Below are 57371 nucleotides of genomic sequence, written 5' to 3'. Positions count from 1 at the left end.
GGCGCCGTCGAGTCGGGCGGAGGTCTCGTCCGCCTCCAGCCACCGGGTGAAGGTCGAGGTCTGCCCGGCCGTCGGCACGAGCGTCAGCGAGTAGGCGGTGACGGGACCCGCCGTGCTCCGACCCGGCGGCTGCCAGGCGAGCTCGATCACGGTGGGCCCGTCCCCCGTGGCCGTGAGGGCGGCGGGCGGCGGCGGCTCGTGGGCGGGCAGCAGCGTGCTCGCCGCCGCCCCTCCCCCGAGGACGAGGGCACCGACGACGACGGCGGTGACGGCGAGCGTGCGTCTCACGAGGTGGCCGTCGACCTAGCCGCGGACCTTCACGTCACGGGCCGCGCCGGCGAGGAGGAGCTTCGCGGCGCCTCCCGACCCGGCCACCGACCAGAGACCGGGCGAGGTCGCGGCGTCGGCGACGTAGACCGTGCCGGCGGTGTCGGCGTCGACGCTCGAGCCGGTCGGCGAGACGCGGAGGCCGCTGGCCGGGACGACCGTCGTCGTGCCGGCGGCGGGCGACGCCACGAGCTCGGTCAGGGTGTCGTCGGCGACGCAGGGGTTGACGGGCGAGTAGCCGAAGCAGATCTTCGCGGCCTGCAGCGAGTGGAAGACGCCGTCGTTGCCGTAGCCGCCGGCGTTCGTCGTGATGCGGGTCGAGAGGCTGGGCGAGGGCGTCGAGGGCGCGCCCGCGCCCGTCTGCAGCAGCCAGCTGACGAACCCGGTGCCGCCGCCGGCGTTGTCGTGCGTGTAGTAGATGCCCGTGGGGCCGGCGACCATGTCGTAGAAGCCGTAGCTGCGCGAGTAGGGGGTGTCGGCGGTGGGCGTCGACGACCCCGCCGGGTAGCTGCGTGCGGTCGTGTAGAACGAGGCGCCCGAGGCGGCGTAGAGGACGACGAGCCGGCCGTCGCTGCCGACCGAGAGCTGCTTGCCCTTCGACCCGAAGGGAGCGGCCAGCACGCTGCGCGCGCCCGTCGCGGTGATCTTCGCGATCCCCCCGTCGGCGGTGTTCACGAACGCCGTGCCCGACGCGTCGACGGTGAGCTCGGCGGCGCCGACGAGGCCCGTCGCGAGCGTGGTGGCCTTGTTCGCCAGGTCGTGGCGCACGAGCGTGCCCGCCGCGCTGTCGAGCACGGTCACGCCCTTCGCGTCGACGTCCCAGCCGCCCGAGGCGGGGGCCGCCGCGACGACCGTGGCGGCGCCTCCGGTCGAGGGGACGGAGACGATCTGGCCGCCCACGACGGCGAAGACGGTGGGGCTCGCGGGCGTCGTCGGCGTGGTGGGCACGGTGTAGCTGACGGTGACGGGCTTGCTGGCGACGTCGTGGTTCCACGCCTTGAGCTGGAGGCGGTACGTCACGCCGGGGGTCAGGTCGTCGTAGCGGAACGTCGTGGCGCTCGTCCACTCGGTGCTGATCGGCTGCTTCGCGGCGCCGACGAAGCCGTCGAGCGAGTAGCCGAGCAGGGAGCCGCTGCCGGAGGTCGCCGGGGCCTTCCACGAGATGACGGCACCGGTCGCGCCGGAGGCGACCACGGTGACGGAGCGAGGCACGGACGGCGCCGCCGTGGCGCGGGCGGCGGCGGGCGCCGCCGTGGTGCCGGACGAGGCGCTGCCGGTCGGCACGGTGCCGGCCGCCAGGGCCGGGGCCCCGCCGAGGCAGGCGAGGGCCGTCGCGAGCGCGACGACGACGGGCAGGGAACGCTTCATGGCGGACTCGATCCTCACGACGGTCTCGGGCCGACGCGATCTTCACGAGGTTCGGGCCTCGCGGTCTCCGCGCGGGCCGGGTGTGTCCCGCGCTCTCGGAGATTACCTCCCCGGCACCCGCCCCCCAACCGGGGGGACGGGTGACCCCTGGTCGTGGGCGGGTGATCCGCCGACCACCCCGTCGAGGAGCTCGGTGACCCGATCGTGCACGGCCTGCACGAATTCATCGGCTGTTCACGGTGCGCGTCGCGTGCCGGACGTAGCGTCGGCCTCGCACGGGACGCTCCGCCGTCGTCGCGGCCACGAGGCCGTCCCGAAGGGAGGAGCACCCGTGGACGTCCTCGTCACCGTGACGCTCGTGATCGTCGTCGCCCTCGTGTTCGACTTCACGAACGGGTTCCACGACACCGCCAACGCGATGGCCACCTCGGTCGCCACCGGCGCGTTGAAGCCCAAGGCGGCCGTCCTCATCTCGGCCGTCCTCAACCTCGTCGGGGCCTTCCTCTCGACCGAGGTCGCGAGCACCGTGTCGAACGGCATCATCCGCGAGGGCGACGGAGGGGTGCAGGTGACGCCGACGATGATCTTCGCCGGCCTCGTCGGCGCCGTCGTCTGGAACCTGGCGACCTGGTACCTGGGGCTGCCGTCCAGCTCGTCGCACGCCCTCTTCGGCGGCCTCATCGGCGCCGCGGTCATCGGGGCGGGCCTCGGCTCGGTCGACTTCGCGGTCGTCCTCTCCAAGGTCGTGCTGCCTGCCCTCATCAGCCCGCTCGTCGCCGGCGTCGTGGCGCTGGTCGCGACCTACGTCGCGTACCGCGTCACGCGGCAGGCGACCCTCCGCGGCTCGACGGCCGGCTTCCGCCACGGCCAGACGATCAGCGCCTCCCTCGTCTCCCTCGCCCACGGCACCAACGACGCCCAGAAGACGATGGGCGTCATCACCCTCACCCTCGTGGCGGCGGGCTACCAGGGCTCGGGCACTCCGCCGCAGCTGTGGGTGATCGTCGCCTGCGGCCTCGCGATCGCCCTCGGCACCTACCTCGGCGGCTGGCGCATCATGCGCACCGTGGGCAAGCGCATCACCGACGTGCAGGCGCCGCAGGGCTTCGCCGCCGAGACCAGCTCGGCCGCGACGATCCTCATCTCGTCGCACCTCGGCTTCGCCCTCTCGACGACGCAGGTCACGTCGGGCTCGATCGTCGGCGCCGGGCTCGGCAAGAGGCTCGCGACCGTGCACTGGGGCGTCGTCGGCCGCATCGCCTCGGCCTGGGTGGTGACGCTGCCCGCCGCCGCGCTCGTCGGCGGCGCCTCGGCCTGGCTCGCCAGCACGAGCACGGCCGGCCTCGTGGTCGTCGCCGTCCTGGCGCTCGGCGGCGGGGTCGCGTTCGGGGTGCTGGCCCGCCGGCACCCCGTGACGCACGAGACGGTCAACGACAGCGACGAGGCCCCGGCGGCGGCACAGCCCGCCGGCGCCGCGCGCGGACAGGGAGAGTGACGTGTTCCTCGGAGTGGACTGGGGCGCCTTCGTGGTCGTCTTCCTCGTGGCGCTCGTCGCCACCGCCGTCATCGTGACGGCCTTCGCCGCCGGCATCCGGCTGTTCGCCGACGGGGCGCTCGACCCCGTGCCGGACGGCCCGGGCGCCTCCTCGCCCGCCGCGGCGGCAGCCCCACGGGCCCGGCCCCTCGGCGCGACCGTCGCGGGCTCGGCCTGCTTCGCCGTGGGCGTCGCGGCCGTGCTCGCCGGGCTGTGGCTGATCATCCCGCAGTTCCACTGACGACGAGCACGGCACCCTCGGCCCGACGCCGGGAGGCGCGGAGCCCGCTGCCAGCATCCGGTCACCTCCCGTTCACGCCCCCGTCGTGTCGACGGCGCACCATCGGCTCATGATCGCGATGAGCGCCTCCGTCCGGCCGACCGACGGCATCCAGTCGGTGCGGCTGCTCGAGCAGGCCCTGCGCCGGCACTACGAGAACATCCCCGTGCGCGACCACCAGTACCTCGTGCGCTTCACCGACGGCCCCGTGCTCGTGACCGACGAGCTCGGGGCCCTCCGCGTCGACGTGGTCGTGTCGGACGAGCGCGCGGCGCGGCACTTCGAGGCGGCGTTCCGCTCCGAGGTCGACCTGCGGGTCGGCAGGCCGCTCGACCTGCACTGGTCGCGCCCCGACGTCGTGCCGCAGCCGCTCCGCTGACGGCCCCGCGCCTCCCCGTCGTCCTCGCCGACGCCCCCGCGGCGGCCGGCGGCACGACAGACTGAGCGCGTGACCGAGCCGACCGACGCCCCCGCCGACGTCTGGTCGTTCGGGCTCGACGACACCGCGGACGGCCTCGGCGCCGCGCTCGCCCTGTCGCTGCCGCCCGGCGACCCGGCCGGCTGGCTCGACGACGACGAGCGCGCCCGCGCCGCGTCGGCCCTCGACGCCACCGTCCGCCACCGACTGCTGCTGTCGCGCGTCGCGCTCCGCCTCGTCGTGGGCCGGGCCCTGGGCCGGCACCCCCGCGACGTGCGCCTCGGCCGCGAGCCGTGCCCGCGCTGCGGCGGGCCGCACGGCCGGCCCGTCGTCGTCGACGGCGACGACCTGCACCTCTCCCTCAGCAGGTCGGGCGGGGAGGCGCTCGTCGCCCTCCGTCGCGGGCTGCCGGTCGGCGTCGACGTCGAGCAGCACGTCGCCGGCCCCCGCCCCCTCCCCGGCCGTCCGGCGGGCCGGGGCGTCGTGGACGACCTGCCGCGCTGGGTGCGCGTCGAGGCGGCCCTCAAGGCCACCGGCGAGGGGCTCGCGCGCGACCCCGACGGCGTGCTGCTGCGGTCGGCGGGCGACGGCGTCGCCACGGCGGCCGAGGGCACGGCCGTCGCCGTCGACGTGCTCGACCTCCCGCTCGGCCCGCGGCTCGCGGCCGCCGTCGCGGGGGTCGGGCTCGCGGCCGCGGGGGCCCGCGTTCACCTGCCGGTCACCGACGCGACCTAGGTTCCCAGGCGACCTGCCCCCGCCCCGCGACCCGCCGCGGGGCCCGACGAGCCGCGGAGCCCCCATGCCGGAGACCCCCCTGCCGGACGCCGACCGGCCCCGCGCCGACCAGCCCGGGGCCGAGCTGCCCGGCGTCGTCGCCCGCTCGTCGGCGGCCGCCCCGCCGCGCACCCTCGTCGACGTGCTCGTCGCCACGACCGCCGCGCACCCCGAGGCCTCCGCCCTCGAGGACGACCGGGGCGCGGTGAGCTACCGCGAGCTGACCGCCCTCGTCGAGGCCGCCGCCTCGGCCCTCGCCGGGGCGGGAGTCCGCCGGGGCGACCGCGTGGGCGTGCGCATGCCCTCGGGCGACCGGCGCCTGTACGTCGCTGTCCTCGCCGTGCTGGCCGCCGGCGCGGCCTACGTGCCCGTCGACGCCGACGACCCCGAGGAGCGCGCCGCCCTCGTCTTCGGCGAGGCCCACGTCGCCGGCGTCGTTGCGGCCGGCGGCGTCTACCGGACCCCCGGCCAGGGCGAGCTGCAGGGCACGCCCCTGTTCTCCGCCCGGGCCCCGCACCCCCGCTCGGCCGGCGCCGGGGCCGCCGTCCAGCCGCCCCGACCGGAGGACGACGCCTGGGTCATCTTCACCTCGGGATCCACCGGCACCCCGAAGGGCGTGGCCGCGAGCCACCGGTCGGCCGCCGCGTTCGCCGACGCCGAGGCCCGGCTGTTCCTCGCCGGCGAGCCCAGCGGGCCTCTCGGCCCCCTCGGCCCGGGCGACCGCGTGCTCGCCGGGCTGTCGGTGGCCTTCGACGCCTCGTGCGAGGAGATGTGGCTGGCCTGGCGGAGCGGCGCGTGCCTGGTCCCCGCGCCCCGCAGCCTCGTCCGCACCGGGGCCGACCTCGGGCCGTGGCTCGTGACCCACGGCATCACCGTCGTCTCGACCGTGCCGACGCTCGCCGCGCTGTGGCCCCCCGAGGCGCTCGAGTCGGTCCGGCTGCTCGTCTTCGGCGGCGAGTCCTTCCCGCCCGAGCTCGTCGACCGGGTCTGCGGCGAGGGCCGCGAGGTCTGGAACACCTACGGGCCGACCGAGTCGACGGTCGTCGCGACGGGGGCCCTCGTGGTGCCCGGCGAGCCGATCCGCATCGGACTGCCGCTGCTCGGCTGGGACGTCGCGGTCGTCGACCCGGAGGGCCGGCCGGTCGGCGACGGCGAGGTCGGCGAGCTGATCATCGGCGGCGTCGGCCTCGCCCGCTACCTCGACCCGGCGAAGGACGCCGAGAAGTACGCGCCGCACCCGCAGCTCGGCTGGGCCCGCGCGTACCGCAGCGGCGACCTGGTGCGCTTCGACCCGGCCGGGCTGCTGTTCCAGGGCCGGGCCGACGACCAGGTCAAGGTCGGCGGGCGCCGCATCGAGCTCGGCGAGATCGAGGCGGCGCTGCAGGCCCTGCCCGGCGTCGCCGGCGCGGCGGCGGCGGTCCGCGAGACGGACGCCGGCAACCAGGTCATCGTCGGGTACCTCGCGCTGCGGGGCGACGGCGCACCGGGCGGCGCGGCCCCCGCCCTCGACCGCGCGGCGGCCCTGGCCCGGCTCCGGGACGAGCTGCCCGCGGCCCTCGTGCCCCTGCTGGCGGTCGTCGAGGGCGACCTGCCGACGAAGACCTCCGGCAAGATCGACCGCGGCGCCCTGCCCTGGCCGCTGCCCGACCAGGGCGCCGACGAGGGGGCGCTGACCCCCGACGAGCTCGAGCTCGCGGCGGACTGGCAGGCGGTCCTCGGCCTGCCCGTCGCCGACGCCTCGGCGAACTTCTTCGACCTCGGGGGCGGCTCGCTCGCGGCGGCCCAGCTCGTGGCACGGCTCCGCGACCGGGCGTCCGAGTACACCGTCGCCGACGCGTACTCCCACCCGCGCCTCGGGGCCATGGCCGAGTCCCTCGCGACCCGGACCGCCGAAGGCGCGTCGGGCACCGCGCACCCCTCCCGCACCGAGTTCCACCGTTCGCTCCCGACCCCGGCCCGCGCCCAGTGGCTGCAGACCCTGCTCGGCGTCCCCCTCCACCTCCTCTCCGGGCTGCGCTGGACGACGATCGCCCTGACCGCCTCGACGGCGGCGGCGACCTGGGGCGGCGTCGCGGTGCTGCCGCGGGTCGACGTCGCGTGGCTGGTCGTCGGCCTGCTGCTCTTCGTGGCGCCGCCCGGCCGCATGGCGATCTCGGTGGCGGCCTCGCGCCTCCTGCTGCACGGCGTCGCCGCGGGCGACCACCCACGGGGCGGCAGCGTCCACCTGCGCCTCTGGCTGGCCGAGCAGGTGCAGCTGCAGACCGCCGCGACCGGCCTCGCGGGGGCGCCCTGGATCAGCTACTACGCCCGGGCGCTCGGCGCCCGCGTCGCCCGCGACGTCGACCTGCACACCCTGCCGCCCGTGACGGGCCTGCTGCGCGTCGGCCGCGGCGCCTCGATCGAGCCCGAGGTCGACCTCTCCGGCCACTGGCTCGACGGCGACGTGCTGCGGCTCGGCGCCGTGCGAATCGGCGCGGGCAGCACCATCGGCATGCGCAGCACCCTGCTGCCCGGCACCCGCATCGGCAAGGGCGCGACGGTCGCGCCCGGCTCGGCCGTCTTCGGGCGCGTGCGTGCGGGGCAGGCCTGGTCGGGCTCCCCCGCCGCCCGCACCGGCAAGGCCCGCACGTGGTGGCCGGCCGAGCGGCCCGCCCGGGCGACGCGCTGGCTCGTCGCCTACGGCGTCTCGTCGCTGCTGATCAGCCTCCTCCCCGTGGCCTCGCTGGCGGCCGGCGGCCTCGTCGTCGCGCTCGGCGTCCGGGGCGCGGACACCCTGGCCGAGGCCGGCTGGCTGGCCCTCGCCTGGAGCGTGCCCGGCACGCTCGTCGCGGGAGTCGTCGCCGCGGTCGCCGTCGTCGTGCTCGTGCGGGTCGCCGCGACGGGGGTGACGGAGGGCACGTTCCCCGTCCGCAGCCGCGTCGGCTGGCAGGTGTGGAGCACCGAGCGGCTGCTCGACCTGGCGCGCTCGTACCTGTTCCCCCTGTACTCGAGCCTGTTCACGCCGGTCTGGCTGCGCCTGCTGGGCGCGCGGGTCGGCACGGACGTCGAGGCCTCGACCGTGCTGCTGCTGCCCTGCATGACGACGATCCGCGACGGGGCGTTCCTCGCCGACGACACCCTCGTCGCCTCGTACGAGCTCGGGGGCGGCTACCTCCGGGTGGCCCGTGCCGAGATCGGCCGGCGCGCCTTCCTCGGCAACTCGGGCATGGCCGGCCCCGGCCACACGGTGCCGGAGGACGGCCTCGTGGCCGTCCTGTCGGCGGCGCCCCGCTCGTCGAAGGCGGGGTCGTCGTGGCTGGGCTCGCCGCCGGTCCGGCTCCGTCGCACGGTGGCGGCCTCCGACGAGTCGCGCACGTTCCGGCCCCCGGCCCGCCTGCGCGCCGCCCGCGTCGCGTGGGAGCTCGGCCGGGTCGTCCCGGTCGTCGTCACCGTCTGGATCGGCCTCGGCCTCGTCGCCGCGCTGCTCGCCCTCGCCGCCGTCGGCGGCGTCGGGCTCGCCGCCCTGGCCAGCCCGGTCGTCATGCTCGCCGCCGGCGGGGTCGCCGCCGCCGTCAGCACGGCGGCGAAGTGGCTGCTCATCGGCCGGGTCGCCGCGTCCGAGAAGCCGCTCTGGTCGTCGTTCGTCTGGCGCAGCGAGGTCGCCGACGTCTTCACCGAGATGTGCGCCGCGCCCTGGTTCGCCCGGGCGGCCGCCGGCACGCCCGCGCTGGTCTGGTGGCTGCGCTCGCTCGGGGCCTCCATCGGCCGCGGCGTGTGGACCGACAGCTACTGGCTGCCCGAGGCCGACCTCGTCACGCTCGGCGACGGCAGCACGGTGAACCGCGGCTGCGTCGTGCAGACGCACCTGTTCCATGATCGAATCATGTCCATGGACACCGTCATCATCCGCGCCGGGGCGACCCTCGGCCCGCACGGGGTCGTGCTGCCCGCCGCCGTCGTCGGCGAGCACGCGACCGTCGGGCCCGCCTCGCTCGTCATGCGCGGCGAGGGCGTGCCCGCCGGCAGCCGGTGGAGCGGCAACCCCATCGGGCCGTGGCGCGAGGTCGCCTTCGCCGACTACCACGCCGTGTCGTCGTCGTGACGACCGGCCGCCCGCCCGCCTCCGGCCCCGCGACGCCCGACTACACGCCCGAGAGCGGCGACCCCGCCTGGTCGGTCGACCTGTACGACCTCGACCTGTCGTACCGCGTGGCCACCAACCGGCTCGACGGCACGGCGACGGTGACCGCGGTGGCGTCCACGCGCCTCCGGCGGCTCTCGTTCGACCTGGTGGGCCTGCGCGTCGACAAGGTGCGGGTCGACGGCGCCAAGACGCGGTTCCAGCAGACGGCGACGAAGCTCGTCGTGACCCTGCCCGGCGAGGTCGAGGCCGGCGTGCGGCTCGTCGTGCGCATCGACTACGGCGGGGCGCCCGCCCCCCGCCGCACGACGTGGGGAGAGCTCGGCTGGGAGGAGCTCGCCGACGGCGTCCTCGTCGCGTCGCAGCCGAACGGGGCCGCGACCTGGTTCCCGTGCAACGACCGCCCCGACGACAAGGCGAGCTACCGGGTCAGCGTCTCGGCCGAGCACGGCTACACCGTCGTCTGCAACGGCGAGCTCGTCGGCCGCCGCACCACGCCGGGCCGCGTCACCTGGACGTACGAGCAGCCCGAGCCGACCGCGACCTACCTCGCCACCGTGCAGATCGGCCGCTACGAGACGACGGCGACGGCGCTCGGCGACGCCGCCGCGCCGGTCGCGGGCCTGCTCGTCTCGCCGCCCGGGCTGCACGACCGCGCCGAGCACGACTTCGCCGACCTCGGCGACATGATGACGTGCTTCGTCGAGGCGTTCGGGCCGTACCCGTTCCCGAGCTACACCGTCGTCGTCACGGCCGACGAGCTCGAGATCCCGCTGGAGGCGCAGGGCATGGCCGTCTTCGGGGCCAACCACGTCGACGGGCAGTCGGGCACCGAGCGGCTCATCGCGCACGAGCTCGCTCACCAGTGGTTCGGCAACAGCGTCGGACTGGCGTCCTGGCGCGACATCTGGCTCAACGAGGGCTTCGCCTGCTACGCGGAGTGGCTCTGGGCCGAGCGCTCCGGCGGGCCGAGCGCCGCGACCCAGGCGGGCCGGACGCACCTGCGGCTCGTGCTCCCGCCGCACGACATCGTGGTCGGCGACCCCGGGCCGGCCCTCATGTTCGACGACCGCGTCTACAAGCGGGGCGCCCTCACGCTGCAGGCGCTCCGGGTGACCGTGGGCGACGCGGCGTTCTTCGACGTGCTGCGCTCGTGGACCGACGCGAACCGGCACGGCGTCGTCACCACCCGCGACTTCGTCGAGCACTGCGTGGCCGTCACCGGCGTCGACGACGGCTCGCTGCCGGCCCTCTTCGCGGCCTGGCTCGACGGCACCTCGCTGCCGTCGCTGCCCCGCGCCTCCTGACGCCGGCACCGGACACGAGGAGGCGCGGCGCGGCACCCCGCCCGCCTCACCCCTCCGCGGCGGCGATCAGCTTCGCCATGGTGCGGTGCAGCACGACCAGCTCGTCGTGGGTCACGTCGAGCCGCCGCGCCATGCGCTCGGGGATCGACTCGGCCTCGGCGCGGAGGGCGCGGCCGGCGGGCGTCAGCGCGACGGCGAGCACGCGCTCGTCGCGGGGGTCGCGGCCCCGCGTGACGAGGCCCTGCGCCTCGAGGCGCTTGACGAGCGGCGAGAGCGTGCCGGGGTCGAGCCGCAGCAGGCCGGCCAGGTCGCGGATCGACAGCGGGCAGCGCTCCCACAGGGCGAGCATGACGAGGTACTGCGGGTGCGTCAGGCCCAGCGGCTCGAGGACCGGACGGTAGGCGGCGACCACGCTGCGGGACGCGACCGACAGGGCGAAGCAGACCTGCGCCTCCAGCGCGAGGGGGTCGACGACGGCCGCCCGGCCCGCGCCGTCGGTCTCGGCCCCGGCCCCGGCCTCGGCCTCGGCGACGCCGGCGGCCCCGGCCCTGCGCACCGTCACGCCGCGTCCGTCGGGCAGTGCAGCATGGTGCGCGGGCCGGAGCGGTCGACGACGTGCTCGTCCATGGGCCGCCGACAGAGCGGGCACACCCCGCCGTGGTCGGGGGCGACGAGCGGTGCCTCGTTCTTCAGGCCGAGCTGCGCGCCGCCGATGTACGGCCGCAGCCGCGCGTTCATGCGCTCGACGAGGTCGCCGAGGCGACTGCCGTGCTCGTGCTCGACCGGGTCGCGGCGTCGTCTCGTCATCTGATGAGTGTACCAATGATTGGTGCACCATGCATCTGTCTCGTCACGGGGAGGCGCGGGGTACGACGCCGACCTCGCTCCCGGCCTCGGGGCGTACGACGGGACCATGACACGCGACCAGTACACGTTCGACGACCCCCGCCACCGCTACCCCGTGATCAGCCCCGAGGTGCAGCAGCAGCCCGAGCCGGGCCTCCAGTCGCGGATGACCCCGGTGCCCGACCTCGGCGAGGAGACCTACCGCGGCACCGGCCGGCTCACGGGTCGCAAGGCCCTCATCACGGGTGCCGACTCCGGCATCGGCGCCGCGGTCGCCATCGCCTTCGCTCGCGAGGGCGCCGACGTGACGCTGTCGTACCTGCCCGAGGAGGAGGACGACGCCCGCCACGTCGCCGCGATGATCGAGGCCGCGGGACAGAAGGCCGTGCGCGTCCCCGGCGACCTGACGAACGCCTCCTTCTGCCGCGACCTCGTGCAGCAGGCCGTCGACGGCATGGGCGGCCTCGACGCGATCGTCAACGTCGCCGGCGTGCAGGTCTGGCACGAGTCGATCGACGAGATCACCGACGAGCAGTTCGACCGCACCTTCAAGACGAACGTCTACGCGCCGTTCTGGATCGTCAAGGCCGCGCTGCCGCACCTGCAGCCCGGCTCGACGATCGTCAACACGGCGTCGCTCGAGGCCTACACGCCGGCCCCCGACCGCCTCGACTACGCGACGACGAAGGGCGCGATCAACAACTTCTCGAAGGGGCTCGCGCAGCAGCTGATCTCGAAGGGCATCCGCGTCAACGTCGTCGCGCCCGGGCCCACCTGGTCGGTGCTGCAGGTGACGGGCGGGGTCGACCCCGAGACGCTGCCGGAGTTCGGCTCGAGCGAGTCCCCGATCGGCCGCGCCGCCCAGCCGGCCGAGCAGGCCCCGGCGTACGTCTTCCTCACGAGCGCCGAGTCGAGCTTCGTCGCGGGCGAGACGCTCAACGTCAACGGCGGCATGGTCACGCCGTAGCCCGCGGCGGCGGCGGCTCGCCGCCCGGACGCGACGACGCCCGGCTCCCCTGGGGAGCCGGGCGTCGTGGCGTGGTGGGGCGGGATGCCGGTCAGGCGACCTTGCGGCCCGCGGAGAGCACCTGGTGCGCCCGGGCCGAGAGCTCGCTGCGCACGAGCACCTCGTAACGCCCGGCCTCCATGGTCTTGACCGACGAGAAGTCGCGACGACCGCGGGTCGCGGCGTGGCCGATGGCGCCCCACAGCGCGCCCCAGAGGGCACCGGCGCCGACGGCGACGAGCAGCACGCCGATGAAGGCGCCCGACGCGGCGAAGATGCCGAAGAGCAGGCCGAGCAGGAGGCCGAACCAGGCCCCGCCGCCGGCGCCGCGCGCGGCGGCCTTGCCGGTCGTGAGGCGACCGGCGACGTTCTCGACGGTGCGGATGTCGTGGCCCACGATCGACACGGCCTCGACGGGGAAGCCCTCGTCGCTCAGCAGGTCGACGGCGGCCTGCGCGTCCTCGTACTTCGTGAAGGTGGCGAGAGTCTGTGGGTGGCCGGAGCCGGCGAACGCGCCGATGCCGGCGGCGGCGGCCGCACCGCCCATGCCGCCCAGGAGGCCGGTCGAGCCGCCCACGGGTGCCTGCGTCGGCGCGGGCTGCTGGCCCTGCGCGGGCTGCTGGCCCTGGCCCTGGCCCGGCTGCTGCGTCGCCGTGGGCTCGCCGTAGACGTCGGTCTCGGGGCTGGCGGTGCCGGGCACGGGAGTCGGCGCGTACTCGCCGTAGGCCGGGCGGGGGCGCGCGTCGCGGTCGGGAGTGCCGGAGGCGCGGGGCGCCTCGCCGTCGGGGGTGCTGCTGAGGTCGGGCTGGTCGTTGCTCATGCGTCAGTTCTACCCGCCTGCCCGCCCGCGTGGAGCCTTCGCACAGTCGCCCCACAGCATGCACCAGGCCGACGCACGGCGAGCACCGGCCGGGCGCCGACGCGTTTCTCGATCACTCAGCCCCGGAAACGACAAAAGGCACCCGCGTCGCGGATGCCTTCTCTCGTTGGTGGATCTGAGGGGACTCGAACCCCTGACCCCCTGCATGCCATGCAGGTGCGCTACCAGCTGCGCCACAGACCCATGTTCACTTCTTCTGTTGCCCTTGCGAAGCAACTCGTCAACCCTACTACAGATCTCGAGCCGTCATGTCCACCTGCCGCGGACGCCGGGTCGGCCGGGACCTCGCCGTCGCACCGCGTCCCCCTGCACCGCGCCCCCTGCACCGCGCCCGGGCCTGCCTCGGCGCCGTGCGCGAGACGCGGCGCGGAGGCCGACGGCCCGCCGCCGCTCCCCCCGGACACGACGAGACCCCCGCCGCGGCGGGGGTCTCGTCGACGCTCGTGCAGCCGGGCCTACGCCTCGGTGGACGCGGCGACCGACGCCTCGGCGACGACGTCGAGCGGGATCGTGGGGCAGTCGCTCCACAGGCGCTCGAGCGAGTAGTACTGGCGGTCTTCGTCGTGGAAGACGTGGACGACGAGGTCGCCGAAGTCGAGGAGGATCCAGCGACCCTCGGCGCGACCCTCGCGGCGGAGCGTCTTGACGCCGGCCTCGAGCAGCTTGTCCTCGATCTCGCCGGCGATGGCGACGACGTTGCGCTCGCTGCGGCCGGAGGCCAGCAGGAAGACGTCGGTGAGGGGCAGCGGCTCGGAGACGTCGAGGGCGACGAGGTCGTCGGCCTGCTTGTCGTCGGCGGCGCGGGCGGCGATCTGCAGGATCTCGATGGCGCGAGGGGTGGCTGTCACGGATTCCTCTGGTTCAGGGGGTCGGGGAGGTCGAGCTGGTGGGGGCCGACGCTCGGTGGCGGACCGGCCCCGGACCGTGCCGCGTCGACGCTGCGACGGGACGATCACGGAGGATCAGGGGGTCAGCCGCCGAGGATGCCCGTGGCGAAACCGGTGATGACCACACCGATGATACCAAGCCCCACGACGCCGCCGACGATGCCGAGCACGAGGGGGATGCGGCTCGACGGCGGCTGCGACGCGGCGAGCACGACGGCACGGGTCGACGTGTGGGTGCTGATGGCCCGGCTGGCCCGCACCGGCGCGGCGTCCGTGTCGGCCCCCTCGGCGTCGCCCTGCTCGAGCAGGCGGTCGATGTCAGAGTTGTCGATGCGGGCCTGCGACCCCGTCGCGCCGAGGCTGCGGGGCAGGTCGATCGAGCCGGTGATGATGATCTCGCCGGTCGCGTTCAGCGCGCCCGTGACGTCGGCGACTTGCTGGTCGGTGAGGATCAGCGCGTTGGTCTGGCCGGTGTGCGTGCCGAGCGCGCGCCCGGGCAGGGTCTCTTCGTCGAGGTCGCCGTCGGACTGCGTCGACCAGTGGCCGACCGGTGGCACGAACCCGGTGGGCTCGGGCACCGAGGCCGGGGCCGCCTCGGCGGCGGGGGACGCACCGGAGGCGCGGGCCGCCGACGCGGGACCGCTCACGACGCCGTCGTCCTCCGACCCGCCGTCGTCGGGGGTGGCGGGTCGCAGCAGCGCCGGGCGGAGCGGCTGGACCGCCTCGGCGCCGGACGCGGGCGACGCCGGAGCGGCGGGCGACGTCGTGCGCGGCACCGTCGTCGGCGACGGCGTCGCCGGGTCGGGCGAGGAGGCAGGAGTCGTCGAGGCCGGCACCGCCGCGGCGGGTGACGCCGGGCGGAGCCCGGACGGTGACGCGGGGACGGGTCCGAGCGGGAAGACCGTCGGCGTCGACGTCGGTGCGACCCCGCCCCGGTCGGACGACGCCGGCTCGGGCGCGGACGGCGCGGAGGCCGGCACGACGGTCTCGGCGGCGGACGCCGCGGCGGGCGAGACCGGACGGGCCACCGACCGCGGCTCTCCCGGGTCGACGGCCTCGCCGGACGGCGACGACGCCGGCACGATGGTGATCGCCCCGGTCGCCGGGTCGGTGAGCTCGTCGGCGGTGCTCAGCGCCTCGGAGAGGGTGCGGCCCTGCTCGGGCACGGGCGGCTGCAACGGGACGGGGCCGGCGCGACGCGCCTCCTCCGCCTCGCGCAGCGCGCGCAGCTCACGGCGCGTCAGCTGACCCGGCTCGGCGACCGAGGCGGGCGGCGGCGTGGTCGCCGACGACGGGGCCGCCGGCAGGGGGGACGGCGAGGCCACGGACGACGGCGTCACGGCCGACGCCGGGGCCAGGGCCGAGGCGGGCGCGCTGCCGGGGGCGTCGTCGACGCTGCCCGACGTCTGTCGGGCGCGCTCGAGGTCGCGCATCTGACGCCTGGTGAGCGGCGGCTGGCCGTCGGTCGTGCTCATGCAACGCTCCTGTACAGATGATGCTTGGAGATGTACTGGACGACTCCGTCGGGGACCAGGTACCACACCGGGAAGTCTCGACCCACGCGGGCGCGGCAGTCGGTCGACGAGATCGCCAGGGCGGGCACCTCGAGCAAGCTTACGTCGCTCTCGGGCAGCCCGCTGACGCTGAGGTCGTGACCGGGGCGGGTGACGGCGACGAAGTGGGCGAGCTCCCACAGCTCGCTCGCGTCCTTCCAGTCGAGGATCTGGGCGACGGCGTCGGCGCCCGTGATGAAGAAGAGCTCGGCGTCGGGGTGCTGGGCGCGCACGTCGCGGAGGGTGTCGATCGTGAAGGTCGGCCCCTCACGGTCGATGTCGACGCGGCTGACGGAGAACCGGGGGTTCGACGCCGTGGCGATGACGGTCATGAGGTAGCGGTGCTCGCCGCTGCTGGCCGGGGTCTTCATGTAGGGCTGACCGGTCGGCACGAAGAGCACCTCGTCGAGGTCGAACGACTGCGCGACCTCGCTCGCGGCGACCAGGTGGCCGTGGTGGACGGGGTCGAACGTGCCGCCCATCACCCCGATGCGGGGACGTCGCCCCGTCTCGGCGGCGTCGGCGTGGGGATCGGCCGCGACCATGCTGTCAGACCGCCCGGTCAGTGCGACTCGGGGTGGCCGTACTCGTCGATCGGGCCGGCGTGGTGGGCCTGCGTCGAGGCCTTGCGGGGCGAGCGGTTGGCGACGTCGCGGTACGACCAGACGACGTAGCCGAGGAACAGGAACACCACGCCGAACACCAGCGAGATCACGATGGGGGGCGCGATCAGCGGCGCGAGTTCTTCGTGAGCGGCGGCGATGAGGGTGACGTCGAGCATGGGTTCTCCGTTCGGGGACGATCCGGGCCAGTCTAGCCGCGCACCTGGCCGGTGCCGCGCACGATCCACTTCGTGCTCGTCAGCTCGGGCAGGCCCATCGGGCCGCGGGCGTGCAGCTTCTGGGTGGAGATGCCGACCTCGGCCCCGAATCCGAACTGCGACCCGTCCGTGAACCGGGTCGAGGCGTTGACCATGACGACGGCGCTGTCGACCTCGGCCAGGAACCGCTCGGCGACCGCGTGGTCGTTCGTGACGATCGACTCGGTGTGGTGCGTCGACCACCGCGCGACGTGCTCGATCGCCTCGTCGACGTCGCGCACGACGGCGACGGCGAGGTCGAGGCTCAGGTACTCGGCGGCCCAGTCGTCGTCGGTGGCGGGCACGACGTCGTCGGCGACGGCCTGCACGCGGGCGTCGCCGTGCACCGTCACGCCGGAGGCGCGGAGGGCCGCCAGCACCGGCGGCAGCAGGCGGTCGGCCGCCCCCTCGTGCACGAGCAGCGTCTCGAGCGCGTTGCAGACGCTCGGTCGCCGCACCTTCGAGTCGACGACGACGTCGACCGCCGTGGCCTCGTCGGCGCTCTCGTCGAGGAAGACGTGCACGACGCCCGCCCCGGTCTCGATCACCGGCACGGTCGACCCGGTCACCACAGCCTCGATGAGCTGCGCGCTGCCGCGGGGCACGAGCACGTCGACCAGGCCGCGGGCCCGCATCAGCTCGGCGGCGCCCTCGCGGCCGTGCTCGTCGATCGTCACGACGGAGTCGGCGGGGAGGCCGGAGGCGACCAGCGCCTCCTGCATCACCTCGACGAGCACCGCGTTGGTGCGCCGCGCCGCGCTGCCGCCGCGGAGCACGGCCGCGTTGCCGCTCTTGAGCGCGAGGGCGGCGATGTCGACCGTGACGTTCGGGCGCGCCTCGTAGATCGCGCCGACGACGCCGAACGGCACGCGGACCTGGTCGAGGCGGAGGCCGTTCGGCAGGACCCGTCCGCGGACGCTGCCGCCGACCGGGTCGTCGAGCGAGACGACGAGCCGCACGGCCGTGGCGAGGCCGTCGAGCCGGTCGGCGTCGAGTCGGAGGCGGTCGCGGAGGGCCGGGCTCAGTCCCTCGCGCTCGCCGGCCTCGAGGTCGAGGGTGTTCGCGGCGAGGACGCGCTCGGACGCGTCGACGAGGGCCGAGGCCACCGCGAGCAGGGCGGCGTCCTTGCGGCTCGTCGTGAGCTGGGCGAGCACCCGCGAGGCGGCCTTCGCGGCCGCGAGGGTCTCGGCGACCGGCCGCGGGGCCGGGCGGGCCGTCCCGGCGGCGGTCGGGTCGGCGGCGGTCGGGGCGGCGGGCACGACGGACGTCATGCCGAGAGCCTACGACCGACCGCCGGCGGGCACGGGGCCGGCGACGAAGAACGTGCCGACGTCCTCGCCGCGGAGCGCCCGGGCGACGTTCGCCGTCGAGGTGACGAGCACCGGCGTGCCCGCGGCGGCGGCGTAGCGCGCGGCGGCGACCTTGGTGCCCGCTCCCCCGGTGCCGACGCCGGCGGCGCCCGCCGTGCCGAAGGTGACGCCCGCGAGGTCGTCGCCGAACGGCACGTCGACGAGGGCGACCGCGCCGGGCTCGCTCGGCGGGCGGGTGTAGAGCGCGTCGACGTCGCTGAGCAGGACGAGGGCGTCGGCCCCGACCAGCTCGGCCACGAGGGCGGCGAGCCGGTCGTTGTCGCCGAAGCGGATCTCCTGCGTCGCCACCGTGTCGTTCTCGTTGACGATCGGAAGGATGCGCAGGTCGAGGAGGCGCGACATGGCCCGCTGCGCGTTGCTGCGGTGCGTCGGGTCGGCGACGTCGCCCGCCGTCAGCAGCACCTGGCCGGCGACGATGTCGTAGCGTCGCAGGCTCTGCTGGTAGCGGTAGATGAGCACGTTCTGGCCGACCGCGGCGGCCGCCTGCTGCGTCGCGAGGTCGGTCGGGCGCGTGTCGAGGCGCAGGTGGGGCATGCCCGTCGCGATCGCGCCCGACGAGACGAGCACGACCTCGGCGCCGCGGCCGTAGGCCTCGGCCAGGGCGTCGACGAGCGGCTCGATCTGCCCGGCCTGGGCGCCGCTGATCGACGACGAGCCGACCTTGACGACGATGCGTCGGGCACGCCCGACGCCCGAGCGGTCGACGACCGGCTCGCCGGTGGGGCGCAGCGGGGTCTCGACGGGGCCCTCGACGCTCATCGCTCCTCGTCGCCCTCCTTGACGAGGAAGCCCTCGTCGTCGGTCCAGATGCCGGCGGCGCGCTCACGCTGCAGCTCGGCACGGGCCTCCGCCTTGGCGTCCATGCGGTCGAAGTGGTCCTCCCGGCGCTGGTTGCGCGTCGGGCGGTCGTTCTTGACGAGGCGCGGGTCGGTGCCGCGGGCCGAGGTCATGAGCTCGGCCGTCGAGGTGAGCGTGGGCTCCCAGTCGAAGACGATGCCGCCGCCCGGTCCGATGAGCACGGTCGAGCCGGCCTGCGCGCCCGCCTTGAAGAGGGCGTCCTCGATGCCGATGGCGTTGAGCCGGTCGGCGAGGTAGCCCACCGCCTCCTCGTTGTTGAAGTCGGTCTGCACGACCCAGCGCTCGGGCTTCTGGCCGAGGATGCGGTACACGTTGCCGTACGTGCCGCCCTCGACGCGGACGACGAACGGCTTCTCGTTGACCGCGCGCGGGCGCATGACCAGGCGGGGAGGCGCGGGCCGGGCCGCGATCTCGGCGCGGCTCTGCTCGACGACCTCGGCCAGCGCGAACGACAGGTTGCGCAGGCCCTCGTGGCTGACGGCCGAGATCTCGAAGACGCGGTAGCCGCGCGCCTCGAGCTCGGGCGTGACGAAGTCGGCGAGCTCACGGCCGTCGGGCACGTCGACCTTGTTGAGCGCGATCATCTGGGGTCGCTCGAGCAAGGGCAGCTGGCCCTCGGGCACCGGGTACGCCTCGAGCTCGCGGAGGATGACGTCGAGGTCGGTCAGCGGGTCGCGGCCGGGCTCGAGCGTGGCGCAGTCGAGCACGTGCAGCAGGGCCGAGCAGCGCTCGACGTGGCGGAGGAACTCGAGGCCGAGCCCCTTGCCCTCGCTGGCGCCCTCGATGAGGCCGGGCACGTCGGCCACGGTGTAGCGCGTCTCGCCCGACTCGACGACGCCGAGGTTCGGGTGCAGCGTCGTGAACGGGTAGTCCGCGATCTTCGGCTTCGCGGCCGAGAGCGCGGCGACGAGGCTCGACTTGCCGGCCGAGGGGTAGCCGACGAGCGCGACGTCGGCGACGACCTTGAGCTCGAGCAGCACGTCGCCCTGCCAGCCCGGCGTGCCGAGCAGCGCGAAGCCGGGGGCCTTGCGCTTCGTCGACGAGAGCGCCGCGTTGCCGAGCCCGCCGATGCCGGCCTCGGCGACGACGTACCGCGTGCCGTGCTCGGTCATGTCGATCAGCTCGTCGCCGTCGGTGGTCTTGACGACCGTGCCGAGGGGCACCGCGAGCTCGAGCTCCTGGCCCTGGGTGCCGCTGCGGTGGTCGCCCATTCCGGGGCCGCCGTTCTCGCTCGAGCGGTGCGGGGCGCGGTGGAAGCCGAGCAGCGTGGTGACGCCGGCGTCGGCGACGAGGACGATGTCGCCGCCGTTGCCGCCGTTGCCGCCGTCGGGGCCCGCGAGGGGCTTGAACTTCTCGCGCTTGACCGACACGCAGCCGTTTCCGCCGTTGCCGGCGCGGAGGTGGAGGGTCACGTGGTCGACGAAGGTGGCCATGGTGGGAGTCTCTTCTTGCTCAGGGTGCCGAGGGGTCGCGCCCCGGGTCGTGCACGACGGGGCGAGCACCGCTCGGCCCGTCGGTGGTCCGGCTGCGCCGGGAGGGCGAGGCGGACGACGGCCTCTCGGCCGACGTGGTGACGGACCCGACCGTGCGGGGGGCCGGTCGAGGGCGGACATCGTGTCGCCGCGACCTCGGGTCTGCGCGCACCAACGCACCAGACTACGGCGTGCCGGTCGGGCAGTCAACGCGTCCACTACCATCACCCCCGTGACGATCCTGATCGACGAGGCCATCTGGCCCGCCCACGGCACCGTGTGGGCCCACCTCGTCAGCGACGCGTCGTACGCCGAGCTGCACGCCTTCGCGGCCGTGCACGGCATCCCCCGTCGCGGCTTCGACCACGATCACTACGACGTGCCGGCCGACCGTCTCGACGACCTCGTCGCGGGCGGCGCCGAGCCCGTCACGGGCCTCGAGCTCGCCCGGCGCCTCGAGCGCAGCGGCCTCCGTGTGTCGCAGCGCGTCAAGCGCGGTCTCTGAGCCCGCCCCGGCCGACGACCGGCCCGCCTCGGATGGACGACCGACGTCGCCGCGGCCGACGCCCCGGGGGTCACCACTGCGGCGAGTGGCCCACGAAGCTCGCGACGACGGCCGCGCTCTCGATGTCGACGACGGTCGTCGTGACGTCCGTGGGCGTCGGGTCGATCGTGTACGTGTAGTCCGTCGGCGTGGTCGCGTCGGCGGTCTCGACGGCCAGGTACTGCCCGTTCGGCGAGACCGAGAAGCCCTCGATCTCGGAGGCCCGGCCCGACGGGCGGAACAGCACCCGCGCCTCCTGCTCGTCGTCCGAGACGATGAGGCTCGTGAAGCTGGCTCCGCCGTCGGCCGGCAGCGCCACCTGCTGCACGTACTCGGTCGCGGCGACGGCGACGAGGTCGCCGCGGTAGGGCGTCTGCCCCTCGACGGCCGAGAACGGGATCGGCGTCTGCTCGCCCGTGGCGAGGTCGACGCGGAACGCCTGCAGCGCCGTCGCCGCCACGAAGCCGGTGCCGTCGAGGGCGACGCCCTGCAGGGCCACGAAGGTGCCGAGAGGACGGGGAGGCGCGGTGCCGGTCAGGTCGATCAGCGTCACCTGCTCGTCGGTCGCCTGGGCCACCACGCTGTCGAGCCCGGGCACGAACTGCCAGTCGAGCACCGAGAGCGGCTCGCCCGAGATCGACGTCACCGGCGCGACGGTCCGCTCCCCCTGCAGCGGGAGGGTCCAGAGCGACGCCTGCTCGGTGCCGGCGGGCTGCCACGAGAAGGCGAGGGTCGTCGTCGCCCGGTCGGCGCCGAGCTGGGTCACGAGCCCGTCGCCGTCGCCCGGCAGGGGCAGCGTCTCGACCGCGACCCCGTCGAGCGAGACGAGGCTGAGCGTCGACCGCTCGCCGTCGTCGGTGACGACCGCCACGGCGCTGTCGAACACCTCGAAGGCCTGGATGCGCGGGGCGCTCCACACCGTCGTGCGGTCGACGCCGCCGCGGAGCCCGGCCCGCTCGATCGAGTCGTCCTGCCCGTCGGCGCCGTGGACGATGCGCCAGGCGACGGCCGGCTCGGTCGTGAACGACGTCGAGAAGGTCGAGCGCTGCTGCTGGTAGATGCTCGAGACGCCCTCGACGCGCACCTGGTACTCCGTGTCGTAGCGGAGCCGGTCGGTGAACTGCACCGCGACCACGTCGCCGGAGGCCTGCACCGTGAAGTCGGTCGCCGGCGTCACCTCGACCTGGTCGGCGTCGACCTGCGCGATCGCCTGGTTCGAGAAGAGGCGCAGCTGCTGGCCCGACCGCTCGACGACCGCCGAGGCGTCGACCTGCGTGTCGGTGAGCTTCGGGCCCTGGAGGTGCGTGAGGACGCCGAAGACCGCGCAGACGAGCGCGAGCACGGCGACGACCGCGACGAACCGGCGGCGCTGGCGGACGCGCAGGTCGGCGACGTCGAGCTCGTCCTCCCCCGACCGCGCGGCGCGGTCAGTAGAGGTACGGGTCACTCGGCTGACCGACCTTCTCGAGGCTGTCGGGCACGACGGCGACCGGGTCGCTCGACGTGCTGCTGGGGTTCGTGCGGAAGCCGCCGGAGACCGTCACCCACTCGTCGGGCTGGAGCTCGGAGCGCCAGTCGTCGAGCTGGACCGGCACGCCCACGGGCTGCGCGTCGACGGCGCAGCAGGTGATGACGAAGCGCGAGACGTAGAAGACGTCCTCCTCGTCGCCGGCCGGGACGACGAAGCCGGTCACGTCGGCGGTCTTGCCCTCGTAGAAGGCCAGGTCGCTCGTCTGGCGGAGCAGGCCCGCCCAGTCGAGCACCGAGAAGCTGGCGTACGCGTCGCTCGAGGCGGCCTCGGCGTCGACCACGCTCGTGCCCTTCAGCGCGGCCGTCGACGAGTTGACGTCGCGCTGCCCGGCGGTGGCGCTCGTGAGGGTGGCCGGGGGCAGCGCGACCAGGGCGACCGCGACGGCCACGGTGACCGTCGCGCCGGCGACGACGGCCGTGCCCCGCGCGGCGACCCGGCCGCGTCGGGTGCGGCGAGGGCGCAGGGAGGCGGCCCGCGCCTCCTCGTCGGGGTCGTCGTGGTCGTGCTCGTCGCGCATCGGCGCCAGCGCCAGGACGCCGAGCGAGAGGACCATGCCGATCGCGATCATCACCACCGTGAACACGACGTAGCGCGGGTGGATGTAGAGGATGAGCTGGCCCGTGGCCGCGAGCCAGAGCGTCGAGACGCCCACGACGAGCGTCAGGAGCACGCCCTGCCACCTCTCGGTCAGTCGACTAAGCAAGGAAGTTCACCACCAGTCCGATCGCGGCGCTGGTCAGCGCCACCACGAGGGTCAGCTGCGCGAGGACCCGGGGACGGTACGTCGTGCGCAGCAGGGCCAGCATCTTCACGTCGATGATGGGCCCGAACACGAGGAAGGCGGCGATGCCGCCGGGCATGAAGGTCGTCGCGAACGGCAGCACGAAGAACGCGTCGACGTTCGAGCAGAGGGAGATGACGAAGGCGAGCACCATCATGGCGAGCACCGACCAGACCGGGTTCGTGCCGAGCGTCACGAGCACCGAGCGGGGCACGGCGGTCTGGACGCCGCCCGCGATCGCCGCGCCGATGAACAGCGCCGGCATCATGGTCGCCACCTCGCGGCGGAAGAGCTCGACGCTCTCGCGCAGGCGGCCGCCGCCGTGCTCGTGGCCGGTCGGCAGGGCGCACTCGGCCGCGAACGACTTCGTGAGCAGGCTCTCGGGGTCGGGGTGGCGGCTGTAGAGCCAGCCGATCAGGTTCGCGATGAGGAAGCCGCCGGCGAGCCGGGCGACGAGGATGCCGTCGCTCCAGCCGAACGCCTGGTGCGTCGTGATGATCGTGATCGGGTTGAGGATCGGCGCCGCGAGCAGGAACGTCATCGACTCGGAGACGGTGAAGCCCTTGAGCACGAGCCCCCGCGCCAGCGGCACGTTGCCGCACTCGCAGACGGGCAGGAACATGCCGAGGAACGAGATGACCGCCCGCCGCAGCAGCGGCTGCCGCGGCAGCCACGACGTGAAGAAGGCCTGCGGCAGCCAGACCTGCACGACGATCGAGAGCACGATGCCGAGCAGCACGAACGGCATCGACTCGACGATGACGCTGATCGTCAGGGTGACGAAGTCCTGCAGGGTGTCGGGCAGCAGGCCCGGGCCGATCGCCGGGGAGGCGAGCCGCACGGCGACGAGCACCGCGGCGACGAGGGCTCCCGCGACGAGCAGGGGGGCCCGTGACGGTCGGCGGCGGGCCGTGCCGTGGTCGTGCCGGTGGCCCGGGCCGCCGCCGGAGCCGGCCCCGCGGTCGTGCCCGCCGTGGTCGTCGCCGTGGCCGTGGTCGTGCGGCCGGTCGAGGTCGGCCGTGGCGCTGCCCCGGGGCAGCGGCGAGCTCACGCCTCGTCCTCGAGACGGTCGGGGCGGACCGGGCTCTCGGAGGGGGGCGCGTAGCGCGACCAGTCGTCGGCCGCGGGGGCCCGGCGGGCGCGCCTCGGGCCGTCGTCGACCGGCGTCGTCGCGACCTCGGCGTCGCTGCCGGCCCGGGGCACGGCCTCCGTCGGGCCCGACTGCAGCACCGGTCGCACCGGCCCGGACGACGGCGCCGGCTCGGCGGACGCCGCGGGCTCGGGGTGCCGCGCGGACTCGGCCGCGGCACCCGAGGGCGAGGCGGGCTGCTCGTCCGCAGCGTCTCCCCCCGCCGGAGGCGCGGTGACCGCGGCCTCGCCGGTCGCCGCGCCGGCCGGGGTCGCGGGGGCCCCGTCGTGGTGGGCCCAGACCCAGGCGAGCACGCAGCCCACGACGAGGAGGGCCGTGTCGACCACCCCGGCCGCGAGCGGGATCGTCGTCACGTAGAGCACGAGGTTGGCCCAGGTGTTGCCGCTCTGCGAGAGGAGCACGCCCGGCACGATGCCGACGACCGCCAGGGCGAGGGTGCCGGCCGCGCCCGCGACGACGGCGTGCCGCAGGACCCGGTCGAGCGGGGTCGCGGCGTCGATCGGACGCACGAGGAGGAGCACGAGGAAGGCGACGACGTAGAACGGGAAGGGGTAGAAGGCGAAGCCGCCGAGGAACTGGCCGACGGGCGTGGCGGTGAAGCCGCTCGGGAAGGCGGTCACCGAGAAGCCGATGGCGGAGCCGACCATGGCGAGCAGGCCGAGCACGAAGCGCGCCAGCAGCACGACGCCGACGGCCGAGGCCGCCGCGAGCAGCCGCGCCCGGCCGGTCGCGCCGCGGGGCACGACGACGGCAGCCCGGCCGGACGACTCGGGAGTCGTCGGGCCGGGCTGCGTCGAGGTCACGGCTGTCACCCTAGACGAGTCACAGTTCGTCGGAGCTGACCCCCACGCCGAGGATGAACGGACCCGAGTCGCCGGAGCCCGCGTCGCCGGAGGCCGGCGTCGTGGGCGCGGCGGGCGCGGTGCCCGCGCTGGAGGCGCGACGCGAGCGGCCACGCCCCTGGCCCGGCTGCTTGGGCTCGGGGAGCGCGCCGAGCACGGAGTCGAGCAGCTGCTCGGCGTCCTCGCTGCTCAGCTTGCGGGGCTCGCGACGGGTCGCCGCGACGGGGATGTCGAGGATCGCCACCGACGCGTCCGGCGTCGAGACGACCGCCGACGAACGACGCGACTCGGTGCTGCGCTCGGCCTTGGGCGTCGACGCGGCGGGGGCTGCGGGGGCCTCCTCCGTCGCGGTCGGCACGACGACGGGCTCGACCGTGGCGGACGCCGCGGCCACGCCTGACCGGTCGTCCGCCCGGTCACGGTCACGGTCGCTCGTCGGTCCGTCGTGCGAGGGCTGGCCCGCCGCGGGCCGGTCGCCCGTCTGCTGGTCGCCCGCCTGCTGGTCGCCCGCCTGCTGGTCACCGGCCTGCTGGTCCGCCTCACGGCCGGAGCGCGAGGCCCGGCGGCTCTTGCGCCCGCGGCCGCGGCGTCCCTCGCCCTGCTGCTCGTCCTGGCCGGCGTCGCTCGACGAGCCGGTCGACGACGAGCTCGACGACTCCGTGCCCGTGGCCTGCGCCGCCGCGGCGTCGATGGCCGCCTCGACGGCAGCCGCGGCCTCGGCCGCGCTGTCGCCGGGGCGCTCGCCGTCCTCCGCATGGGCGATGGTCGACGCCGCGATGCGCGAGAGGGCGTTCTTCACGTCCTCCGTGATGGCGTGGGTGCCGGTCGTCGGGTGCGCCGGGCTGGTCGGGGCGGACGAGCCGGCCCGGCCCGGGCCCTGCGGCGCGGAGCCGCCCGACTTCGGGCCGGCCTGGGCGCCGCCGCGACGGCGCTGCTCCTGCTGGCCGCCCTTGCGGGGCTGCTGCTCCTGCACGCGGGCCGCGCTGCCGGCCTCGGCGAACGACTCGGCGAGGCCGAGCCCGAGCTTCTTGCGGGTCATCTGCACGAGGCCGAGCGAGGTGACCTCGGCGACCTGGTGCTTGGTCCGGTCGCGGCTCAGGCACTCGACGAGGCGGCGCAGCACGAGGTCGCGGTTCGACTCGAGCACCATGTCGATGAAGTCGACGACGATGATGCCGCCGATGTCGCGCAGGCGCAGCTGACGGACGATCTCCTCCGCCGCCTCGAGGTTGTTCTTGGTGACCGTCTCCTCGAGGTTGCCGCCCGAGCCGACGAACTTGCCGGTGTTGACGTCGACGACGGTCATGGCCTCGGTGCGGTCGATGACGAGCGAGCCGCCCGAGGGCAGCCAGACCTTGCGGTCGAGCGCCTTCTCGATCTGCTCGTTCAGGCGGTACTCGTCGAACGCGTCGCGGTCGCCCTCGTAGCGCTTGACGCGGTCGAGCAGGTCGGGGGCCACGGCCGAGAGGTACGACTGCAGCGTCTCGTGGGCGTCGTCGCCGTCGATGACCATCTCGTGGAAGTCCTCGTTGAAGACGTCGCGGACGATCTTGATGAGCAGGTCGGGCTCGGAGTGCAGCTGGGCAGGCGCGTTGCCGACCTCGACCTTCTTGGCGATGTCCGCCCACTGGTTCGTGAGGCGCTTGATGTCGAGGGTGAGCTGCTCCTCCGTGGCGCCCTCCGCCGCGGTGCGGACGATGACTCCCGCGTTCTCGGGCAGCGCCTCCTTCAGGATCTTCTTGAGGCGCGCGCGCTCGGTGTCGGGCAGCTTGCGGCTGATGCCGTTCATCGAGCCGTTGGGCACGTAGACGAGGTAGCGGCCGGGCAGCGAGACCTGGCTGGTGAGGCGGGCGCCCTTGTGGCCCACCGGGTCTTTCGTGACCTGGACGAGCACGCGGTCGCCGGGCTTGAGCGCCAGCTCGATGCGGCGGGGCTGGTTGCCGTTCGACAGCGAGTCCCAGTCGACCTCGCCGGAGTAGAGCACGGCGTTGCGGCCGCGTCCGATGTCGACGAAGGCGGCCTCCATGCTCGGCAGCACGTTCTGCACGCGGCCGAGGTAGACGTTGCCGATCAGGGAGACGTTCTGCGCCTTGGCGACGTAGTGCTCGGCGAGGGTGCCGTCCTCCATGACGCCGATCTCGATGCGGTCGCCCGACGAGCGGACGACCATCTTGCGGTCGACGCTCTCGCGGCGGGCGAGGAACTCGGCCTCGGTGATGACCGTGCGGCGACGGCCGGCGTCGCGGCCGTCGCGGCGGCGCTGCTTCTTCGCCTCGAGGCGCGTCGAGCCCTTGATGCGCTGCGGCTCGGTGATGAGCTCGACCTGGCGCTGGGGACGCTCGCGGGGCGCGCGGTCGCCGCCCTGCTGACGGGGCTCGGAGTCGCGCTCCTCGCGGTCTTGCGACCGGCCGCGGGAACGGCGGCGCGAGGTGCCGCGCGAGGGCTGGTCGTCGTCGTCGCGGTCGTCGTCGTCGCGGTCGTCGCGCTCGTCGCGGTAGTCGTCGCGGTAGTCGTCGTGGTCGTCGTCCTGGCGGCGTCGGCCGGGACGGGCCGGGAGGGGGGTGATGACGGGCGCGTGGAAGATCAGGCTCGTCGTCGTCAGCCGGGCGGGGATGGGCGACCCGCCCTCGGCCTCGGGCTCGGCCTCGACGGTCGGCGCGGCGGCCGGCTCGGCGTCCGCGATGTCGGCCTCGACGACGGCGGTGTCGACGACGGCGGGCGCGAGGCCCGTCCCGGCGTCGGGCGCCGACGCGTCGGGCGTCGCGGGGGTCTCGGGTGCGGTCGGGGTGCTGGGGACGGTCGGGGCGTCGCCCGCGACCTCGTTCTCGTGGGTCACGTGCTGTGCCTCCTGGGCGTCGATGGGTCGGGCGGTCCGGTCGGTGGGCGGTGCGCTGCTCGGCGCGGCGCCCGCGGGGGCGGTGCTCGCCTGGCGAGCCCGTCGTCCTCCGAACAGTCCCCTCCTCTTCTTCGGCTGGCCGTCGTTGTCGGTGTCGTCAACCACTGCTGGTGTGCTCCTCGCCCCGCCTCGGCTCTCGCCGTCGGCAGGTGGTCTCGTGTCGCGGCCGGGCGGCGCGGTGCACCTGTCCCCGGACCGCCGCGCCCTCTCACGACGCGCATGTGGGTCACGTGGCGTTCGGTCACGAGGTGCGCGGGGCCGGTGTGCTGGCCCTCGTCACCGCCGTGTCGTCAGCCGACGTGCGGTTCTTGCTCTTGCTCCGGAACTGGCCATCCGACGATGAGCGCCTGCGCTCTGGCCCGGATTCTGTCGCGCCCGCGCGGTGCCCCGTACGGCGCCGCCCTGGTGGGGCGGGCACCCGCGGGTCCCGCAGCGGGCCGGCACGGCCCGGAAAGTCATGATCTCGGGGCCTTCGCCCCGCGACTGTCCCCATCATCGCACGCCTGTCGACGGAGCACGATCCGCCCGGTGCGAGAATGACCCGTGTGACGGACGCCAGCGCACCCCAGACCACCCTCCCCACGGGCCGTGCTCCGGTCGTCGCGGCCGTGTTGATGATCGTCGCCGGGGTCGGCGGCCTCGTCGGCGCGTTCGAGCTCACGCTCGACAAGTTCCGCCTCCTGGGGAACCCCACGCAGGCCCTCGGCTGCGACGTCAACCCGTTCGTGGGCTGCACGAACGTCATCAACAGCTGGCAGGCGTCCCTCTTCGGCTTCCCCAACCCGATCCTCGGCCTGATCGGCTTCTCGGTGGTCGTCGCCGTCGCCGTCGGGCTGCTCGCCGGGGCCCGCTTCGCCCGGTGGTTCTGGGTGGGGCTCACCGTCGGCGTGCTGCTGGCCTGGGTCTTCATCACGTGGCTCTTCGTCCAGACGGTCTTCGTCATCGGCAGCCTCTGCCCCTGGTGCATGCTCGTGTGGTCGGTGACGATCCCCCTGTTCTGGATCTTCACGACGTGGGGCCTCGCCCGGGGCGTCACGGTGCGCCGCGGACGCGTGCAGCGCCTCGCCGCGCGGTTCCTCCCGTACTCGTGGGTCCTGCCCGTGCTGAACTACGTCGTGGTGGCCACGGTCGTCCTCGTCAAGTTCCCGCTCCTGCTGCCGCTGCTGCTCGGCTGAACGGCACTCAGGTGGCTCTTGGCCGAGGGCACGATGGTGGTCGCCGGGCGACGCGCCCCCACGACCGTCACGAGCACAGCGAGGACCCATGACGCCACCTGCCGGCACCGGAGACACCAAGCGCGAGCGCCGCGAGGCCGCCCGCGAGAAGGCCCGGGCCACCCGTGAGGCCGAGGCCCGGCGTCGCCGTCGGAACAGGTGGGCCCTGCAGGGCGGGCTCGTCGTGGGCGTGCTCGCGATCGCCGCGATCGTGGTGCTCGTCGTCACCCGCTCGATCGCCCCGGCCGGGCCGGGGCCCCTCAACATGGCCAGCGACGGCATCGTGCTCTCGGGCGACGGCACGAGCGTGTCGGCGACGACGACCGACGCGGTGCCGGCCGACGGCACCCCGACGGCGTCGGCGGCGGGCACGGCCGAGAAGCCGAGCATCGTCGTCTACCTCGACTACATGTGCCCGTACTGCGGCGACTTCGACACGACCAACGCCGAGCAGCTGGCCACGTGGACCAGCCAGGGGCTCGTCGACCTCGAGATCCACCCGCTGGGCTTCCTCGACAGCGCGTCGCAGGGGTCGAAGTACTCGACCCGGTCGGCCAACGCGCTGGCCTGCGTGGCGAACTACCAGCCCGACGTCGCCCTCGACGTGAACACGGCGCTCTTCGCCCAGCAGCCGGAGGAGAACACGCGGGGCCTGACCGACGAGCAGCTCGTGACCCTCGTCGAGGGCGCGGGCGTGACCGACGACCAGGTGGCCGGATGCATCACCGGGGGCGACTTCGACGACTGGGTGGCGTCCGCGACCGAGCGGGCCCTCAACGACCCGCTGCCGAACTCCGACCTCGAGAAGGTCACCGGCACCCCGACCGTGCTGGTCAACGGGCAGCAGTACCAGGGCTCCCTCACGGACGCCTCGGTCTTCGCCCAGTTCGTCGCGGAGGTGGCCGGCGGCCAGGCGACCGGCGACACGAGCACCGGCGAGGCCCCGGAGTCGACCCCGAGCCCGTCGGCGACCCCGTAGCGCGCCCTCCGCACCGGACGACGACGGGACGGTGTCCGCCAGCTCGGCGGACACCGTCGCGTCGTCGTGCTCCGGCCGTCAGGCGGGGGGCGTCAGGCAGCGCCCGTCAGGGAGCTCCCGTCAGGCAGCGCCCGTCTCAGAACCAGAGGGCCAGCTCGCGCGCGGCGCTCTCGGGGCTGTCGCTGCCGTGCACGAGGTTCTGCTGCACGGCGAGGCCCCAGTCGCGGCCGAGGTCGCCGCGGATCGTGCCGGGCGCGGCCGTGGTCGGGTCGGTGGTGCCGGCCAGCGAGCGGAAGCCCGCGATCACGGCGTTGCCGGCGACGCGGAGGGCGACGGTCGGGCCGCTCTCCATGAACTCGACGAGGGGCTCGTAGAACGGCTTGCCGACGTGCTCCTCGTAGTGCTGCGAGAGCAGGTCGCGGTCGGCCTGCAGCATGCGCACGTCGACGAGCTCGTAGCCCTTGGCCTCGATGCGGCGCAGGATCTCGCCGGTGAGGCCACGGGCGACGCCGTCGGGCTTGACGAGGACGAGGGTCTCTTGCAGGTCGGTCACGGGTGCTCCTTCAGGTGGTGGGACGGTGATCGGTCGGGCGACGCCGGGCGTCGCGGCCCGCCGCCGGTGGGCGGCGCGGTCGGCGCTCAGGCCCGGTCCGACGCCTCACCGTACCGGGCGGCGTTGAGGCGGTCGAGCTGGGTGCCCTTGACGAGGCAGTAGGTCCAGATCGCGACGAAGAGCGCCGCGACGACCCACATGACCGGGTCGAGCAGGCCGCAGGCCACGAGCCCGGCCTGCACCACCCAGCCGAGGGCGATGCCCCAGCGCCAGCGGAGCGTCCGCGACACGAGCATGATCAGCACGATGGCCGCGATGCCCCCGCCGAAGGCGACGCCGGTCGGCAGGATCCCGCGGCCGTTGACGACGAGCATGACGAAGAAGAGCGACATCGCCTCGAGCACGAGCACGATCGACAGCAGGCTCTCGGCCGCCCCGCGTCGGCGCGCGGGGCGCCTCCCCCGGCCGCCGCGCGCACCGGGAGCGCCGGGACCGTCGCCGGCAGGCGGACCGTCCGGAGGCGCGGTGTCGGTCACGAGAGCCCCCCGGGCGCCTGCGCCAGGGCCAGCACGTCGCCGACCAGGGTGATCGACCCCGTGACGACGACGCCCCCGGGCTCGTCGCCCTCGGACTCCTCGGCCAGGTCGCGGGCCGTCCGGAGGGCGGCCGTGAGGTCGGTCTCGACGACGACCCGGTCGGCGCCCACGACGCCGACCGCGATCGCCGCCAGCTCGTCGGCGTCGACCGCCCGGTCGGAGGCGCTGCTCGTGACGACGAACTGCTGCACCGTTCCCGACAGGGCGCGCACGATCCCGGCCGCGTCCTTGTCGCCGAGCACGGCGATGACGGCGACGACCCGGCCGAACTGGAAGTAGTCGTCGATCGCCTTCGCCAGGGCGCGGGCGCCGTGGGGGTTGTGGGCGGCGTCGACGAGGATGGTCGGCTCGTTCGCGACGATCTGCAGGCGGCCGGGCGAGGTGGCCGCGGCCAGCCCCTCGGCGAGCACCTCGTGGTCGAGGGCCTGCGAGCCGCTCCCGAGGAACGACTCCACGGCGGCCACCGCGACGGCGGCGTTCTGCGCCTGGTGGTCGCCGAAGAAGGGCAGGAGGAGGTCGTCGTAGCGTCCGGCGAGGCCGCGGATCGTGACGAGCTGACCGCCGACGGCGAGCACCGTCGACTCGACGCCGAACGCCGTGCCCTCCACCGCGAGCGACGACTCGGTGAGGTCGGCGGCCCTCCGGAGCTCGGCCAGCGCCTCCTCGGTCTGCGAGGCGCTGACGACGCTCGCCGCGGGCTTGACGATGCCCGACTTCGTGCGGGCGATCTCCTGCACCGTCGAGCCGAGGCGGGCCATGTGGTCGAGCGCGATCGGCGTGAAGACCGCGACCTGGCCGTCGGCGACGTTCGTGCTGTCCCACTCGCCGCCCATGCCGACCTCGAGCACGACGACGTCGGCCGGGGCGTCGGCGAAGCACGCGAAGGCGAGCACCGTGAGCGCCTCGAAGAACGTCAGCGGCTGCTCGCCGGCCGTCTCGAGCTCGGTGTCGACCATCGTCAGGTAGGGCTGGATGTCGTCCCAGTTGGCGACGAGGAGCTCGTCGCTGATCGGCTCGCCGTCGACGACGATGCGCTCGTTGAGCCTCACCAGGTGCGGGCTCGTCATGAGGCCGGTGCGCAGGCCGTACGCGCGGAGCACGCTCTCGATCATGCGGCTCGTCGAGGTCTTGCCGTTCGTGCCCGTGACGTGGATCACGGGGTAGGCGCGCTGCGGGTCGCCGAGCAGCTCGGCGGCCCGGCGGGTGGCGCCGAGACGGGGCTGCGGGGCCTGCTCGCCGACGCGGGCGAGCAGCTCGTCGTAGACGCGACGGGCGCCCTCGGCGAACTCGCCGCCCTCGGGCCCGGCGTCGGGGTTCTTCTTCTTCGGGCTCATGCTCGCCGCACCTCCACGGTCAGGGCGGAGCCGGCGCCGACCGCGACGGCCGTGTCGGGAGCGACGGCCTCCTCGCGGAGCTCGACGCGCAGCTCGGTGGTCAGGGTCTCGCCGGTGATGAGGTCGCGGTGGGCCTCGACGGCCTCGGCCGCGGCGCGGTCGGTGGTGAGGGTCGTCACGACGCGGTCGCCCACGTCGAGGCCGGCCTCCTTGCGGGCCTGCTGCACGGCACGCACGACGTCGCGGGCCAGCCCCTCGGCCTCGAGCTCGGGCGTGGTCGCCGTGTCGAGCAGCACGAAGCCGCCGTCGCCGACGAAGCCGATCGCGGCCGTGGGGTCGGCCACGGCCAGCTCGAGCGTGAACTCGCCCGGCAGCAGCTCGACTCCCCCGACGACGACGTTGTCGCCGGCGGGCTGCCAGTCGCCCTTCTTGGCGGCCGGGATGACCTGCTGGACCTGCTTGCCGATGCGGGGCCCCGCGGCCCGGGCGTCGACGCGGAGGCGACGGGTCACGCCGAACGTGCCGAGCGCCTCCTCCGAGAGCGGAACGAGTGCGACGTCCTTGACGTTGAGCTCGTCGCGGAGGATCTCGCGGAACGAGTCGAGCCCGGTGGTCTCGGGGACGACGACGGTGAGCCGCGCGAGCGGCAGGCGCACCCGCAGCCCGGTCGACTTGCGGAGCGCGAGGCCGGCCGACGCGATCGAGCGCACGGCGTCCATCGCGTCGACGAGCGCTTCGTCCGCGGGGAAGGCGGAGGCGTCGGGCCAGTCGGTCAGGTGGACGCTGCGACCGCCGGTGAGGCCCTTCCAGACCTCCTCCGAGACGAGCGGCGCGAGGGGCGCCGCGACCCGGGTGACGGTCTCGAGCACGGTGAAGAGCGTGTCGGAGGCGTCGTGGTCGTCGCCCGCCCAGAACCGGTCGCGCGACCGGCGCACGTACCAGTTCGTCAGCACGTCGGCGAAGTCGCGGAGCGCGGCGGCGGCCAGCGGGGAGTCGAGGGCGTCGAGGTGGCCCTGCACCTCCTCCACGAGGCGGCGCGTGCGCGCGAGCAGGTAGCGGTCGAGCACGTCGGTCGAGTCGGTGCGCCACTGCGGCTCGCGCCCGGCGTCGGCGTAGAGCGAGAAGAAGTAGTAGGTGCTCCAGAGCGGCAGGAGGAACTGCCGGACGCCCTCGCGGATGCCCTCCTCGGTCACGACGAGGTTGCCGCCGCGGATCACCGAGCTCGACAGGAGGAACCACCGCATGGCGTCGGCGCCGTCGCGGTCGAAGACCTCGCTGACGTCGGGGTAGTTGCGGAGGCTCTTCGACATCTTCTGCCCGTCGGAGCCGAGCACGATGCCGTGGCTGATGACGTTCGAGAAGGCCGGGCGGTCGAACAGGGCCGTCGAGAGCACGTGCATGACGTAGAACCAGCCGCGCGTCTGCCCGATGTACTCGACGATGAAGTCGGCGGGGGCGTGCGTCTCGAACCAGTCCTGGTTCTCGAACGGGTAGTGCACCTGCGCGAACGGCATCGACCCGCTGTCGAACCAGACGTCGAAGACGTCCTCGATGCGGCGCATGGTGCTCTGCCCGGTCGGGTCGTCGGGGTTCGGGCGCGTCAGCTCGTCGATGTAGGGGCGGTGCAGGTCGGGCTCGCCCTGCTCGTTCACCGGCAGGCGGCCGAAGTCGGCCTCCATCTCGGCGAGCGAGCCGTACACGTCGGTGCGCGGGTACGCGGGGTCGTCGCTCCGCCACACGGGGATCGGCGAGCCCCAGTAGCGGTTCCGCGAGATCGACCAGTCGCGCGCGCCGGCCACCCACTTGCCGAACTGGCCGTCCTTGACGTTGTCGGGCACCCAGGTGATCTCCTGGTTGAGCTCGCCCATGCGGTCGCGGATCTCGGTGACGCGCACGAACCAGCTCGAGACGGCCTTGTAGATCAGCGGGTTGCGGCAGCGCCAGCAGTGCGGGTAGCTGTGCTCGTAGCTCGCGAGGCGCACGAGGCGCCCGTCGGCGCGCAGGCGCTGCACGAGCGTCTTGTTGGCCTCGAAGACCTGGAGGCCGGCGACGCCGAGCTCGTCGAACATCGGCAGGAATCGGCCGTTGTCGTCGACGGAGACGATGACCGGGATGCCGGCCGCGGCGCAGACCAGCTGGTCGTCCTCGCCGTAGGCGGGCGCCTGGTGCACGATGCCCGTGCCCTCGCCCGTGGCGACGTAGTCGGCGACCAGGATGCGCCACGCGTTCTCGGTGCCCCAGGTCTCGGTGTCGGCGTAGACGTCCCAGATGCGGTCGTACTCGACCCCGCCGAGCTCGGCGCCCGTGAAGGTCGCGGTGACGGCCTCGGCCGCCGCCTCGGGAGAGTCGTAGCCGAGGTCGCGCGAGTACGCGGCGAGCGTGTCGGCCGCGAGCAGGAAGACGCTGCCGGTGAGCAGCTGCTGGTCTCCGGTGCGCTCGCCGGGCAGCAGCGCGTGCGGCACCGTGACGTACGAGATCTCGGGACCCACGGCGAGCGCCATGTTCGTCGGCAGGGTCCACGGGGTCGTCGTCCAGGCGAGCGCCTCGACGCCGGTGAGCCCGAGCGCCTCGGCCTTCGCGCCGACGAGCGGGAAGGCGACGGTGACGGTCTGGTCCTGACGCATCTTGTAGACGTCGTCGTCCATGCGCAGCTCGTGGTTCGAGAGCGGGGTCTGGTCGTGCCAGCAGTACGGCAGCACGCGGAAGCCCTCGTAGGCGAGCGACTTCTCGTGCAGCTGCGCGAACGCCCAGAGGACGCTCTCCATGAAGGTCGCGTCGAGCGTCTTGTAGTCGTCCTCGAAGTCGACCCAGCGGGCCTGGCGGGTGACGTAGGCCTGCCACTCGTCGGTGTACTGCAGCACCGACGCGCGGGCGGCCGCGTTGAACGCGCCGACGCCCATCTCGTCGATCTGGCCCTTCTCGGTGATGCCGAGCTGGCGCATCGCCTCGAGCTCGGCGGGCAGGCCGTGCGTGTCCCAGCCGAAGCGGCGGTGCACCTGCTTGCCGCGCATGGTCTGGTACCGCGGGAAGGCGTCCTTCGCGTAGCCGGTCAGCAGGTGCCCGTAGTGCGGCAGGCCGTTGGCGAAGGGCGGCCCGTCGTAGAAGACCCACTCGTCGCGTCCCTCGCGGGCGCGGATCGACTCCTGGAAGGTGTCGTCGCTCTCCCAGAAGGCGAGGACGGCCTTCTCGACGTCGGGGAAGCGGGGCGAGGCGGGAACCGGCGGGCGGGCCATGGTGTCTCCAGGGTGATGCGGTCGGCCACGAGGACGACCCGGCGAGCTCCTCGACCGGACGCGGTACCACCCCGCTTGCCGCCCCGCGCGGGGGCGACCACTCTGCTGCGGCTGTGACGGGCCTGACCCGCTCGGTTCTACTGACGACGAGCCCCGAGGGGCACGCCGCGTTCTTCCGAGAGCTCCCCGGTGATGGCCGGATCGACGCAGGCCCCCATCCTACGCGTCGAGGAGGCGCGGCGCGATCGGTGCAGGCAGTGCAGGATCGACGTCATGACCACGCACCCCCCGGCCTCCGCCGGCCGCCCCCCGCAGCCCTCGGGCACGCCGTCGACCCCTCCGGAGGCGTCGGGCCCGAAGCCCGAGAGCTCGCTGACCGTCGTCATCGCCTTCCTCGCGAACCTGCTCGTGGCCGTGGCCAAGACGGTCGCCGCCTTCCTGACCGGCTCGGCCTCGATGGTCGCCGAGTCCGCCCACTCCTGGGCCGACACCGGCAACGAGGTCTTCCTCTTCGTCGCCGACAAGCGCGGGGTCAAGAAGAGGGACGTCGACCACCCGCTCGGCTACGGCAAGGAGACCTACGTCTGGTCGATGTTCGCCGCCTTCGGCCTCTTCACGGTCGGGGCCGTCGTGTCGATCCAGCACGGCATCTCCCAGCTCGGCGCCGCCGAGGAGGCCGAGGACTACCTCGTCAACTACGTCGTGCTCGCCGTCGCCTCCGTGCTCGAGGGCGTCTCCTTCACCCAGGCCTTCCGCCAGGCGCGGGGCACCGCGAAGGACCGGCAGCTGCCGACCCTCCGCTTCGTGCTGCGCAGCTCGAACTCGACCCTGCGGGCCGTCTTCGCCGAGGACGCCGCCGCCCTCGTCGGCCTCGTCATCGCCTTCCTCGGCATCCTGCTGCACCAGCTGACCGGCTCGGCGGTGTTCGACGCGGTCGGCTCGATCCTCGTCGGCGTGCTGCTCGGCGTCGTCGCCCTCGTCCTCGTCGACCGCAACCGGCGCTTCCTCGTGGGCGAGAGCCCCAGCGACGAGCTCGAGGCGACGGTGCTCGACCGCCTGCTCTCGCGCCCCGAGATCGACCGCGTCACGTACCTCCACACCGAGTTCGTCGGCCCGGGGCGCCTCTACCTGGTCGCGGCGGTCGACATGCGGGGCGACGAGCGCGAGGAGCACGTCGCCGTCGCCCTCCGCCGCGTCGAGCGCGAGCTCGAGGAGCACGACGCCGTCGAGGAGGCGGTGCTCACGCTCTCGACGCCGGACGAGCCGAGCCTCCCCCTGCGTCGCTGACCGCCCCCGACGCCGCAGCCGGGCGAGCCCTGCCGACGACGGGCGATGGCCGGACACCGAGTGCGGCGTGCCCCGGTGCGGCTGGCTCATAGGGGGCCGAGGTACCGTGGGGCAGTGCACGCTCTGATCCGACTGGCCAAGGCCAATCCCTCCGCCCTGCGGTTCCTGGTCGTCGGCGGCATCGGCTTCGTCATCACCATGGTGATCAACTACGGGCTGAAGCTCTTCGTGATCCCCCAGCACCCGGTCACGGCCCTGGCGATCGGCATCATCGTCGCCACCGTCGTCTCGTACTGGATGAACAAGAAGTGGTCCTTCGACGACCGCGGCGAGCGCCACACGGCGCACGAGATGCTGCTCTTCGTCGTCGTCAGCGCGATCGGCGTCGGCCTCAACTCGGCGCCCCTCTACCTCTCGCGCTACGGCTTCGGCCTCGAGGTGCCGAACGTCAGCCGCACCACGATGGAGGTCGCCGACTTCGTCAGCGGGCCGATCATCGGCACCCTCATCGCCATGGTCTTCCGCTACTGGGCGATGAACAAGTGGGTCTTCCCGAAGGCGGCCGAGACGCCCGACGCCGTCGACGTGCTCGCCCCCGGCGTCACTCCCCCGACGGCGCCGACGCCGACGGTCCCCAGCCGCTAGCCCGCACGACGCGTCAGCGGTCGAGCCCGTCGGCCACGGGCTCCAGGGCGACCGCCACCACGTCGCCGAGATCTCCCCGCGAGACCCCGGCGCGGGCCCAGGCCGTGACCGCCGCCCCCGCGGCCGCCAGCAGCACCGCGGCGGCGGCCGAGGGACCGAGGTCGTCGGCCCGGCCGCCCGTCCGCTCGGCGAGGTACGCCGCCACCGTCGCCTGCAGCCGGACGAAGCGCACCGCCGCCGACGCGACGAGGTCGTCGCCGAGGCGCATCGCCTCCGACTGCGTGAGCGCCCACGGCACCCGGTCGCGGTCGTGGTCGCGGCCGACGCCGACGAGCGCCGCCTCGACCGCCCTCACGGGCGACAGCCCCGAGGAGGCGCGCAGCCGGTCGCCCAGGCCCGCCAGCGCCGCGTCGAGGTCGAGCCAGAACAGGTCGGCCTTCGCGTCGACGTAGTTGAAGAAGGTGGCCCGGCTGACGCCCGCCCGCTGCGCGATCTGGTCGACCGTCGTGCGCGCGTAGCCGTTCTCGAGGAAGAGCTCGGCGGCGGCGTCGGCGAGCACGTCGCCGGAGGAGCGCCGCGGGCGCCCGCCGCGGGCGGCGGCCCGGGGCGTCGCGGCGTCGTCGTCGGTCGGGGTCACGACGACCATCATGGCGCTAGACTCCCTGACGGGCTTGTTGGACTCGGTACAGAAAGAGACCGAGCGATCGTCAGCCCTCCCCGACCACCTCACCGCCCCCGCCTCCGGAGCCCCATGTCGCCGCGCCTCCTGCCCTCCCGTGCCCTGTCGACCGCGGCGCTCGCCGCCGCGGCCGTGCTCGCGCTCACCGCCTGCACGAGCGGCGGCGCCCCCGACGCCGACGCGACGCCCGTCGAGGGCGGCACGCTCACCTACGCGACGGGCGACGCCGAGCCGACCTGCCTCGACCCGCACGTCGGCGGCAACTACCCGCAGGCGCTCGTCGCGACGCAGTACGCCGAGTCGCTCGTCTCGACCGACTCCGACGGCGCGATCATCCCGTGGCTCGCGACCGAGTGGCAGGTCGCCGACGACGGGCTCAGCTGGACCTTCACGCTGCGCGACGACGTCTCGTTCACCGACGGCACGCCCTTCGACGCCGAGGCCGTCGCGGCGAACGTCGCCCACGTGCAGGACCCCACGACGCTGTCGTCGACCGGCTACCTCGCCCTGGCGAAGGTCACGGGCGTCGAGGCCGTCGACGAGCACACCGCCCGCTTCGACCTCAGCGCCCCCGACAGCGCCCTGCTCGAGTCGCTCAGCCAGCCCTGGCTCGCGATGGAGTCGCCCGAGGCGCTCGGCCGCTCGCAGGAGGAGAACTGCGAGTCGCCCGTCGGCACGGGCCCCTTCGTCGTCGACGAGTGGACCAAGCAGCAGCAGATCACCTTCACCCGCAACGACGACTACGTCTCGCCGCCCGCCGACGCCGGACACGACGGCCCGGCGCACCTCGAGTCGGTCGTCTGGCGCTTCATCCCCGACTCCGCGGCGCGCTACGCCGCCCTCCAGGCCGGCCAGGTCGACGTCATCGACAACGCGCAGCCCGACACCCTCGTCGCGGCCGCGTCCGACGACCAGCTGACGGAGATCGACGCGCCGCGACCCGGTGCCTCCAACCGGCTCGAGCTCAACTCGGGCAAGGCGCCCTTCGACGACGAGCGGGTGCGCGAGGCGTTCATCCGGGGCATCGACGTCGACGACGCCGTCGACTCGCTCTTCTTCGGGACGGCCGAGCGCTCGTACTCGCCGCTGTCGAGCGTCGAGCCGCTGGCGTACGGCGACCCGTCGCTCTTCGAGGTCGACGCCGACGCGGCGGGCGACCTGCTCGACGAGGCCGGCTGGTCGCAGCGCGACTCCGACGGCTACCGCACGAAGGACGGCACGCGCCTCTCCCTGACCTTCCCGGTCAGCACGAACCAGTCGATCCCCGCCGAGCAGTCGCTCTTCGAGCAGATCCAGGCGGGCGCGAAGACCCTCGGGTTCGAGGTCGTGCTGCAGCCGCTCGACCTGTCGAGCTGGTACGGCGCCCTCGCGTCGGACGACTACGACCTGGTCAGCGCCCCGTACACGAAGGTCGGACCCGACGTGCTGCGCATCCTGTTCGACTCGTCGGGCATCACTCCCGCGCCGAGCGGGTACTTCGCCAACCACGCGCAGCTCTCCGACCCGGCGCTCGACGACCTGCTGCAGCGGGCCACCGAGACGACCGATCCCGACGAGCGGGCCGACCTCTACCAGCAGGCGCAGCAGGTCGTCCTCGACAGCTACACGGTGCTGCCGCTCTACGACCAGCAGAACCACTACCTCGTCCGCTCGTCGGTGACCGGCGTCCGCGCCCTGCCGCCGGTGTCGGCCGTCACGCTCTATGACGCCTCCCGCACCGACTGACCGGGCGACGCCGACCGCCACCCGGAGGCGCGCCCGCCTGACCGCGGCGCTCCGGTGGACGACGGGTCGGCTGGTGGGCGGGCTGGTCGTCCTCTGGGCCGTGGCGACCCTGATCTTCTTCGCCATCCGCCTCGTGCCGGGCGACCCTGCCGAGGCGATCCTGGGCGGGCCCGGCTCGCAGGCGTCCGACGAGGCGATCGCGCTGGTCCGCGAGCAGTACGGGCTCGACCAGCCCCTGCTCGTGCAGTACCTCGCGCAGCTCGGTCGGCTGGCCACCGGCGACCTCGGCACCTCGTACTCGCTCCGCACCGGGGTGGCCGGACTGCTGCTCGACCAGCTGCCCGGCACCCTGCTGCTCGCCGTCGCCTCGCTCGTCGTCGCGTGGGCCATCGCCCTCGGCACGGCGTGGTGGGCGACGCTCGGGGGCCGCGTCGCGGCGGCGGTCTCGTCGACGCTCGAGATCGTCGCGTCGGCCGTTCCGCACTTCTGGCTGGCGAGCGTGCTCGTGCTCCTGCTCAGCACCCAGCTCGGGCTGCTGCCGCCGGTCAGCACGGGCACGCCGGCCGGGCTCGTCATGCCCGTCGTCACGCTCGCCGTGCCCGTCGCGGGGTTCCTCGGGCAGGTGACCCGCGACTCGCTGCTCGACGCCGCCGCCGCGCCGTTCGCCGTCTCGGCCCGCGCCCGGGGCGAGTCGCGCTCGGGGCTCTTCCGGCGGCACCTGCTGCGGCACGCGGCGCTGCCCGGCCTCGCGCTGTCGGGCTGGGCGTTCGGCTCCCTGCTGAGCGGGGCGGTCGTCGTCGAGTCGGTCTTCGCCCGCCCGGGCCTCGGCCGGACCCTGCTCGGCGCCGTCACCCTCCGCGACATCCCGCTCGTGACCGGGGTCGCCCTGGTCTCGGCCCTGGCGTACGTCGTCGTCGTCGCGCTCGGCGACCTCGCCGAGCGGGCCGTCGACCCGAGGGAGCGCGCGACGTGACGAGCCTGCCCACGCTGCCCCGCGCCTCCCGCCGGGGCCGCGTCCGCGTCGTCGAGCTCGTCGCGGCGGCGGTTCTGCTGCTGATCGTGGTCGCCGCCGTCGCGCCCGGCCTGCTCGCCCCCGCCGACCCGCTCGCGGTGTCGCCCCGGGACGCCTTCGCGGCGCCGTCGCTCGCCCACCCCTTCGGCACCGACGAGTCGGGGCGCGGCATCTGGACCCGGGTCGTCCACGGCGCCGGGGCCTCCCTCGCGATCGGCGCCCTCGCGACCGTGATCGGCACGGGCCTCGGCGTGCTGCTGGGGCTCGCGGCCGGCTTCGGCGGGGGCGCCCTGCCCGGACGGCTCGCCGACGCCGGGGTCAGCCGCCTGCTCGAGGTGCTCTTCGCGCTGCCCGGGCTGCTGCTCGCGCTCGTCGTCATCGCCTTCACCGGGCCGGGAGCCGTGCCGGCCACGATCGCCGTCGGGCTGGCGACGGCCCCCGGGTACGCGCGCATCGTCCGCAGCCAGGTGCGCCGCGTGCGCCGCTCGGCCATGGTCGAGGCCGCCGTCGTGCTGGGTCGGCGCCCTGGCTCCGTCCTGACGCGACACGTTCTGCCCAACGCTCTCGCCCCGGTCGTCGTGCTCGTCACGCTCGGGCTCGGCCAGGCCGTCGTCTGGGCGTCGTCGCTGAGCTACCTCGGGCTCGGGTCGCCGCCGCCCGCGCCGGAGTGGGGCGCGATGCTCGCGGCCGGGCGCACCTACGTGCAGGTCGCGTGGTGGATGACCGTCTTCCCGGGGATCGCCGTCGTCGTCACGGCCGCCGCGGCCACGGTGCTCGGGCGCGGGGCCGCCCGCCGTGGTCGGAGCGTGTCGTGAGCGCCGCCCCGCTCGCTGGCTCGCGGCTCGCCGGCTCGCCGCTCGGCGCCCCGCTGCTCGAGGTCGAGGGCCTGCGCGTGTCGTTCGGCCAGGGCGAGGTCGTCTCGGGCGTCTCGTTCACGGTCGCGGCCGGCGAGTGCGTGGCGCTCGTCGGCGAGTCGGGGTCGGGCAAGAGCGTCACGGCCCGGTCGCTGCTCGGCCTCAGCGGCGGTCGCGTCGCGGCCGACCGGCTCGTGCTCGGCGGCACCGACCTGCTCGAGCTCCGCGAGGCGGCCTGGCGGCGGGTGCGCGGCCCGCAGGTGGGCCTCGTGCTGCAGGACGCCCTCGTCTCCCTCGACCCCCTCCGCCCGATCGGCCGCGAGATCGACGACGCCCTCCGCCTGCACACCCGCCTCACGCCGCGACAGCGCCGCGAGCGCGCGATCGAGGCCCTCGTCGAGGTCGGCATGCCCGACGCGGAGGCGCGGCTCGGCCTCCGCTCGGGAGAGCTGTCGGGCGGACTCCGCCAGCGCGCGCTCATCGCGGCGGCGCTCGCGCTGCGGCCCGGCCTCATCGTGGCCGACGAGCCCACGACCGCCCTCGACGCGGAGGTGCAGCGCGTCGTCGTCGACCGGCTCGCGGCCCTCCGTGACGGCGGGACGGCGGTGCTGGCGATCAGCCACGACCTCGGCGTCGTGCGCCGGCTGGCCGACCGGGTCGTCGTCATGCGCGACGGCGTCGTGGTCGAGCAGGGGCCGACCGGCGCGGTGCTCGGCGCGCCGCAGCACGACTACACGCGACGCCTGCTCGCGGCGTTGCCGCGCGACGTGGCGCGCGGCGCGCGTCTCGCTCCCGGCGCCGGCGCGGGTGCCGGCGCCGTTGCTCCTGCTCCCGCTCCCGCTTCCACTCCCTCCCCCACCATGAACCGCGTTCCGAGCGATGAACCGCGAAGCTTCGCGGTTCATCGCTCGGAACTCGGTTCGACGCGGGGAGAGCCGGCAGCTGCCGCGCCGGCCGCGCCGGCCGCGGCAGCCGCGTCGGCGGCGCCGACCGACCGGCCGGTCGTGCTCGCGGCGCACGGGCTGCGGCGCGTCTTCCCGACGCGCGGCGGGTCGCCGCGGGTCGCCGTCGACGAGGTCTCGCTCGAGCTGCGCGAGGGCGAGACGCTCGGCCTCGTGGGCGCCTCCGGGAGCGGCAAGACGACGACCGCGCGCCTCCTGCTGGGCCTCGACGAGCCGGACGCGGGCACGGTCTCGCTGCTCGGCGAGCCCTGGGCTCCGCTGGCCGAGCGGGCGCGGCGGGCTCGACGTCCGCAGCTCGGGGCGGTGTACCAGGACCCGGCGAGCTCGTTCGACCCGCGGTGGCCGGTCGGCCGCCTGCTGGCCGACGCGGTCACCGCGGGGCGCACCACGCGCCTCCGGTCGGTGGAGGGCGAGGTCGCGAGGCTGCTCGCGCGCGTGGGGCTCGAGCCCGGCACGGCCGAGCGCAGTCCGGCGTCGCTCTCGGGCGGGCAGCGGCAGCGGGTGGCGGTGGCGCGCGCGCTCGCCCCCGGGCCGCGCGTGATCGTGTGCGACGAGCCGGTGTCGGCGCTCGACGTCTCGGTGCAGGCCCAGGTGCTCGACCTGCTCGACGACCTGCAGCGGGAGGACGGCCTCGCGTACCTGCTCATCTCGCACGACCTCGACGTGGTCGGGCACATGTCGGACCGGGTCGCGGTCATGCAGCACGGCCGCGTCGTCGAGGAGGGCGTGACGACCGAGGTGTTCGGGCGACCGGCGCACGAGTACACGCGCGCCCTCCTGGCCGCGCGGCCCTGACGGCGAGGCCGCGGGGGGAGGCGCGCCTGCACCCCGCGGACACGCGGAGACCCCCCGGCGCGCGCAGGGGTGCGCGCGGCTCCGGGGGGTCTCGTCGGTCGAGCCGGGCCCGTCAGGCCTTGGCGGGCTCCGACTCGTCGGCGGGCGCGTCGGGCTTGATGACGGTGATCGGCCCGGACTCGGCGAAGGCGAGCGCCCAGTCGGACTTGGCGACGTCGCTCGACTCGTCCGAGTAGGCGGCGATCAGCTCGCGGGCCTCGTCGTCGGTGGCGACGGTCGGGCCGGAGCCGAGCAGCGGCTCGTTCGCGGTCTCCTTGGTGAACCAGACGGCCACGAGGCCGATGACCGCGGCGGCCATGAGGTAGAACGCGGGGATGTCGTGCGCCCAGCCGAAGCCGCGGCCCTCCGCCCAGACGACCAGCGCCTCCGTCGCGAGGGGCGTCGTGCCGCCGAAGAGCGAGACGGACACGTTGAACGCGATGGCGAGGGCGCCGTAGCGGATGATCGTCGGGAACAGCGCGGGCAGCGTCGAGGGCATCGTCGACGTGAACGTGACGAGCACGAGGCCGAGCACGAGCAGGCCGGCGAACGAGAGCACGCCGTTGTCGCTCTGCACCATGCGCAGCGCCGGGAACGACAGCACCAGGAACCCGATGCAGCCGGCGAACAGCACCGGCCGGCGACCGAAGCGGTCGCTGAGGCGCCCGCCGAACGTGATGACGAGCATCATCAGCACCATCACGACGATGATGAACAGCAGCCCGCTCGTCGCGTCTCGGCCCAGGGTGTTCGACAGGTAGGTCGGCATGTACGAGAGCAGCATGTAGTCGGTCACGTTGAAGACGAGCACGAGTCCGACGCAGACGATCAGGGCGCGCCAGTTCTCGCGGAACAGCGTGAGGAACGGCACCTTCTGGTGCTCGCGCTCCGACGCCTCCGCCTGCTGCTTCTGGAACGCGGGGGTCTCCTCGAGCTTGAGGCGGAGGTAGAGGCCGATCAGGCCGAGGGGCCCGGCGACGATGAACGGGATGCGCCAGCCCCAGCCGAGCAGCGCCTCCTCGCTCAGGCCGAGCTGCAGGGCCGTGACGAGCGACGCGCCGAGCACGTAGCCGCCGAGGGTGCCGAACTCGAGCCACGAGCCCATGAAGCCGCGCCGCTTGTCGGGCGAGTACTCGGCGATGAACGTCGCCGCCCCGCCGTACTCCCCGCCGGTCGAGAACCCCTGCAGGAGGCGCGCCAGCAGCAGCAGGATCGGCGCCCAGATGCCGATGGTCGCGTACGACGGGATGAGGCCGATCGCGAGCGTGCCCGCCGCCATGAGGATCATCGTCATGGCCAGCACCTTCTGGCGGCCGATGCGGTCGCCGAGCGGGCCGAAGAAGGCACCGCCGATGGGCCGGACGACGAAGGCGGCCGTGAAGGTGCCGAAGGTGAAGAGGATGTTGAGCGCGTCGTTGCCGGGCGGGAAGAAGACCTGCGCGATCGTCGTGGTGATGTAGGCGTAGACGCCGAAGTCGAACCACTCCATGGCGTTGCCGAGGGCGGCGGCGCTGACGGCGCGCTTGAGCATGGACTCCTCGACGACGGTGACGTCGTCGGTGGTCAGTTGGCGTCGGGTGGACTTCGGCGGGTGCTTCTTGGCTGACATGGGATGCCTCCGGGTTGTCGGGCGGAGCACGACCGCGGTGTCGGGCAAAAACCGAACGAGACTAACAGCAAGTGGCATGTCAGTTCCAGTGCAGGCACCGCAACACTGCCCTGACCGCAGGTTTCCGTGCCCGACGACGGGCCGCGCGTAGACTGGCCCGGTCCCACAGCCAGGCGCCTCCCCACCGACACGGCGCCGTCCACAGAACCGGAGTGCCCCATGACGTCACCGATGCCCGAGAAGCCCGCTCTCGAGGGGCTCGAAGCCCGCTGGGGCCAGTCGTGGGAGGACTCGGGCACCTACCGGTTCGACCGCGGCCAAGCGACCCGCGCCTCCGTGTTCTCGATCGACACGCCGCCCCCGACCGCGTCGGGCAGCCTGCACATCGGCCACGTCTTCAGCTATACGCACACCGACGTCAAGGCGCGGTTCGAGCGCATGCGCGGCGCGAGCGTCTTCTACCCGATGGGCTGGGACGACAACGGCCTGCCGACCGAGCGCCGCGTGCAGAACTTCTACGGCGTGCGCTGCGACCCGTCGCTGCCCTACGACGCCGACTTCACGCCTCCCTTCGAGGGCGGCGACGGCAAGTCCGCCAAGGCCGCCGACCAGGTGCCGATCTCGCGCCGCAACTTCGTCGAGCTCTGCGAGCGCCTCACCGTCGAGGACGAGAAGCAGTTCGAGGACGTCTGGCGGAAGCTCGGCCTCTCGGTCGACTGGACCCAGAGCTACCGCACCATCGACGACCGCTCGCAGGCGATGGCGCAGAAGGCGTTCCTCCGCAACCTCGCCCGCGGCGAGGCGTACCAGGCCGACGCCCCGACGCTGTGGGACGTCACCTTCCGCACCGCGGTCGCGCAGGCCGAGCTGGAGGACAAGGAGGTGCCCGGGGCTTACCACAAGCTCGCCTTCCACCGCACCGACGGCCAGGGCGACGTGCTCATCGACACGACGCGCCCCGAGCTGCTCCCCGCCTGCGTCGCCCTGGTCGCCCACCCCGACGACGAGCGCTACCAGGCCCTCTTCGGCACGACGGTCCGCTCCCCCCTCTTCGACGTCGAGGTGCCCGTCCTGGCGCACCGGCTCGCGCAGCCCGACAAGGGATCGGGCATCGCGATGGTCTGCACCTTCGGCGACACGAACGACGTCGTCTGGTGGCGCGAGCTGCAACTGCCCAACCGCGCGGTGATCGGCTTCGACGGCCGGTTCGTCAGCGAGGCGCCCGCCGCGATCGAGTCGGAGGCGGGCCGCGAGGCCTACGCCCAGCTCGCCGGCAAGACGGTCTTCAGCGCGAAGCAGGCCGTGGTCGAGCAGCTGACCGCCTCGGGCGAGCTCGTCGGCGAGATCCGGAAGATCTCGCACCCCGTGAAGTTCTTCGAGAAGGGCGACAAGCCGCTCGAGATCGTCTCGACGCGTCAGTGGTACATCGTCAACGGGGCCCGCGACGAGGCCCTGAAGCAGTCGCTGCTCGAGCGCGGTCGCCAGGTGGGCTTCCACCCCGACTTCATGCGGGTCCGCTACGAGAACTGGGTCGACGGCCTGAACGGCGACTGGCTCATCTCCCGCCAGCGCTTCTTCGGCGTGCCCCTGCCGGTCTGGTACCCCCTCGACGCCGACGGCAACCCCGTCTTCGACGACGTCATCGTGCCCGACGAGGCCTCGCTTCCCGTCGACCCCTCGAGCGACCCCGCCCCCGGCTACGACGAGTCGCAGCGCGGCGTGCCCGGCGGCTTCCAGGGCGAGCTCGACGTGATGGACACGTGGGCCACCTCGTCGCTGACCCCGCAGCTGGCCGGCGGCTGGGAGGTCGACCCCGAGCTGTTCGACCTCGTCTTCCCGTACTCGCTGCGCCCGCAGGGCCAGGACATCATCCGCACCTGGCTCTTCTCGACGGCCCTCCGGTCGCAGCTCGAGCACGGCACGGTGCCGTGGCGGAACGCCTCGATCTCCGGCTTCATCGTCGACCCCGACCGCAAGAAGATGTCGAAGTCGAAGGGCAACGTCGTCACCCCGGCCGCGATGCTCGACGACCACGGCTCGGACGCGGTGCGCTACTGGGCGGCCTCGAGCCGGCTCGGCACCGACGCCGCCTTCGACCCGCAGAACCCGAAGCAGATCAAGATCGGCCGACGCCTGGCGATCAAGGTGCTGAACGCCGCCAAGTTCGTGTACTCGTTCGAGCTGCCCTCGGGCGAGCACGCGATCACCGAGCCGCTCGACCGCGACCTCGTGGCCGAGTTCGCCGCCGTGGCGACCACCGCCACCGAGGCCCTCGAGGCCTACGACCACGCCCGCGCGCTCGAGGCGACGGAGAAGTTCTTCTGGACCTTCTGCGACGACTACCTCGAGCTCGTCAAGGAGCGCGCGTACGGGGCCGCGACCCCCGCCGAGCAGGCCTCGGCCGTGCTGGCGCTCCGCACGGTCCTGGACGGCCTGCTCCGCCTCCTCGCCCCCTACCTGCCCTTCGCGACGGAGGAGGTCTGGTCGTGGACGCACGACGACTCGGTGCACCGGGCCGCCTGGCCGACCGTCGCCGAGCTCGGCGACGTGGCGCCCGCCTCCGGCCTGCTCGCGCTCGTCGGCGAGGCGCTGATCGGAGTCCGGCGGGCGAAGTCCGACGCGAAGGCGTCGCAGAAGACGCCCGTCGTGCAGGCGACGATCCAGGCCCCGGCGGCCCAGCTCGAGGTGCTGCGCGGCGCGATGTCCGACCTCGCCGCGGTCGGCAAGATCCAGTCGCTCGAGCTGGTCGAGGGCGACTCGCTCGCCGTCGCGAGCATCGAGCTCGGCGAGCTGCCCGAGGCCCCGGCCGCAGCGGCTCCCGTCGCCCCGGCGGCGGGCGCCTGATGCAGCTCGGCACCCGCTGGGCCGTGGGAGGCGCGGCGCCGGCCGCCCTCCCCGCCCCGGTCGTCGGGGCGGTCGCCCAGGTCGAGCGCGAGCTCGCCGAGCAGGGCGTCGACGCCTCGTCGTGGCGATGGACCCTCACGTGGCTCGAGCACCGGCCCGTCGTCGAGCTCGACGACGGGACCGTCATCCGGGTCGACGCCGTCACGGGTGAGGCGCACGTGCACGAGCCCGTCGACGGCGAGCTCGACGCCGACGACTAGCCCCGCGCCGACCGACCCGCCCGGATCATGCCCGGGCGAGCACCTCGCCGTGCGGCATGAACAGCGTGCCGTCCGGGGCGTCGCGCCACGCGAGCCACGCGTCGGCGATGCCCCGCAGCTCGGCGTCGGTCGCCACGCCCTTGCCGATCGCGTCGCCGTGGAACGCCGACTGCGTCGCCCGCGCGGCCCAGCTGTCCCCCCACCACGCACGCTCCTCGTCCGAGGCGAAGCACCACACGGAGGCGCTGCTCACGACGTCGGTCAGGCCCGCCTCGAGCGCCCACCCGCGCAGGCGCCTGCCGGCGTCGGGCTCGCCGCCGTTGCCGCGGTGCACCTGCTGGTAGACGTCCATCCACCGCTCGAGGCCGGGCGACTCCGGAGCCCAGACGACGCCGTGGTAGTCGACCTCGCGCGCCGCGACGACACCGCCGGGCACGGCCACCCGCCGCATCTCGCGGAGCGCGGCGACCGGGTCGCCGACGTGCTGGAGCACCTGGTGCGCGTGGACGACGTCGAACGTGTCGTCGTCGAAGGGCAGCGCGTACAGGTCGGCCGTGACGAACTCGACGTTCTCGACGCCGCGCTCTCGGGCCAGGGCCGTCGCCTGCTCGACGACGACGGAGGCCGAGTCCACCCCGACGACGCGACCGGGGGCGAGCCGGTCGGCCAGGTCGACGGTGATCGTGCCCGGGCCCGACCCCACGTCGAGCAGCGACCGGCCCGGCCGGAGCAGCGGCGCCAGGTACGCGGCGCTGTTGTCGACCGTCCGCCACGTGTGGCTGCGCAGCACGCTCTCGTGGTGGCCGTGGGTGTACCGGGCGGGGGTCTCGGGGCGCTCGCTCATGCGCCCGACCCTAGCGAGCCTCCTCGCCGGTGACGACCCGCCCGCTCTCTCGAGCGGGGTCGTCGTCCCGACGCCCGCCGGCTACGCGGACTTGTCGATGCGCTCTTCGGTGATGCGCGGCACGATCGTCGGTGCCGCGTTCTCCATGACGGAGGCCCGGGTGACGACCACGCGCCCGACCGTGTCGTCGGAGGGCACGTCGAACATGATCGGCCCGAGGACCTCTTCGAGGATGGCACGCAGGCCTCGCGCACCCGTCTGGCGGAGGACGGCCAGGTCGGCGATCGCCTCGAGGGCCTCGGTGTCGAACTCGAGCTCGACGCCGTCGATCTCGAACATGCGCTGGTACTGGCGCACCAGGGCGTTCTTCGGCTCGGTGAGGATCTGCATGAGGGCGGCCTGGTCGAGCTGCGTCACCGTGGTGACGACGGGAAGGCGGCCGATGAACTCGGGGATCAGCCCGAACTTGTGCAGGTCTTCGGGCAGGACCTCGCTGAACAGCGCCGCCTCGTCTTCTTTGCTGTGCAACGGGGCGCCGAAGCCGATGCCGCGCTTGCCGGCCCGGTTGCTGATGATGTCCTCGAGACCGGCGAAGGCGCCCGCGACGATGAAGAGCACGTTCGTCGTGTCGACCTGGATGAACTCCTGGTGGGGGTGCTTGCGCCCGCCCTGCGGGGGCACGGACGCGACGGTGCCCTCGAGGATCTTGAGCAGGGCCTGCTGCACGCCCTCGCCCGAGACGTCGCGGGTGATCGACGGGTTCTCGGCCTTGCGCGCGATCTTGTCGATCTCGTCGATGTAGATGATGCCGGTCTCGGCCCGCTTGACGTCGTAGTCGGCGGCCTGGATCAGCTTGAGGAGGATGTTCTCGACGTCCTCGCCGACGTAGCCGGCCTCGGTGAGGGCGGTCGCGTCGGCGACGGCGAACGGCACGTTGAGGCGCTTCGCGAGGGTCTGGGCCAGGTAGGTCTTGCCGCAGCCCGTCGGGCCGATCAGCAGGATGTTCGACTTCGAGATCTCGACCTCGTCGGCCAGCGACTCGGCGGCGGTGAGGGTCGAGGCGGCGCGGATGCGCTTGTAGTGGTTGTAGACGGCCACCGAGAGCGCGCGCTTGGCGGCGTCCTGCCCGATGACGTACTCCTCCAGGAAGGAGTAGATCTCGCGCGGCTTGGGCAGGTCGAACTCGCTCGCGGGCTCTTCGCCGGCCTCGGCCAGTCGCTCTTCGATGATCTCGTTGCACAGCTCGACGCACTCGTCGCAGATGTACACGCCGGGGCCCGCGATCAGCTGCTGGACCTGCTTCTGGCTCTTGCCGCAGAACGAGCACTTGAGAAGATCCGCGCTCTCACCGATGCGTGCCATGCCCGGCCTCCCTGTCGCTCGTCGACGCCCCCTGTCGGACGCCGTCCACCGAGCCTAACCCGATCCCCCGACACTCACGGACCCCCGCCCGGCCATTCGCGCCTGCGCCGGACGCGACGAGGCCCCGGGCGTCCGCCCGGGGCCTCGAGGTGCGCGGCGTGGAGGCCGCGCGGCGTCAGCGCGTGAGCGCCGGCTGGTTCTTGCGCGAGGTGAGCACCTGGTCGACGAGACCGTAGGCGAGCGCCTCGTCGGCGCCGAGGATGTTGTCGCGCTCGATGTCGCGGTTGACCTCCTGCGGCGTCTTGTTCGAGTGCTTCGACAGCGTCTCCTCGAGCCAGGTGCGCATGCGGAGCACCTCGGCCGCCTGGATCTCGATGTCGGACGCCTGTCCGCCGCCGCTGCCGCCGGTGGACGGCTGGTGGATGAGCACCCGGGCGTTCGGCAGCGCCAGGCGCTTGCCGGGCTGGCCGGCCGCGAGCAGCACGGCCGCGGCCGAGGCCGCCTGGCCGAGGCACACCGTCTGGATCTCGGGACGGATGTACTGCATCGTGTCGTAGATCGCCGTCATGGCCGTGAACGAGCCGCCGGGCGAGTTGATGTAGAGCGTGATGTCGCGGTCGGGGTCCATGCTCTCGAGCACGAGCAGCTGGGCCATGATGTCGTCCGCCGAGGCGTCGTCGACCTGCACGCCGAGGAAGACGATGCGGTCCTCGAACAGCTTGGCGTACGGGTCCTGGCGCTTGTAGCCGTAGGCCGTGCGCTCTTCGAAGCTGGGGAGGATGTACCGGGAGCTGGGGGTCTGCAGTCGGCCCGCGCCGCCCATCATCGGGAGTTCCATGAGTCTGTCTCTTTCTCTGCTGACGATCGGGGAGGGTTCGGCTACGACTGGTCGGTGCCGGCGCCGCCGACGACGTCGGTGGCCGAGCCGCGGATGTGGTCGACGAAGCCGTACTCGAGGGCCTCTTCCGCCGTGAACCAGCGGTCGCGGTCGCCGTCCTCGTTGATCTGCTCGACGCTCTTGCCCGTCTGGGCCGCCGTGATCTCGGCGAGGCGCTGCTTCATCGAGAGGATGAGCTGGGCCTGCGTCTGGATGTCGGACGAGGTGCCGCCGAAGCCGCCGTGCGGCTGGTGCAGCAGGACGCGGGCGTTCGGGGTGATGTACCGCTTGCCCTTGGTGCCCGCGGTCAGCAGCAGCTGACCCATCGACGCGGCCATGCCGATGCCGACGGTGACGATGTCGTTCGGCACGAACTCCATGGCGTCGTAGATCGCCATGCCGGCCGTGATCGACCCGCCGGGCGAGTTGATGTAGAGGTAGATGTCCTTCTCGCTGTCCTCGGCGGCGAGGAGAAGGAGCTTCGCTGCGATCTCGTTGGCGTTCTCGTCCCGCACCTCGGAACCGAGCCAGATGATGCGGTCTTTGAGCAGTCGGTCAAAAACACTGTTGGGCAGTGTCACGTCGGCCATGGTGGAGCTCCCATTCGTTGTCGCTTGGTGTCGAACCTATCGGGTGCAACGCAAGCGGTCCGGGGTGTTCGCCCACGGCAATACCGAGTCTCGGGCGCACCGCCGACGAGCGGCCGAGGAGGCGCCGGGCAGCTGCCCGGCACCGCCCCCGGACGACGGAGGGCCGGGTGCGATCTCGCACCCGGCCCTCGTCGTCAGGACGACCTACGCGTGGTCGTGCCCCGCGTGGTCGTCGTCGCCGCCGACGCCGGCCGTGGCGGTGAAGGCCGACAGGTCGACCGCCGCGCCCTCGCCGTCGACGACCGTGGCCTTCGACAGGACGACGGCCAGCGCCTTGCTGCGCGCCACCTCGCCGACCATGGCGGGGATCTGGCCGTTCTGGTCGAGGACCTTGATGAACTCGCCGGGCTCCATGCCGTACTGGGCGGCGCCCTGGATCAGGTACTGGGTGAGCTCGTCCTGCTCGACCTTGACCTCTTCCTTCTCGGCGATCGCGTCGAGGAGGATCTGGTTGCGGAAGGCCTTCTCGCTGCTCTCCTTGACCTCGGCGCGGTGCTCCTCGTCCTCGAGGCGGTTCTCCTGCTCGAGGTGACGGTGCACCTCGTCCTCGACGAGCTTCTCGGGGACGGGGATCTCGACGGCCTCGAGGAGCTTCTCGACGACCTGGTCGCGCGCCTGGGCGCCCTGGCCGAAGGTCTTCGACTTGGCGAGCTGCTCCTTGAGGTCGCCCTTGAGCTCGTCGATGGTGTCGAACTGGCTGGCGATCTGGGCGAAGTCGTCGTCGGCCTCGGGCAGCTCGCGCTCCTTGACGGCGGTGACGGTGACGGCGATCAGGGCGGTCTCGCCCTCGCGGTCGCCGCCGAGCAGCTTCGACTCGAAGGTGGTCGACTCGCCGGCGGTCAGCGACTCGAGCGCCTCGTCGATGCCCTCGATCAGCTCGCCCGAGCCGAGCTCGTACGAGATGCCCTTGGCCGTGTCGACCTCGTCGTCGCCGATCGTGGCGGTGAGGTCGATCTGGGCGAAGTCGCCCGTGGTGGCGGGACGGTCGACCGTGACGAGCGTGCCGAAGCGCGTGCGGAGGTTCGAGAGCTCTTCGTCGACCTCGTCGTCGGTGATCTCGACGGTGTCGACCGTGAGCTCGATGCCGTCGTAGGCGGGGAGGTCGAACTCGGGACGCACGTCGACCTCGACGGCGATCTTGAGGTCGCCGGAGAAGTCCTTCACGTCGGGCCACTCGACGACGTCGGCCTCGGGACGGCCGAGGACGCGGATCTCGGTCTCGGTGACGGCCTCGCGGTAGAACTTGTCGAGGCTCTCGCTGACCGCGTGGTTCAGGACCTCTTCGCGGCCGACGCGCTGGTCGATGATGGGCGGCGGCACCTTGCCCTTGCGGAAGCCGGGGATGTTGATCGACTCGGCGATGTGACCGTAGGCGTGCGTGACGCTGGGCTTCAGCTCGTCGGGGGTGACGACGATGTTGAGCTTGACGCGCGTGGGGCTGAGCTTCTCAACCGTGGTCTGGACCAATGTGGGGCTTCTCCTGTGTTGGTGGCGCTGGTCTCGCATCCGAGACAGCGGGATAGAGGACGTCGGGGCGACAGGACTCGAACCTGCGATCTTCCGCCCCCAAAACGGACGCGCTAGCCACTACGCTACGCCCCGTGCATCACCTGGCTCGGCCTGCCCCGTGGCTCCCGTTGAGGTCGGGTGGGAACAGGCCGGTGAGAGTCTAGCCGACCACGACGGCCCGTGACTGAGCGGTCGCGCGACATGGTTTACACTGGGAGACACCCGTGCGGCTCGGCCGCTCCGGGGATGTAGCTCAATGGTAGAGCCTCAGTTTTCCAAACTGATGGCGCGGGTTCGATTCCCGTCATCCCCTCCACGCACGACGCACCGCCGTCCCTCCCCGCACGACGCACCGTCGTCGTCCTCGCCCGCGCGCCTCCTCCCGGGGTAGCCCGACGATCATCCCTCCGGTGGTCGGAGTCGCCCCCGGGGTGCGGCATGATCGTCCCCATGGGACGGGCGACGATCGCACGGGTCGCTCTGACGGGGGCGGCCCTCGCCGTCGCGCTCGTCGGCTGTGCCGGCCAGGCGACCACCGCCTCCCCCGGCTCCCTGCCGACCGGCGAGCCCCAGGCCGCGGCGTCGGCCGCCCCCGCGACGACGGGCCTCCGCGTCGCGATCGTCGGCGACTCGCTGACGGCGGGCGGCGGTCGCCTGCTCAGCGACGGGCTCGACGCCGACACGTGGATGACCTACGCGCAGGGCGACGGCGTCGACTACGTCGGCGGCTGGGCCAAGGGCGGCAGCACCGTGCAGGAGCAGGCGGCGGCGGTGCGCCCGATCGCCGACGTCGACGTGCTCGTGCTCATGTCGGGCACCAACGACGTGCGGCGGCAGATCTCGTTCGCCGACTCCCGCTCCTCGTACGAGTCGATCATCGACACGATCGACGCCCGGCACGTCGTGATCGCGGCCATCCCGCCCTACGACCGCTCGCCGGTCGCCGCCCTCCGGTACGAGGCCGACCTCGAGCGCTGGGTCGCGACGACCGACCACACCTTCGTCGACCCGTGGGGCTTCGCTCGCGACGGGGCGGTCTTCGCCCGCGGCACGACCGACGACGGCGTCCACCCCACGACGAGCGGTTACCGCCTGCTGGGGACGGGCCTGCGGGAGGCGATCCTCGACGTCGGTCGACGCGCCTCCGACGCGGCCCCGACCGATGCGGCCACGAGCGACCCGGTCGCCGGCGGCGAGGGCGTCGTCACCGGCAGCTGACCGCGGCCACGCCGGCCCGGCCGGAGGCGCGGTGAGGCCCGGCCGCGCCCGTCACCGCTGCAGGTACGCCAGCACCGCGAGCACCCGACGGTGGTCGCTCCCGCTGTCCTCCAGCAGGAGCTTCTGGAAGATCGACGTCACGTTCTTCTCGACGGCGCCCGTGCCGATGACGAGCTGCGCGGCGATGGCGCCGTTCGTCCGGCCCTCGGCCATCAGCGTGAGAACCTCGCGCTCGCGCGGCGTCAGCGCCTGCAGCGGGTCGCCCCGACGCCCGAGCAGCTGCGACACCACCTGCGGGTCGAGCACCGTCCCCCCGCCGGCCACCCGGCCGAGGGCGTCGCGGAACTCGTCGATCGAGGCGATCCGGTCCTTCAGCAGGTAGCCGACGCCGCCGGAGCCCGCCTCGAGCAGGTCGCGGGCGTAGGCGACCTCGACGTACTGGGACAGCAGCAGGATCGCCGTGCGCGGCGCCCGGCGACGGATCTCGATCGCGGCGCGCACGCCCTCGTCGGTGTGGGTCGGGGGCATGCGGACGTCGAGCACGGCGACGTCCGCCGCGAGCCCGTCGAGGTCGGCGAGCAGCGAGTCGGCGTCGGCGTAGGCGCCCACGACGTCGACCCCGATCTCGTCGAGCAGCCGCACGAGGCCCTCCCGGAGGAGGACGGAGTCGTCGGCGACGACCACGCGGAGGTCGGTGTCGAGGGAGCCGTCGGTCATCCGGCCAGTCTGGCAGCCCCGGCGTCGTCGGGCGTGGGGTCGTCCGACGGCACGGGAGCGGGGTGGAGCGGGATGCTCACCGTCACGATGGTCGGCCCGCCCGTCGGGCTCGAGATGTCGAGGAAGCCGCCGAGGCCCACGAGGCGCTCCTGCACCCCGGCGAGCCCGTGCCCGTCGCGGAGCCCGGCGCCGCCCTGGCCGTCGTCCGTCACGACCAGCTCGAGCAGGGTGCCGAGGCCGTCGGGGGCCGTGCGGGTGCGCAGCACGACGTCGGCCGTGGCCGCGCCGGAGTGCTTGCCGATGTTCGTCACGAGCTCCGACGAGATGAAGTAGGCGTTGCGCTCGATGTCGGCGGGCACGACGACGTGGGCGGGCACCCGGTTCAGCAGCGTGGTGGGGATCACGGCGCGGTCGACGAGCGACTCCAGGGCGGCGAGGAGGCCGCGGTCGAGCAGGAGGGGCGGGGCGAAGCCGCGGGACAGGGCGCGCAGCTCTTCCAGGGCCTCTCGGGACTGGGCCCGCGCCTCCTCGATGAGGGCCTTGCTCTTCTCGGGGTCGGCGTCGACGGCGCGGGACGCCGCGGCGAGGTCCATCTGGAGGCGCACCAGCCGCTGCTGGGGACCGTCGTGGATGTCGCGCTCGAGCCGCCGCAGGGCCGTTCCCTCGGCCGACAGCGCGGCCGTGCGCGAGATCTCGCGGTCGGCCAGCTCGACGGCGAGCTGATCGGAGCGGAAGCCGCCGAGCATCGCGGCCGCGATCGCGTGGTGCATGACGACGAAGCCGTGCGTGAGGAACGGGAGCAACAGGGCGGCACCGGCCAGCACCACGGCCCCGAAGAAGAACGCGACGAGCCCGAGGCCGCTGCTGACCGCGGTGTGCACGTTGAGCCCGACGCCCTCGGGCACCCCCGCGGCGACGGCGACGCCGACGGCGACGAGGGCGACGGGGCCCGCCACGACGGCGACGAGGACGAAGGTCGTGAAGCCGGCGACGACGGGGAAGACCACGACGCCGTAGAGGAGGTAGAGCCAGTAGTGCGGGTTCGCGACGGCCGACAGGGCACGGACGAGCTTCGAGCTGCTGCGGCCCCAGTGGGTGTTGGGCGTCCAGTCGACGGGGCGCACCGGCCGGTCGATCGCCCACCGGAGCCGGACGACCTCGAAGGTGCCGAACCAGCGTGCGAGCCAGAGGGCGGAGAAGACGACGACGCCCACGAAGAGGATCGCGGCGAACGAGCTGTCGGCGGTGCCGAGCGCGTCGAAGAAGAGGGAGGCCGCGCCGCCGACCACGACCACGAGCACCGCCGAGAGGCCGACGTAGCCGAGCTCGCGCGGCAGCTCGCGCCACCGCCGCCGGTAGCCGCCGGGTTGCGCGGGGCGCGAGGCGTAGGGGTTCGTCGGTGCGCTGATGGGGGTCTCCTGGATCATGGGTACGAGCCTGGCCGGAGGCGCGCTCGGGTCCCATGGTGCCAGCGCCCGGACCCGTGGTGGGGTTTCCCCCCCTCTGCGCGCCGGGCCGGTGAGCCCAGCCTCACCTCAGTGAGCGGAGCCTCAGCTTCGTTGCGGAATCCTGCAGGACGTCTAGCGTTGCCTCCATCGTCTAGGAAAGGACACGTCATGACCGACATCACCCGCACCGTCCCCCAGGGTTCCGTCGACCCCGACGTCGCCGCCGGCGTCGCCCAGTTCCTCAGCCAGATCGTCACCGACATGACCGCGCTGTCCGTCAACGGCAAGCAGGCGCACTGGCACGTGCGCGGCATCGCGTTCGTCGCCGTGCACGAGCTCATCGACGTGGTCGTCGACCACGCCCGCGAGTGGGCCGACCTGGCCGCCGAGCGCGTCGTCGCCCTCGGCCTCCCCGTCGACGGCCGCATCGAGACCGTCGCCGCCAAGACGGTCATCCCCCCGACCTCGCCCGGCTTCAACCAGATCGACGTGACGATCGCCGAGCTGGTCGCCCAGATCGACG

General features: G+C 73.8%; 50 protein-coding genes and 3 tRNA genes (2 of these 53 cut by a window edge). 21 read left to right on the top strand and 32 right to left on the bottom strand.

All coding sequences use genetic code 11. The features are described from left to right. A protein-coding gene (locus EDF38_RS12440) for a fibronectin type III domain-containing protein (protein ID WP_123355679.1) crosses the window boundary here: on the bottom strand, positions 1-288 show its start. Its footprint begins 1062 nt before the window's first position; only the first 288 of its 1350 coding nucleotides appear in the window; its start codon is at positions 286-288; its stop codon lies beyond the left edge, outside the window. A gap of 15 nt (positions 289-303) precedes the next feature. After that, on the bottom strand, positions 304-1695 hold the full coding sequence (locus EDF38_RS12435; protein WP_123355678.1) for a fibronectin type III domain-containing protein: 1392 nt from the start codon (positions 1693-1695) through the stop codon (positions 304-306). Positions 1696-2026: 331 nt separating this feature from the next. Between EDF38_RS12435 and EDF38_RS12430 the strand changes: the two genes are divergently transcribed. The 6 genes from EDF38_RS12430 (at position 2027) to EDF38_RS12405 (ending at position 10128) form a co-directional block, all read left to right on the top strand. Then, complete coding sequence (locus tag EDF38_RS12430) at positions 2027-3190, top strand: inorganic phosphate transporter (RefSeq protein WP_123355677.1); 1164 nt, start codon at positions 2027-2029, stop codon at positions 3188-3190. Between the two features lies 1 nt (position 3191). Beyond that, the gene (locus tag EDF38_RS12425) at positions 3192-3470 is read left to right on the top strand and encodes a hypothetical protein (RefSeq protein ID WP_123355676.1); all 279 of its coding nucleotides are present in this window, start codon (positions 3192-3194) and stop codon (positions 3468-3470) included. A gap of 109 nt (positions 3471-3579) precedes the next feature. Beyond that, on the top strand, positions 3580-3888 hold the full coding sequence (locus tag EDF38_RS12420; RefSeq protein WP_123355675.1) for a hypothetical protein: 309 nt from the start codon (positions 3580-3582) through the stop codon (positions 3886-3888). A 69-nt stretch (positions 3889-3957) separates the two neighbouring features. Continuing rightward, positions 3958-4662, top strand: coding sequence for a 4'-phosphopantetheinyl transferase superfamily protein (locus tag EDF38_RS15945; protein WP_158613370.1), 705 nt, complete (start codon positions 3958-3960; stop codon positions 4660-4662). Positions 4663-4726: 64 nt separating this feature from the next. Further along, complete coding sequence (locus tag EDF38_RS12410) at positions 4727-8782, top strand: Pls/PosA family non-ribosomal peptide synthetase (protein WP_123355674.1); 4056 nt, start codon at positions 4727-4729, stop codon at positions 8780-8782. Then, the gene (locus EDF38_RS12405; RefSeq protein WP_123355673.1) at positions 8779-10128 is read left to right on the top strand and encodes a M1 family metallopeptidase; all 1350 of its coding nucleotides are present in this window, start codon (positions 8779-8781) and stop codon (positions 10126-10128) included. The genes EDF38_RS12410 and EDF38_RS12405 overlap by 4 nt, the downstream gene beginning before the upstream one ends. A 46-nt stretch (positions 10129-10174) precedes the next feature. Here EDF38_RS12405 and EDF38_RS16105 read toward each other — a convergent pair whose 3' ends face one another. Together EDF38_RS16105 and EDF38_RS16100 are read right to left on the bottom strand one after the other, a co-directional pair. Beyond that, positions 10175-10585 carry a MarR family winged helix-turn-helix transcriptional regulator gene (locus EDF38_RS16105; RefSeq protein WP_233572455.1) on the bottom strand — a complete coding sequence of 137 codons (411 nt, stop codon included), beginning with the start codon at positions 10583-10585 and terminating at the stop codon, positions 10175-10177. 101 nt (positions 10586-10686) lie between these two features. After that, on the bottom strand, positions 10687-10935 hold the full coding sequence (locus EDF38_RS16100) for a hypothetical protein (RefSeq protein ID WP_199734717.1): 249 nt from the start codon (positions 10933-10935) through the stop codon (positions 10687-10689). Positions 10936-11041: 106 nt separating this feature from the next. Here EDF38_RS16100 and EDF38_RS12395 point away from each other — a divergent pair, with 106 nt between their 5' ends. Continuing rightward, the gene (locus EDF38_RS12395) at positions 11042-11941 is read left to right on the top strand and encodes an SDR family oxidoreductase (protein ID WP_123355671.1); all 900 of its coding nucleotides are present in this window, start codon (positions 11042-11044) and stop codon (positions 11939-11941) included. 91 nt (positions 11942-12032) lie between these two features. Here EDF38_RS12395 and EDF38_RS16255 read toward each other — a convergent pair whose 3' ends face one another. The 9 genes from EDF38_RS16255 to obgE all read right to left on the bottom strand — a co-directional run bounded on the left by EDF38_RS16255 (position 12033) and on the right by obgE (position 19820). Continuing rightward, entirely contained in the window at positions 12033-12800 is a 768-nt protein-coding gene (locus EDF38_RS16255) for a general stress protein (protein ID WP_233572424.1), read from the bottom strand. 167 nt (positions 12801-12967) lie between these two features. Beyond that, positions 12968-13043, bottom strand: a tRNA-Ala gene (locus EDF38_RS12385). 272 nt (positions 13044-13315) lie between these two features. After that, positions 13316-13708 carry a ribosome silencing factor gene (rsfS, locus tag EDF38_RS12380; protein WP_123355670.1) on the bottom strand — a complete coding sequence of 131 codons (393 nt, stop codon included), beginning with the start codon at positions 13706-13708 and terminating at the stop codon, positions 13316-13318. A 122-nt stretch (positions 13709-13830) separates the two neighbouring features. Beyond that, positions 13831-15222 carry a hypothetical protein gene (locus EDF38_RS12375; protein ID WP_123355669.1) on the bottom strand — a complete coding sequence of 464 codons (1392 nt, stop codon included), beginning with the start codon at positions 15220-15222 and terminating at the stop codon, positions 13831-13833. Then, complete coding sequence (gene nadD / locus EDF38_RS12370) at positions 15219-15845, bottom strand: nicotinate-nucleotide adenylyltransferase (RefSeq protein ID WP_123355668.1); 627 nt, start codon at positions 15843-15845, stop codon at positions 15219-15221. Before nadD ends, EDF38_RS12375 begins: the two co-directional genes overlap by 4 nt. A gap of 17 nt (positions 15846-15862) precedes the next feature. Continuing rightward, positions 15863-16081, bottom strand: coding sequence for a hypothetical protein (locus tag EDF38_RS12365; RefSeq protein ID WP_123355667.1), 219 nt, complete (start codon positions 16079-16081; stop codon positions 15863-15865). A gap of 32 nt (positions 16082-16113) precedes the next feature. After that, a complete protein-coding gene (locus EDF38_RS12360) occupies positions 16114-17430 on the bottom strand; it encodes a glutamate-5-semialdehyde dehydrogenase (protein ID WP_123355666.1) in 1317 nt (438 codons plus the stop codon). Positions 17431-17439: 9 nt separating this feature from the next. Beyond that, positions 17440-18288 (bottom strand): glutamate 5-kinase, encoded by an 849-nt coding sequence (proB, locus tag EDF38_RS12355; protein ID WP_123355665.1) that lies wholly within the window; start codon positions 18286-18288, stop codon positions 17440-17442. Beyond that, positions 18285-19820, bottom strand: a complete 1536-nt coding sequence (gene obgE / locus EDF38_RS12350; RefSeq protein WP_123355664.1) for a GTPase ObgE — start codon at positions 19818-19820, stop codon at positions 18285-18287. Before obgE ends, proB begins: the two co-directional genes overlap by 4 nt. 271 nt (positions 19821-20091) lie before the next feature. On the opposite strand from obgE, the gene EDF38_RS12345 reads away from it, so the two are divergent. Beyond that, entirely contained in the window at positions 20092-20364 is a 273-nt protein-coding gene (locus EDF38_RS12345) for a DUF4031 domain-containing protein (RefSeq protein ID WP_123355663.1), read from the top strand. A 70-nt stretch (positions 20365-20434) separates the two neighbouring features. On the opposite strand, the gene EDF38_RS12340 is transcribed toward EDF38_RS12345, so the two are convergent. Genes EDF38_RS12340 through EDF38_RS12315 form a run of 5 tightly spaced genes read right to left on the bottom strand, consistent with a single transcriptional unit; the run spans position 20435 to position 27543 of the window. Further along, positions 20435-21850: a hypothetical protein gene (locus EDF38_RS12340; RefSeq protein ID WP_123355662.1), complete on the bottom strand. Its 1416-nt coding sequence runs from the start codon at positions 21848-21850 to the stop codon at positions 20435-20437. Continuing rightward, positions 21831-22604 carry a TIGR03943 family protein gene (locus EDF38_RS12335; protein WP_233572423.1) on the bottom strand — a complete coding sequence of 258 codons (774 nt, stop codon included), beginning with the start codon at positions 22602-22604 and terminating at the stop codon, positions 21831-21833. The genes EDF38_RS12340 and EDF38_RS12335 overlap by 20 nt, the downstream gene beginning before the upstream one ends. A 25-nt stretch (positions 22605-22629) precedes the next feature. Further along, positions 22630-23766, bottom strand: coding sequence for a permease (locus EDF38_RS12330; RefSeq protein WP_370275629.1), 1137 nt, complete (start codon positions 23764-23766; stop codon positions 22630-22632). Beyond that, positions 23763-24668: a hypothetical protein gene (locus tag EDF38_RS12325; RefSeq protein WP_123355660.1), complete on the bottom strand. Its 906-nt coding sequence runs from the start codon at positions 24666-24668 to the stop codon at positions 23763-23765. Before EDF38_RS12325 ends, EDF38_RS12330 begins: the two co-directional genes overlap by 4 nt. A 19-nt stretch (positions 24669-24687) precedes the next feature. Continuing rightward, positions 24688-27543: an Rne/Rng family ribonuclease gene (locus EDF38_RS12315; RefSeq protein ID WP_370275635.1), complete on the bottom strand. Its 2856-nt coding sequence runs from the start codon at positions 27541-27543 to the stop codon at positions 24688-24690. A gap of 605 nt (positions 27544-28148) precedes the next feature. On the opposite strand from EDF38_RS12315, the gene EDF38_RS12310 reads away from it, so the two are divergent. Both EDF38_RS12310 and EDF38_RS12305 read left to right on the top strand, forming a co-directional pair. Then, entirely contained in the window at positions 28149-28778 is a 630-nt protein-coding gene (locus tag EDF38_RS12310) for a vitamin K epoxide reductase family protein (protein ID WP_233572422.1), read from the top strand. Positions 28779-28866: 88 nt separating this feature from the next. Further along, positions 28867-29796 carry a thioredoxin domain-containing protein gene (locus EDF38_RS12305; protein WP_123355657.1) on the top strand — a complete coding sequence of 310 codons (930 nt, stop codon included), beginning with the start codon at positions 28867-28869 and terminating at the stop codon, positions 29794-29796. Positions 29797-29932: 136 nt separating this feature from the next. Here the strand turns inward: EDF38_RS12305 and ndk are convergent, their stop codons facing one another. From ndk to ileS, 4 genes are all read right to left on the bottom strand, one after another. Beyond that, positions 29933-30349: a nucleoside-diphosphate kinase gene (gene ndk, locus EDF38_RS12300; RefSeq protein WP_123355656.1), complete on the bottom strand. Its 417-nt coding sequence runs from the start codon at positions 30347-30349 to the stop codon at positions 29933-29935. Positions 30350-30435: 86 nt separating this feature from the next. After that, positions 30436-30885 (bottom strand): DUF4233 domain-containing protein, encoded by a 450-nt coding sequence (locus tag EDF38_RS12295; protein ID WP_123355655.1) that lies wholly within the window; start codon positions 30883-30885, stop codon positions 30436-30438. After that, positions 30882-32279 (bottom strand): folylpolyglutamate synthase/dihydrofolate synthase family protein, encoded by a 1398-nt coding sequence (locus tag EDF38_RS12290; RefSeq protein ID WP_123355654.1) that lies wholly within the window; start codon positions 32277-32279, stop codon positions 30882-30884. Before EDF38_RS12290 ends, EDF38_RS12295 begins: the two co-directional genes overlap by 4 nt. Then, a complete protein-coding gene (gene ileS / locus EDF38_RS12285) occupies positions 32276-35512 on the bottom strand; it encodes an isoleucine--tRNA ligase (protein ID WP_123355653.1) in 3237 nt (1078 codons plus the stop codon). The genes EDF38_RS12290 and ileS overlap by 4 nt, the downstream gene beginning before the upstream one ends. A 273-nt stretch (positions 35513-35785) precedes the next feature. Here ileS and EDF38_RS12280 point away from each other — a divergent pair, with 273 nt between their 5' ends. Then, positions 35786-36799 carry a cation diffusion facilitator family transporter gene (locus tag EDF38_RS12280; RefSeq protein ID WP_123355652.1) on the top strand — a complete coding sequence of 338 codons (1014 nt, stop codon included), beginning with the start codon at positions 35786-35788 and terminating at the stop codon, positions 36797-36799. A 114-nt stretch (positions 36800-36913) separates the two neighbouring features. Then, the gene (locus EDF38_RS12275) at positions 36914-37444 is read left to right on the top strand and encodes a GtrA family protein (RefSeq protein ID WP_199734713.1); all 531 of its coding nucleotides are present in this window, start codon (positions 36914-36916) and stop codon (positions 37442-37444) included. 13 nt (positions 37445-37457) lie between these two features. Here the strand turns inward: EDF38_RS12275 and EDF38_RS12270 are convergent, their stop codons facing one another. Next, positions 37458-38093 carry a TetR/AcrR family transcriptional regulator gene (locus EDF38_RS12270; RefSeq protein ID WP_233572421.1) on the bottom strand — a complete coding sequence of 212 codons (636 nt, stop codon included), beginning with the start codon at positions 38091-38093 and terminating at the stop codon, positions 37458-37460. A gap of 102 nt (positions 38094-38195) precedes the next feature. Here EDF38_RS12270 and EDF38_RS12265 point away from each other — a divergent pair, with 102 nt between their 5' ends. Genes EDF38_RS12265 through EDF38_RS12250 form a run of 4 tightly spaced genes read left to right on the top strand, consistent with a single transcriptional unit; the run spans position 38196 to position 43471 of the window. Next, complete coding sequence (locus EDF38_RS12265; protein WP_123355650.1) at positions 38196-39848, top strand: ABC transporter substrate-binding protein; 1653 nt, start codon at positions 38196-38198, stop codon at positions 39846-39848. Beyond that, positions 39826-40821 carry an ABC transporter permease gene (locus EDF38_RS12260; protein WP_123355649.1) on the top strand — a complete coding sequence of 332 codons (996 nt, stop codon included), beginning with the start codon at positions 39826-39828 and terminating at the stop codon, positions 40819-40821. The genes EDF38_RS12265 and EDF38_RS12260 overlap by 23 nt, the downstream gene beginning before the upstream one ends. Before the next feature lie 5 nt (positions 40822-40826). After that, entirely contained in the window at positions 40827-41675 is an 849-nt protein-coding gene (locus EDF38_RS12255; protein ID WP_233572453.1) for an ABC transporter permease, read from the top strand. Beyond that, complete coding sequence (locus tag EDF38_RS12250) at positions 41672-43471, top strand: ABC transporter ATP-binding protein (protein WP_199734712.1); 1800 nt, start codon at positions 41672-41674, stop codon at positions 43469-43471. The genes EDF38_RS12255 and EDF38_RS12250 overlap by 4 nt, the downstream gene beginning before the upstream one ends. A gap of 112 nt (positions 43472-43583) precedes the next feature. On the opposite strand, the gene proP is transcribed toward EDF38_RS12250, so the two are convergent. Then, positions 43584-45119: a glycine betaine/L-proline transporter ProP gene (gene proP, locus EDF38_RS12245; protein ID WP_123355647.1), complete on the bottom strand. Its 1536-nt coding sequence runs from the start codon at positions 45117-45119 to the stop codon at positions 43584-43586. Positions 45120-45338: 219 nt separating this feature from the next. Here proP and valS point away from each other — a divergent pair, with 219 nt between their 5' ends. Continuing rightward, on the top strand, positions 45339-47963 hold the full coding sequence (gene valS, locus EDF38_RS12240; RefSeq protein WP_233572420.1) for a valine--tRNA ligase: 2625 nt from the start codon (positions 45339-45341) through the stop codon (positions 47961-47963). Then, a complete protein-coding gene (locus EDF38_RS12235) occupies positions 47963-48223 on the top strand; it encodes a hypothetical protein (protein ID WP_123355645.1) in 261 nt (86 codons plus the stop codon). The genes valS and EDF38_RS12235 overlap by 1 nt, the downstream gene beginning before the upstream one ends. A 25-nt stretch (positions 48224-48248) precedes the next feature. Here the strand turns inward: EDF38_RS12235 and EDF38_RS12230 are convergent, their stop codons facing one another. From EDF38_RS12230 to EDF38_RS12205, 6 genes are all read right to left on the bottom strand, one after another. After that, on the bottom strand, positions 48249-49067 hold the full coding sequence (locus EDF38_RS12230; RefSeq protein ID WP_123355644.1) for a methyltransferase domain-containing protein: 819 nt from the start codon (positions 49065-49067) through the stop codon (positions 48249-48251). 81 nt (positions 49068-49148) lie between these two features. After that, a complete protein-coding gene (gene clpX / locus EDF38_RS12225; RefSeq protein WP_123355643.1) occupies positions 49149-50429 on the bottom strand; it encodes an ATP-dependent Clp protease ATP-binding subunit ClpX in 1281 nt (426 codons plus the stop codon). 175 nt (positions 50430-50604) lie between these two features. Further along, positions 50605-51267: an ATP-dependent Clp protease proteolytic subunit gene (locus tag EDF38_RS12220; RefSeq protein ID WP_123355642.1), complete on the bottom strand. Its 663-nt coding sequence runs from the start codon at positions 51265-51267 to the stop codon at positions 50605-50607. A 41-nt stretch (positions 51268-51308) separates the two neighbouring features. Next, a complete protein-coding gene (locus EDF38_RS12215; RefSeq protein ID WP_123355641.1) occupies positions 51309-51896 on the bottom strand; it encodes an ATP-dependent Clp protease proteolytic subunit in 588 nt (195 codons plus the stop codon). Between the two features lie 204 nt (positions 51897-52100). Then, positions 52101-53423 carry a trigger factor gene (gene tig, locus EDF38_RS12210; RefSeq protein WP_233572419.1) on the bottom strand — a complete coding sequence of 441 codons (1323 nt, stop codon included), beginning with the start codon at positions 53421-53423 and terminating at the stop codon, positions 52101-52103. A gap of 62 nt (positions 53424-53485) precedes the next feature. Beyond that, a tRNA-Pro gene (locus tag EDF38_RS12205) sits at positions 53486-53558 on the bottom strand. 149 nt (positions 53559-53707) lie between these two features. Between EDF38_RS12205 and EDF38_RS12200 the strand changes: the two genes are divergently transcribed. Next, positions 53708-53781: transfer RNA gene (locus EDF38_RS12200), tRNA-Gly, on the top strand. A 122-nt stretch (positions 53782-53903) separates the two neighbouring features. Next, complete coding sequence (locus EDF38_RS12195) at positions 53904-54683, top strand: SGNH/GDSL hydrolase family protein (RefSeq protein WP_123355639.1); 780 nt, start codon at positions 53904-53906, stop codon at positions 54681-54683. 51 nt (positions 54684-54734) lie between these two features. On the opposite strand, the gene EDF38_RS12190 is transcribed toward EDF38_RS12195, so the two are convergent. Then, positions 54735-55400, bottom strand: a complete 666-nt coding sequence (locus EDF38_RS12190; RefSeq protein ID WP_123356062.1) for a response regulator transcription factor — start codon at positions 55398-55400, stop codon at positions 54735-54737. Beyond that, on the bottom strand, positions 55397-56827 hold the full coding sequence (locus tag EDF38_RS12185) for a sensor histidine kinase (protein ID WP_123355638.1): 1431 nt from the start codon (positions 56825-56827) through the stop codon (positions 55397-55399). Before EDF38_RS12185 ends, EDF38_RS12190 begins: the two co-directional genes overlap by 4 nt. A 189-nt stretch (positions 56828-57016) precedes the next feature. Between EDF38_RS12185 and EDF38_RS12180 the strand changes: the two genes are divergently transcribed. Beyond that, positions 57017-57371, top strand: partial view of a Dps family protein gene (locus EDF38_RS12180; protein ID WP_043597026.1) — the 5' portion only. The gene runs 134 nt beyond the window's last position; only the first 355 of its 489 coding nucleotides appear in the window; the start codon lies at positions 57017-57019; its stop codon lies beyond the right edge, outside the window.

The sequence above is a fragment of the Frigoribacterium sp. PhB160 genome (assembly GCF_003751785.1).
Classification (GTDB): Bacteria; Actinomycetota; Actinomycetes; order Actinomycetales; family Microbacteriaceae; genus Frigoribacterium.
This window is presented reverse-complemented; position numbering and strand designations above follow the sequence as displayed.

Excerpts from the sequence above, each read along its gene's own strand:
- EDF38_RS12435 (WP_123355678.1), bottom strand. The coding sequence starts at position 1,695 with ATGAAGCGTTCCCTGCCCGTCGTCGTCGCGCTCGCGACGGCCCTCGCC.
- EDF38_RS12420 (WP_123355675.1), top strand. The coding sequence starts at position 3,580 with ATGATCGCGATGAGCGCCTCCGTCCGGCCGACCGACGGCATCCAGTCG.
- EDF38_RS12410 (WP_123355674.1), top strand. The coding sequence starts at position 4,727 with ATGCCGGAGACCCCCCTGCCGGACGCCGACCGGCCCCGCGCCGACCAG.
- EDF38_RS16100 (WP_199734717.1), bottom strand. The coding sequence starts at position 10,935 with ATGACGAGACGACGCCGCGACCCGGTCGAGCACGAGCACGGCAGTCGC.
- EDF38_RS12395 (WP_123355671.1), top strand. The coding sequence starts at position 11,042 with ATGACACGCGACCAGTACACGTTCGACGACCCCCGCCACCGCTACCCC.
- EDF38_RS16255 (WP_233572424.1), bottom strand. The coding sequence starts at position 12,800 with ATGAGCAACGACCAGCCCGACCTCAGCAGCACCCCCGACGGCGAGGCG.
- EDF38_RS12375 (WP_123355669.1), bottom strand. The coding sequence starts at position 15,222 with ATGAGCACGACCGACGGCCAGCCGCCGCTCACCAGGCGTCAGATGCGC.
- nadD (WP_123355668.1), bottom strand. The coding sequence starts at position 15,845 with ATGGTCGCGGCCGATCCCCACGCCGACGCCGCCGAGACGGGGCGACGT.
- EDF38_RS12365 (WP_123355667.1), bottom strand. The coding sequence starts at position 16,081 with ATGCTCGACGTCACCCTCATCGCCGCCGCTCACGAAGAACTCGCGCCG.
- EDF38_RS12360 (WP_123355666.1), bottom strand. The coding sequence starts at position 17,430 with ATGACGTCCGTCGTGCCCGCCGCCCCGACCGCCGCCGACCCGACCGCC.
- proB (WP_123355665.1), bottom strand. The coding sequence starts at position 18,288 with ATGAGCGTCGAGGGCCCCGTCGAGACCCCGCTGCGCCCCACCGGCGAG.
- obgE (WP_123355664.1), bottom strand. The coding sequence starts at position 19,820 with ATGGCCACCTTCGTCGACCACGTGACCCTCCACCTCCGCGCCGGCAAC.
- EDF38_RS12305 (WP_123355657.1), top strand. The coding sequence starts at position 28,867 with ATGACGCCACCTGCCGGCACCGGAGACACCAAGCGCGAGCGCCGCGAG.
- EDF38_RS12290 (WP_123355654.1), bottom strand. The coding sequence starts at position 32,279 with ATGAGCCCGAAGAAGAAGAACCCCGACGCCGGGCCCGAGGGCGGCGAG.
- ileS (WP_123355653.1), bottom strand. The coding sequence starts at position 35,512 with ATGGCCCGCCCGCCGGTTCCCGCCTCGCCCCGCTTCCCCGACGTCGAG.
- EDF38_RS12280 (WP_123355652.1), top strand. The coding sequence starts at position 35,786 with ATGACCACGCACCCCCCGGCCTCCGCCGGCCGCCCCCCGCAGCCCTCG.
- EDF38_RS12270 (WP_233572421.1), bottom strand. The coding sequence starts at position 38,093 with ATGATGGTCGTCGTGACCCCGACCGACGACGACGCCGCGACGCCCCGG.
- EDF38_RS12265 (WP_123355650.1), top strand. The coding sequence starts at position 38,196 with ATGTCGCCGCGCCTCCTGCCCTCCCGTGCCCTGTCGACCGCGGCGCTC.
- EDF38_RS12260 (WP_123355649.1), top strand. The coding sequence starts at position 39,826 with ATGACGCCTCCCGCACCGACTGACCGGGCGACGCCGACCGCCACCCGG.
- proP (WP_123355647.1), bottom strand. The coding sequence starts at position 45,119 with ATGTCAGCCAAGAAGCACCCGCCGAAGTCCACCCGACGCCAACTGACC.
- valS (WP_233572420.1), top strand. The coding sequence starts at position 45,339 with ATGACGTCACCGATGCCCGAGAAGCCCGCTCTCGAGGGGCTCGAAGCC.
- EDF38_RS12235 (WP_123355645.1), top strand. The coding sequence starts at position 47,963 with ATGCAGCTCGGCACCCGCTGGGCCGTGGGAGGCGCGGCGCCGGCCGCC.
- EDF38_RS12230 (WP_123355644.1), bottom strand. The coding sequence starts at position 49,067 with ATGAGCGAGCGCCCCGAGACCCCCGCCCGGTACACCCACGGCCACCAC.
- clpX (WP_123355643.1), bottom strand. The coding sequence starts at position 50,429 with ATGGCACGCATCGGTGAGAGCGCGGATCTTCTCAAGTGCTCGTTCTGC.
- EDF38_RS12220 (WP_123355642.1), bottom strand. The coding sequence starts at position 51,267 with ATGGAACTCCCGATGATGGGCGGCGCGGGCCGACTGCAGACCCCCAGC.
- EDF38_RS12215 (WP_123355641.1), bottom strand. The coding sequence starts at position 51,896 with ATGGCCGACGTGACACTGCCCAACAGTGTTTTTGACCGACTGCTCAAA.
- EDF38_RS12195 (WP_123355639.1), top strand. The coding sequence starts at position 53,904 with ATGATCGTCCCCATGGGACGGGCGACGATCGCACGGGTCGCTCTGACG.
- EDF38_RS12190 (WP_123356062.1), bottom strand. The coding sequence starts at position 55,400 with ATGACCGACGGCTCCCTCGACACCGACCTCCGCGTGGTCGTCGCCGAC.
- EDF38_RS12185 (WP_123355638.1), bottom strand. The coding sequence starts at position 56,827 with ATGATCCAGGAGACCCCCATCAGCGCACCGACGAACCCCTACGCCTCG.